Origin of the sequence: Chryseobacterium sp. Leaf180, from assembly GCF_001424585.1 — a bacterium.
Lineage (GTDB): Bacteria > Bacteroidota > Bacteroidia > Flavobacteriales > Weeksellaceae > Chryseobacterium.
Map to the genome: position 1 here is coordinate 1 of NZ_LMPJ01000011.1, position 57,671 is coordinate 57,671.

Genomic DNA, 57,671 nt, shown 5'->3' on the forward strand with positions numbered 1-57,671 from the left:
CTAATCAGCTCCCCCTATCGGAAACCGCTCCTGCGCTTTTACCTGATCAACAAACTCTCATCCGTTTTTCAGTGCGGCAAAAGTAAGAATCTTTAAGCTGTAATTCCAACTTATCTACAATGTTTTTTTAATCCCAGACCTAAACACCTGACTTCCCGAAAGAAAAATTTATATTTCTAAACAAAATCTCTTCTCAACGCAGATTGCCCGATTTCCGAAGAGTCCCGCAGCCCCGATTGAAGCGGCATCCTTTTGGCGAGGCGGTGAAGCGAAGCGGAGCCGACAAAGCCAAAAGATACAGCTAAAAGCGGGAAGTGTCTGCCCGAAAAACTTTTATAACACGATAATAAGATCTAAGGTCTCATGAGAATACTTCTTCTAACATTAAAGCTTACCTAATTTGCTACCTGCGAAAAGTCTTTATCTTTGCAAAAAAATATTTTATGAGCATTCACATCAGTGCGAAAAGAGGAGATATTGCCAAAGTTATTTTGATGCCGGGCGACCCTTTGCGTGCACAGTATATCGCAGAAAATTTTCTGGAAAATCCGAAACTTGTCAGCAAGACCCGCGGTATTCTCTATTATACAGGAATTTACAAAGGCCGCGAAATCAGCGTGGGTGCGAGCGGAATGGGTTTTCCAAGCATGGGAATTTACTCTTTTGAACTCTATACAGAATATGAAGTCGATACCATCATCCGCATCGGAACGTGCGGCGCATACTCGACTGACGTGAAATTATACGATATTCTGAATGTAGAAAATGCGGCAAGCGAAAGCACGTATGCCAAATATGCGTGGGGAATTGAAGACGAAATGATCGCTCATCAGGGGAAAATTTTTGATCTGATCAATGAAACTTCCGAAGAACTGTCTTTACACGCAAAGCCAGTGAACATTCACAGCAGCGATATTTTTTACCGAAAAGATCCCGCGGTTCCTGAAATTGCCACGCAGAATAACTGTCCGGCTGTGGAAATGGAAGCTTTCGGGCTTTATGCCAACGCCAAACATTTAGGGAAAAATGCTGCAACACTGCTTACCGTTTCAGATATTATTCCGACCAAAGAATTTATTTCGGCTGATGACCGCGAACGTGCTTTGAAACCTATGATTACTTTGGCTCTGGAAGCAGGAATAAAAGCGCTGGATTTAAAATAAGAATTAAGGTTTAAGGAATAGGGTTTGATTTTTGCAACTTAACATACAAACAGTCAGTTTAAAAACAGATATGGAAGCGCAAAAAATATTCCGGGAGACTCAAAAATTTACCCAATGGTGGCTCTGGCTACTCCTTGCTGTGATCTGCACTGTTACTGTTTTGAATTTCACTTCTACACCAGAGGCTTTTTCCACGGCAGAAATTATTTTCGGAATTATCATTCTCGCACTTATTGCGATTTTAATTTTTATTGCGCGACTGGAAACCATTATCGATGAACAGGGAATTCGTGCCCGTTTTTTTCCTTTTCACATTAATTTCAGATACTTTCCCTGGAGAAGTATTAAAAAAATAAATGTCCGCACCTACGCGCCTTTGCAGGAATATGGCGGCTGGGGAATCCGTGGTTTTTTCGGCCGTGGAAAAGCGTATAACATTAAGGGAAATAAAGGAATCCAGCTTTTACTGAATGACGAAAAACATTTATTAATCGGCACTCAGAAACCTCAGGAAGCAGAAAACGTTTTAAATTATTATACAAATAACGGATTCCCGACCGGTAATCAGTTGTGAAAATATTTTGGATCCGGACGTAAAAATTCATAATCCAGGTCGTCAATCAGTTTTTGTGGGGAAATTTCTTTTCCCTTTTTTTCTGTATTATTATTTTTATCCGTCGAGTTTCCGGTTTGAACATCGATGATTTCCTGTTTTGTCGGATGTAGCGGCGCGACCAGATTATACAGTTTATGCGTCAGTTTTTTTTCAATCATTACCTCTACAACTTTCGCGATGTCTTCGTAATGAATATGATTTACCAGATTTTCAGGATCTTTGATGCCGTAATTTTTCAGCAAACGGTTGTCGCCCATCAATCCGCCAAGCCGTAAAATATTAATCTGAGGGAAGTAGTTTTTAAAAGCGCCTTCACTGATTAAATCTTCTGAGCGAACCTCATCTTCAGTCATTATTTTCGAAATTTCAGGATAAATTCCTGTAGAACTCATCATGAAAACTGGCTTATCAAAGTCACCGATGTACTTTGCAATATTTGCTGCACGGTTTTTCATGGCTTCCGGAGAATGCCGGCGTTCAGAAAACGGAACGGTAATCATCACCGCATCCATATCTTTTATAAAATCAGCCTGGTGCAAACTTGTATCAATTTTATCATCTGAAAAAAAAGCAACTTCGATATTCCAACCCTGTTTTTTTAAGTCTAAACACTTTTCTGCGGAAGTTGTGGTCGAGTAAATCTGATATTTTTCCTTTAAAATATCTGCTATTCTGCTTCCGAGCCAGCCAAAGCCGATGATTGCGAGTTTTTTCATGATAATTTGATGTTAACTTTCCTATGCAAATATCGGGGCAGTCTTTTTTGTTTTAAAAATAATCCATCACAAATTATCACGGTTATGGAAGCGTTTTTGTAGTAGCAAAAGTTCTCAACGCAATACATCATGGCAAAAAAAACGCAGGACGCGGCGCAGCTTGTCTTTCCGCATCAGCTTTACCAGAATATCCACCATTTTAAAAAAGATGTTCCGATTTATCTGATTGAGGAAGATCTTTATTTTATGCAGTTTAAATTTCACAAACAGAAAATCGTATTTCACCGTGCCTCTATGAAGTTTTATGAAGATTTTTTGAAAGAGGAAGGTTTTAAAGTTCATTATATTGAAACCCATAATGATGAATCTGACATCCGCGTGTTATTAACAAAGCTAAAAAAAGAAGGCTGCGAGAAAATTATTTATGCTGATGTGACCGATAACTGGCTTGAAAAACGGCTCCGCGAAGGCCAAATGGAAACGGAAATCAGTGAAAGCCAAATCTTCCTGAACACGCGAAAAGATCTGGAAAAATATTTTGAAGAAAAAGATACCTATCACCAAACCGACTTCTACAAGCAGCAGCGCGCCGACCGCGATATTCTGATGGACGGCGAAAAACCTGCCGGCGGCAAGTGGACTTTCGATACCGAAAACCGGAAGCGTTATCCGAAAAGCAAAAAAGCGCCGAGCATTCATTTTCCGGAAAACTCAACATATTATGATGAAGCAGTAAAATACACGGAGAAAAACTTCGATAAAAACTACGGCGAACTCACTTCTTATCAGCTGTATCCGTGCACTTTTAAAGACGCTGAAAAGTGGCTGCAGCATTTCTTTGAAAACCGTTTTCAGGAATTTGGGGTTTACGAAGACAGTCTGGTAGAGCATGAGCATTTTCTGCATCACAGCGTGATTTCGCCGTTACTCAATACCGGTTTGCTGACGCCACACTCTGTTTTAAAAAAAGCGATTGCATACGCCGAAAAGAATGACATTCCGATGAATTCTACAGAAGGATTTGTGCGGCAGATCGTCGGGTGGCGTGAGTTTATCCGCGGAATATATATTTATGAAGGCAGTTTTCAGCGCCGGCAGAATTTCTGGAAACATAAAAAGCCACTTCCCCACTCTTTTTACACGGCAGAAACCGGCATTAAGCCGATTGACAGCTGCATTTCAAAAATTATTAAAACCGGATATGCGCATCATATCGAACGCCTGATGGTTTTTGCCAATTTTATGAACCTCAGCCATATTTCGCCTGATGACCGGTACGACTGGTTTATGACGATGTTTATCGACTCGTACGACTGGGTGATGGTGCCGAATGTGTACGGAATGAGCAGTTATTCTGACGGCGGCATTATGAGCACAAAACCGTATGTGAGCGGCAGCAATTATCTGAAAAAAATGAGCGATTATGCTTCCGGAGAGTGGACAGAACTTTGGGACGGACTTTTCTGGAATTTTGTGCACGACAACCAAGATTTCTTTAAAAAGAATCCAAGACTGGGAATGATGGTAAGAACACTTGAAAAAATGAACGATGATACCCGGGAAAAACATCTGAAAACGGCGAAAAATTATATTGAAAGCAAAGAATAAATATTATGAAAATCGCGACCTATAATGTCAACGGAATTAACGGGCGGCTTGCTGTTTTATTAAAATGGCTCAAAGAAGCGAAGCCTGACATTGTCTGTCTGCAGGAACTAAAGGCGCAACAGCATAATTTTCCGGAAGCTGAACTGGCAAAAGCCGGTTATCAGGCTTTATGGAAAGGTGAAAAGAGCTGGAACGGTGTGGCGATTTTATCGAAAGGTCACGAGATGACGGAAGTTCAGCGCAGTCTGCCGGGCGATGCGGACGATGACCAGAGCCGGTATCTTGAAGCGATTATAGATCAGATGGTGATCTGCTGTTTTTATGTTCCAAACGGAAATCCTTATCCCGGACCGAAATATGATTATAAAATTGAGTGGCTGAAAAGACTGAAGAAACGCGCGCAGGAATTAATTAAAATGGATCTTCCGGCAGTTTTGACCGGCGATTTTAATATAATTCCGGAAGAAACCGATGCGTACAAACCAGAAAAATGGAAAGAGAATGCATTGTTTACCGATGATGTGCGAAAAGTTTTCCGGCAGCTTGCCGCGAAAGGCTGGACCGATTCTTTACGAAAAATTTATCCCGAAGAAACGCTTTACACCTACTGGGATTATCTCTATCATTCCTACGACCGAAATGCGGGTCTGAGATTAGATCACATTCTGCTGAGTCCGTATCTGGCGCCAAGATTAAAAAATGCGGGTGTTGACAAAGAAGTGCGCGGCTGGGAAAAAAGCAGCGATCATGCGCCGGTGTGGATTGAGCTTAAGAAGAAATAATTACACTTTCTTCTCCGCTGCCTTTTCAGCTTTTCTTTTAGATCTGATATACAGCGTTCCTGTTATCATTAAAAATAAAGTTCCTGCACAGAATCCTGCAATGACATCGGTAAACCAATGCGCTCCGAGATAGATTCTAGAAACTGCGCACAGAACGATCATTGCAAGACAGGAAACCGTAATGATCACCTGGGTTTTTACACTTAAAATTTTTGACGTCACGGCAATGATCATTAATGAACCGAAAAATGCAGTATAGAAAAGCACATGTCCGCTTGGGAAACTCTGGTAATGTGCCTGCTCGAGGACATTTATCAAATCCTGCGTCGGCCGCGGACGGTTCACCATTATTTTTAAAACATACGTTAAGCCACCGGAGAGAAGCGTGGAAAACATAAAAACAGCTTCCCGACGATATCCTGAAATCAGGAATAAGATTGAAATCGCGGCAACCATCGTACCTGCGACCCACAGAGTTCCGAGCCAACTGATTGCGCGCATGGCCAAATCTAAAATCCTGTTTTGGTTTTCCTGAAGTTCGGAAGAGACCAGAAGATCAAAACTCATCGGTGCACTTTGTGCCACAAAAATGCTCAGCAAAATAAAAACCAGCAGGAAAAAAAGAGAGAACGACCAGGTAAGATGCCTGTGTTTCTCTGTGACAAATGCAGAAATGCGTCCTAAAATATTACCATTATTACTCATCGGAAAACTGTAACAAATAGTGTGCAGAGACTGAGATTGGAGATATGAGATTGGAGAATTGAGATTTTAGAATTAAAAGATTAAAATTACGGGATTAAAATTTTATTCATTTCATTAAGAGCTTGTTTACATTTTATCAAATAAATCATTAAGGTTAACAAACTCTTCGACGAGCTCAGAGTGACACTGATAAATTGAGCGGTTAGTATTCGGTTTATCAGTCTGAGCCTGTCGAAGACTCTGTTAATCAAACCACTAAAAATCAATATAACCAAACTATTTTAATAATTTTTAAACAGGTTCTACGATAAATTTTTCATTTTAAATTATCAGGATCAATAATTCAGGTTTTCAGAGGGCGGTGATAAAGGTGATCAGTCCGAAAACAATGCCCGGAATATTGGCCATGATGACCGGCCAGTCTTTCTTTGGCTTTTTCATAAAACCATAAATCACCCACAACGTACAATTGACGGCCGCGACCAAAGGCTGCAGCCAGTCGCCCTGTTTGCCATTGAGATTATCGCTGATCTGAGGAATGTAAGAAACGTACATTGCGATCGCTGTGCCTGATGCGACAATGCCTAAAACCGTGTAAAATCTGGAGTTTTCCATTAAGATCCGAACAGAATTTTTACTGCGGGAGTGCAGAATCAGTTCTGTGAATGGGCGGTGCAAATTGTCTGCCGTTTGAAGAAAAGAGATTTTGAAACTGGAGATTGGAGATTTGAGATTTGAGATAAAAGATTGAAAGATGGCAAATTACCGGACCGGAAGTGTGTGAGGCAATCGCGTGGTCAAACTCAGTTTAGAAATAAATTTTTTTGTTTTTGATGATGACCGTTCCCGCTTTCTCGAGTTTTTTTACGGTCCGGATGACGGTTTCCACGCGCAAACCGGTTAGCAGAGCCAACTGAGAACGTGTGTACGGTACCTGAAAAGTAAATTCTTCGCTGCTGTCCGAAAAAAAGGTTTTCATATAATTCAGAAGAATTAAAATCTTTTCAACAGGATCTGTCATGCAGAGAAAAGTGGAAACCACGTATCTGAAATGCAGTCTGTCTGCAGAATATTTATATAAATCAAGATACAGTTCCGGATTTTTGCGCAGTATCGCATGCAGCTTTTCGCGGTCTATCTTCAGTAATTTCACCTGAGAAACTGCAATGGCATTAACTGCGTATTCTTTACTGCTGAAAAGATATGATTCGCCCAGGCTGTGACCTTCAAACGGAAAACCGTGTACAAACTCTTTTCCATTCTCCAGAACAGTGGTCATTTTCACTATGCCTTCGGTAATCTGGTAATAATACTTGGCTGTGGTACCCTCCCTGAATATAATTTCGTCGGGATGGTAGTTTTGCATCACCGCCCCTTCAGAAAACAATACTTTTTCATCTATAACCATTCACAGAATAATATAACGCGAAAATAGGCAACAGAAAAGTTTTTACAGTATGACTACGATCACCCCGGCTAATAAAAAAAACTGTGTGACCTGCAACTCACATTGACTTCCTATGATAATAATTCCCTAATTGCTCTACAAAAAATCCGTCATTATTTATCCAGAATTACCCATCAAGAAATCCCTTCATGTATTCCCGGTTCAGGCGTGCAATATTGTCGAGCGAGATGTGTTTCGGACATTCCACTTCGCAGGCACCGCTGACTGAGCAGTTGCCAAAACCTTCCTCATCCATGGCTTTTACCATATTCAAAACCCTGCGTTTGGCTTCCACTCTACCCTGCGGCAACAGAGCAAAATGAGAAACTTTAGCCCCGACAAATAACATCGCTGCACCATTCGGGCAAGACGCGACGCAGGCACCACAGCTGATGCATGATGCGGCATCCATCGATTTTTCAGCATCATTTTTATCGACGAGAATGGCATTTCCGTCGAGTGTATTGCCGGAAGTATTTACCGAAATAAAACCGCCCGCCGCCATTATCCTGTCGAAAGCGCCACGATCGGTTATCAGATCTTTGATCACGGGAAAAGCCACGCTCCGAAACGGTTCGATGACGATGGTTTCATTGTTGGTGAACATTCTCATGTGCAGCTGGCAAGTCGCAACGCCGGTAATGATTAATGGTTAATGATTAATTGTTAAGGGTTAAGGGGCAATGGGTAATGGGTAAGGGTTAATGGTTAATGGCTAATGGCTAATGGGTAATGATTTATGGGTAATGACTAATGGGTAATGGTTAATGGTTAATGGTTAATGGTTAATGGCTAATGGGTAATGATTTATGGGTAATGATTAATGGTTAATGATTAATTGTTAAGGGTTAAGGGGTAATGGGTAATGGGTAATGGGTAATGGGTAATGGGTAATGGTTAATGGCTAATGGTTAATGGCTAATGGCTAATGGTTAATGGTTAATGGCTAATGGCTAATGGCTAATGGTTAATGGCTAATGGCTAATGGCTAATGGATAATGGTTACTGATTAATGGCTAATGGTTAATGGTTAATGGTTAATGGTTAATGGGTAATGGGTAATGGGTAATGGGTAATGGTTAATGGCTAATGGGTAATGATTTATGGGTAATGATTAATGGTTAATGGTTAATGGCTAATGGTTAATGGTTAATGGGTAATGGGTAATGGGTAATGGGTAATGGAAGGTAGGAGATTAAGAACGGAACAGGCATGCTTTAGGTCATAAAAGCCAACTTCTGTACAATCTGAGGTATTGCAGGAATGAGAAATACGGTTATTTTTGTGTAAAACCTAGACAGATGATGACATCTAAAAGATATGTACGACTGCTGCAAGTGCTGTTCATTTTTCATGTACTCTGCTGTTTCAAGTGTGGAGACGATTATACCGATGCAGAAATTAAACAGCCCGCTATTACTATAAAGATGAATAATACTGTTTACCATCCACAGGAAACCATTTGGATCGATGCATGGGTGAGCACCTCTAATTTTGATACTACGGAGCGTGATTCTATTGCCGCTACAGATGACCACCCTTTCTATTTCAGTATTCATCAACTCAAGACCGGTCAAACCTATAATGTCAATTACGGATTTAATCATGCTGATGTTGTTTCATCACTCACTCCCTTCAGCGACGCTTACAGCTGTTTTTATTATATCAATACCGTGAAAGGCGTGAAAGATGCCAACGGCAAAAATCTTTTCCGATACCGCATCGGTATAACCCCAAAAGAAACAGGCGTTTTTCTGATCAATTTTCCGGAGCATGTCAAATTTGAAAATGTTGACCGAAAGCAAAATCTTTTATCTGTATTTACTGTAGCCGGTAACAACACTATGGTTTGGGAAAACTGTAACGGTAATGTCATGAAAAGAAATGTAGAAAACGGCGATGTTTTCGTGGAAGTTCAATAAATATTAAGCAAAAAAAACTGCTCCATGGAGCAGTTTATGTCAATAGATTTTCTATTGATTATTTCATTGAAGCTTTTACTTTCTCAGCTTCCATGTGGTGTTTTTTCAATGTAGGAAGTGTTTTGCTGGCAAAACCTTTTACTGATGCATCTTTACCTTCAGAAGCTTCTTTCTCAAAAGCTGCGATGTCTTTTTTATGATCGGTAACCATCATATCTACATACGCACGGTCAAAATCTGCTCCTTTCTTCATTTTCAGTTCGTCATACATCATCTGCTGATCTGAGTTCAGGCTTGTTGGCAAAGTGTATTTTGCAGTCATTGCCCAACTTTTCAGTTCTTCGTTTGCTGCTGTATGATCCTTTTCGATCATTGATCCCAAAGATTTTACTGATGCGCTGCTTGCGTTTGTCGCTGCCAGTTTGCCCATCATCACTTCCATCATTCCTCCTTTGGCTGCAGCGTCAACAAACATTTTGTCCTGTGCGCTCAGGTCACCCATTTCGCCGTTTGTCATTGCTGTGCTCGTGGTGTCGGTCGTCATTGCATTGTCCGCCGGAGCAGCCATTGCCGTCGTGTCGGTTGATGTTTCTGTCGTTGTGGTCTCTGTTTTTTTACACGCTACCATTGAGGCGATTGCCAGGATGGCTACAATTGAATTTTTCATAATACGTAATTTGTTTTGGTAAATTTTTATATACTGCGAGAAGCGCATCAATTTTGTTGCCAAAGTGATTTTAAGGTATTGGAAATCAATGGGTGGTACCACAGAAGCAAATATTAATGATTAATGGTTAATGATGAATGATTAATGGTTAATGGTTAGTTATTAATGATGAATGATTATGACTGACTTGAATTAAGTCAAGGGTTAATGGTTAATGGTTAATGGTTATTTATTAATGATGAATGATTATGACTGACTTGAAGCTAATTAAAGAATTAATGGTTAATGATTAATGGTTAGTTATTATTGATGAATGATTATGACTGACTTGAAGCTAATTAAAGAATTAATGGTTAATGATTAATGGTTAGTTATTAATGATGAATGATTATGACTGACTGGAAACTAATTAAAGGATTAGTTGTTAATGGTTAGTTATTAATGATGAATGATTATGACTGACTTGAAACTAATTAAAGAATTAATGATTAATGATTAGTTATTAATAATGAATGATGGATGATGATCTGTAAAAGCATTTAAGGTTGTTCGTTGAATATTTAAATAAAAAAACCGCTTTGAGGGCGGTTTAGTGTTGTTTAAAGCAATTAATAATTTTGTGTGATTACACAGATTGCTGTTTTGAAAATACTTTGTTAATTACTGAAGCGATTCTTTCGCGGTCGTTATCTGTAAGGTTTGAACCTGAAGGCAGGCACAATCCGTTATCGAACAGTTTTTCTGAAACACCGGTTCCGTAATACGGAGCATCTGCAAAAACCGGCTGCAGGTGCATCGGCTTCCACAACGGCCGTGATTCGATATTCTCCTCCTGCATCGCCAGGCGAAGATCTTCACGTGTCAGTCCAGCCACATCCGGATCTATGGTAACAGCCGAAAGCCAGTGGTTTGAAAAGTACTCCGATGAAGGTTCGGTAAATACTACTACTCCAGCCGTTTTTTCAAATAATTCCACATAAAAATCATGCATCTTACGTCTCGCCTCCACGCGATCCTGCAGCACTTCCATCTGTCCGCGCCCGATTCCCGCGACGATATTGCTCATGCGGTAGTTGTAGCCGATTTGGGAATGCTGATAGTGCGGCGCATTGTCACGCGCCTGTGTGGAAAGAAAAACCGCTTTGTCTTTATCTTCTTTTGAATGACACACCAATGCCCCACCACCAGAAGTCGTGATGATTTTATTTCCGTTAAAAGAAAGAATTCCGAAACGTCCGAATGTACCGCACGCACGGCCTTTATATTTTGAACCCAATGCTTCGGCTGCATCTTCAATGACCGGAATGCTGTATTGATCAGCAATATTTAAAATTTCATCCATCTTCGCCGGCATCCCGTAAAGGTGCACCACGATAATCGCTTTCGGCGTTTTACCTTTTGCCCTGCGGTATTCAATCGCTTCCTTTAAAGCGACCGGACACATATTCCAGGTTTCATTTTCAGAATCAATAAATACAGGTGTGGCACCGCAATAGGCGATCGGATTTGCAGAAGCAGAGAAAGTCATTGACTGGCAGATCACCTCATCACCATATTTCACCCCGCATTCGATCAGTGCCAAATGCAATGCTGCGGTTCCGGCTGATAATGCCGCTACCTCAACCGGCGCCTCCAGATAGGCGGCGAGATCTCTTTCAAATCCGTCCACATTCGGACCCAAAGGTGCTACCCAATTCGCATCAAACGCTTCGTTTACGTATTTCTGTTCGTTACCACCCATGTGGGGAGATGAAAGCCAAATTTTATCCTGCATAAGTATTTTTTAATCGCTGCAAATTTAAACTTTAAAACCGATACATTCAACCGGTTGCCGCAATAATTCTACTAAAACGAAGTTTCACCATGTTCTCTTTAATTACTGACCTTATCAGCCTTTGCCAACGTATAGGTGATCATCAAGCCGCCCCTTGTCGGCAGGAATTCTCCGCTCTTATTGAACTGATCTGCTTTATCATAGCGTTGGTCATTGTCTTTATAATATCCTTTGTATACCGACTGTACCGTCCCTATCCCCGCAAAAACATCCATTCCCCATTTCTCTGAAAAAGTAATGTGATAGCCACCGCTGATACCCGCGATAAACGCATAGCCTTTCTGATACAGTTCGGTTACGCGTACCGAGCCGTCTGCCCTCAATTCAGGGTTGCCAAATTCGTCGGTTACGGTTATGGCATTGAGGTAATTCCATTTCTGCAGGTTGAAGGCCGCCGCTGATGCATACACCCCGACGAACCAGCCTTTCATCATTTCCCGGAAATAATACCGCCCTTCAACCGTACCCATGCCGACTTCAAGATGTTTGCCGTCAAAAGATTTCCATGGTGATATAAAGGCTTCGCCCTGAATGCTGATTTTTGGAGACACCGGTTTTTCCACTGCCATGTTGAGCATGCCTACCGGCAGGAATACTGCGTTTGCTTTAATCCGGGTTTGAGCTGTTGCTATGCCGCTGAAGGTGATGGCTGTGAGTAAAAGTGTTTTGTACATTTTTGTATTTGTGGTGTAAAAGTAGTTATTCTTAATTTCTTATTGTTCATTTTGCCTTGATGCAAAACGAACCAAAAGATCAAGACTTGGATTTATTGGCTAAAATGATAATATGGTTTTATTAATGTTCATTTTGCCTTGATGCAAAACGAACCAAAAGATCAAGACCTGAAAACTTTTATGCTACAAATTGAATCCCTGCAAAAAGTTTAAAATTGACTCCTTACGGTCGTCGAACCACAGCGCTATGCTTTTTTTTAATCGTTCATTTTAATTCTGTTTTGATATTTAGTTTTTTGAATCATTGAACCTCTCCGAGGTGTAACTCCCTGCAGTCGTCGAACCACTTCGTTAGGTGTGACTCCTTAAAAGTCGTCGAACCGCTACGCTAGGTTTCACGCCACTTCTTTCCCGCCGCATGTTCAAACAAGGAAATGTTTAATCATGCGCGCATGATTACGGATGTTTTATTCATTTTTCTTTACGCCAATAACTCCGAAGTCAATTTAAATTTGTTTTTAAAAGATGGTGGTGTGACTGTCACTTCAAGTGCGGGACGAAGTGAAGTGTATCGAGAAGATACAATAATTTATTTTATTTCTTCTTTTTATTTCTTCTTTTACTTCCATCTTTTATTGTTTCTTTTTGAATCAGTGAACCTCTCCGAGGTGTGACTCCTTGCAGTCGTCGAACCACTTCGTTGGGTTTGTCTTGAAACAAAAGAATCAAAAGTCCAAGACCTGGATTTATTGGCTAAATATGCTGATTACAATCTAAAATTTCCAAATTGACTCCCTTACGGTCGTCGAACCACTTCGTTAGGTTTGACTCCTTACAGTCGTCGAACCACTTCGTTAGGTGTGACTCCTTAAAAGTCGGCGAACCGGTACGCTAGGTTTGACTCCTTACAGTCGTCGAACTAAAGATTAGCTGCGCTTAAACAAGGAAATGTTTAATCATGCGCGCATGATTACGGATGTTTTATTCATTTTTCTTCACGCCAATAACTCCGAAGTCATTTTTTACTGTGGTCTTTTAAAAGATTGTTATCTGCTGTTACTGCAAATTCGCGAAGGAGTGGAGCGTATCAAAAGTTTTGTTGGGGGTGGAGGATTTTAAGAACCGTTTGATTTGTACTGTTTTTAAAGCAATACAAGTCATTTGTCTACGGAATTATGTATTATATTATATCACCATTAGATGTAATGGGAATTCACGTGAAAATAATTATAATAAAAACAACAGCAGTAGTACTAAAAAAATTAATATTATCGTATTAAATCCTCGTCAAAAGGAAATTTTAAAAAAATATTTCACTTTGTTTGTAAATATGATGATATTTTTTAATTTCATATAAAAATTAATGCCTTGAAATCTTCTTCTTTTTTTGATGGGTTATATGACCGTCACCGCCAGCTCTTAGCCGATATTGCAGAGATTCAGAACTACGGAAAGGCATTCTTAGAGACCTGAGAAACTGTACTCAAAAAAATAAATGAGGTCATCATCATGTTGAAATCGGATGTTGTGGAGATGACTTTTGATTCTGTTGACGAAGAAATTTATTTTTTCAAACATATCAAACCGCTGTTCACCTCCGAGTGGATCTATTATTCGGAGCTCCTCCTGCTGGAATCCAAAAAACCCGTGGATGGCTGTAAGGCTTTGAAGGTGATGTACGAAGATGCCTTGGAGAAAATTATCAGTCATTCCCAAAGGCATCAGGAGGTATTTGTGTACTACCGCCGTGAATCTTTCCATCGATACGAAGTACTTCGTCCGCCATGTTTCCGACCTGAAAATTTCGTGTGGCAGCATGACCCACGATTTTGATGCCCGCTTCAGCACGGCCGCCGATTACCTTATTGCCCGCTTCCTGGCCCATCAGAAGCTGGAAAATTATATTACGCTAAAGCTGGTGCAGATTGAAAATCCCAACGCCATTGTTGAGGTACCCAAATCAAATCTCCGCTGGACTGCCAGCAAAGCGTCGCTGGTGGAGCTGATTTACGGACTTCATACGACGAGATGTTTTAATGACGGTCATATCGAACTTGTAGAAATTATCCGCAGTTTTGAGAAACTGTGCAGCGTGGATCTCGAAAATTTTCATAAAGTACTAACGGAAGTCAAAGCCCGAAAAATGAACCGGACTAAATTTCTACAGTCGTTGCAAGAAACGCTGGAACGCCATTTTGATGACGGTGATGCGTACCGGCAATTATAACCAACACTTTCATTACTCTTTACTTTATATCCAAAATTTTTTTTTAGGATCAGAGCCAAATTAGATGCGACATTATCAGTATTTGTTTGTTTACTGCAGGAAAAAAACGAGTTACTATCTTAAATCATCCCAGAAATAACTCAATTAAGCTGACCAAAAGAAAAAAGTTTTATGTTTTCGTATTAGATTTATTTCCGATAATCTTTCCATATTGATCTTAAACTTTGAATAACAGTTTGCATTCTGATCTGTTAAGCAACTATCTGATTCTTGACATTATATAATATAAAAGACTATGAATATAAGTAAAACATTTTTCGCCAAAACGACAATATCTACACATTATCAGATCATCGTAAGCAGTTCATGCAAATCATGAATGTAATTATCAGGCAAAAATTCAGCAGGTAGATTTAAATCCTGTTTATGTATATTATAACCTCTATCCAAAAGGCAAATTGTCTTCCAACCTAATGCTCTTGGTGTAATGAAATCTTTTTTTGTATTATCAGCAATGTAGATGTATTCCAGAATATCCGAATTAATAAATGACTGGAAATTCTTAATATCCGGTTTTGCAGAACCGAATTCTTCAGATATTACGACGTTTTCAAAAACATTATCCAGTGAAAGAGCCTTTAATTTATTTCTTTGTGTCACTGACCTACCATCGGTAATTAAACCTAAATGATATTTTTTGATTTTACAATATTCTATAACCTCTAACGCCCCACTGTTCAGCTGTAATGTTGGTAGATGGTTTCTGTAAATATACAGAAAATCATCTACTGAATATCCGGTAAATTCCTTAGTTAACATGCCAAATACATCGGCCCGTGAATCATAACTGAGCAACATTTTCGAATATATATCGTTATAATTTTGTGGTGATATTATTCTGGCGATCTCTGCATAAGCAGATTTCAGGTACTCAATCTCATAGATTAATGTATCATCAAGATCAAAAATAACGTATTTACCCTTCATAATTTCTGACTAAAATCTCATCATCATACCGTAACATTAGAAGATTTTCTTCCCAGTCAGAAAAAAAAGAAATATCATTATTCTGAATATATTCCTGTATGATAAATTTAGGATAGTTCGCTCCTGCCAAATAACTTAAGGGGTACCCACCTCCAAATCTTGGATTTATTTCGATTCCTATAATTCTTTTACTATCTCTATTGAAGAAAAACTGCATCGTCAAACATCCCCGAGCCCCTTCTATAAATGGAATTTTATCCTGAATATATGAAACGATTTCGTTTTTATGTGTCACTCCTTTATTAATTTCTCCAGCTCTCACAACCATTCTTTTTCTCGGAACTGCACACTTCAAAACTCCATTTTTATCGTAATAAGTGTCTACGGTGTATTCGTCATGTATCGTATGGTCAATATATTCCATGAACATGAATTTGGGATTAGACAAATGGTAGTCTGTCAGATCTGATTTATTATTGATGAGGAATATATCTTTGCTTAATGAACCGTCATATGGTTTTATAAAGAGAGGAAATGTAGGAGTATTCTTGTCTACCGACTTCGGAATATCGACATAGTATTTCTGAAAGAATTTATTCATCTGCCTTTTGTCGCGGCATATCGAGACAAAATATTTATCAGATACAACAGGGATGATATTATTAGCTAAAAATAAATCTCTGTTTTCAGCCAATACCAATAATTCTGTATCAATCGTAGGAATAATCAGGCTAATTTGTAGATTCTGACAGATTTTTAATAGTTCCTGTATATAATTCTCATCCGTGACTTTTTTGACAGAACGAGAACCATCTGAAATCTGGCAGGCTGGTGAAAGCATCGGATTCAGATCGACGGTATAGACCTTGCTCGCCTGATGAAAATTTTTTAATTCTTTTTGAAAAGCTCTTACAAGAGAAACTCGTTGACCTGCTGATGTGATCAGAATATTATACATTATTTTATAATATTTACTTTCTTATTAATTATTAGAATCATTCGAAGCAAAAGTTTTTTATTAAGACAAGTTAATAATACTTTATCCTTAAGATTATAGCCTTTAAACATATTTATCGGATATACGCTATAGTTTTTAAATTCAAGCGATCTAATTTTTTGTAATAATTCATTGTATTTAGAACCTATTTTAAGATGTCTAATTATTGCGAAATAGAGATATGACTCCTGCCTTTCGCGTAATCTGTTGACTAAATCAGGATGTGTAGCGTCTGTCTTTTTTATTAAAGTATCAAAATACTTTATAACAAAAAACATATCATTTATAATTTTTTCGTTTTTATCAATATTACGACTATTTACAATGGATACAGGATTATAATAATAAATATAATTTATATCACTAACAACTTTACCATTTTTAATATTCATCAAAAGTTCTGTTGTAAATATCCCATCTTCACAATATCTCCCTTCCGCAAATCGTAATCCATTTAGTGCAGTTCTTTTAAAAATGTACCACCACACACCATTATTATAATTATAATCACTTAATAATTTCAAGCCATCACCTTTTATTAAAATACTTGACTCAGAATTTATGATGTGAGAAAACTCTCGTGAAGAACATCTAATAGATTGAAAACCATAAAAATCTAAGTTCTCTTTTTCTATTTCATCTAATATATTACCAAGAATATTTTTTCTTAATAGATCATCGGAATCTATGAAATAGATAAATTCGCCTTTTGACGCTTCTATACCTGTATTTCGAGCAGCACTAAGTCCTTTATTAGGCTGTGTTACCATGAATATATTTGAATATTGACTGCATAGCTGATTACCTATTTTTTCGCTAGTATCCGTAGAACCATCATTTACCAGAATTATTTCATATTTTCCTATATTTAGATTTTGCGCTATTAAAGAATCAATACATTCTTCAAGATATTTCTCGACATTGTAGACTGGTAAAATAATTGATAATTTTGTATTCATTATTAATTTCCTTTAAATATTTCCATAGTTATATTGTCGCTTTGAGAAATTCCTTCTCGACGTATAGTCTTCTTTATAGTTTTGTAAAAAATATCTAAATCATTTTGGAACGTCAGATTATCAATGTACCAAATATCTAATTCAAATTTTTTTTGCCAAGAGATTGCATTTCTTCCATTTACTTGGGCCCAGCCTGTAATACCAGGTCGAACTTCATGACGACGCTTCTGTTTATAGTCATACAACAGTAGATATTGGGGCAATAATGGACGAGGGCCAATTAAAGACATATCGCCTTTCAGCACATTAATCAACTGTGGAATTTCATCTAAAGACGTTTTCCTGACAAAAGCTCCTATGGTTGTAAGACGGTCTGCATCCGGCAGCAAAATTCCATGGCTGTCTTTGCGATCGTTCATCGTTTTGAACTTAATAATTTTAAAGATTTTTTCATTTAATCCAGGACGGGCCTGAAAAAAGAATGGCTTCCCTTTGTTGGCAAAGTATAATCCTACAGTGACAAAAAGAAACACAGGACTCAAGAATATCAGTCCCATAAAGGCAACAAAGAAGTCTATTCCTCTTTTTAAATATTTTCTATACATTAATAAAACCCTTTTTCAATTAAATGCTTCAGATACTCCCCATACCCGCTTTTCCCGTATTTGGCAGCAGTTTCAAAGAGTTTTTCTTCAGTGATGCTTACGTCGCAATGTCTTTCTGCCGCAAGGTGAATTACCGCATCCGGACTGTATTTTTCGAAAACTTGTCTCAGTTCTTCAGGCTTCGTGATGTCGGCTTTTTCGAAAACGTAATTCGGTTCGTTTTCAATATCTTTTAAATTTTCAAGATTTCCGGCATACGTCAGCGCATCGAGATTTCACTCGTAATNTACCGCATCCGGACTGTATTTTTCGAAAACTTGTCTCAGTTCTTCAGGCTTCGTGATGTCGGCTTTTTCGAAAACGTAATTCGGTTCGTTTTCAATATCTTTTAAATTTTCAAGATTTCCGGCATACGTCAGCGCATCGAGATTGATGATGGTCATTTCAGGATGATTTTTTACAAATTCCCGAACCACATGAGATCCGATAAATCCTGCGCCGCCTGTGATGATGATATTTTTCATTGTTTTATGCTAATGGCCGCCGGCTTTTGGCAGTTTTAAAATTCTTTAAAAAGGTATGACAGCTGTATATTATTTATTTATAATACAATCGCAACATTTACTAAAAAAACTGTAGTTTATATTATTTAAGTACATTTTGATACTCTTCCAGCACTGCTTTCCATACTACAGACTGCTCATAGCGGTCAGCGATCATTTTTCTTGAATTCTGCTTCATATAACTGTACAGTTGAGCATCCTTCACCAATCGATTCATTGACTCCAGTATCGCATTATCATCTTTCACCGGAATGACTAACCCGTTCTGCTCATTTACAATAATTTCATTGCAACCATTAATATCGGTCACAATGCTGGGCAAATGCATGGCTCCTGCCTGCATTACCACATTGGGGAAACCTTCCCTGTAGCTTGGGAAAACCAAAGCATGAGCTACGGCAAAGTAAGGTCGAACATCCTGCTGAAAGCCTACTTGTATAATTTTTTCGTTTTTATGGATTTCCATTAACACCTCCGGCAACAATGGATCCAGATCTTCTTCCAACGGCCCGACCAGCAAAAGTTTGATATTTGGAATCTCTACTTTTGAAAATGCTGCTACCAACTCATTAATTCCTTTATCTTTTACCAACCGGCCCACAAAAATAAATACAAAATCTTTACAGTCAATCTTAAGCCTATTTTTCAGATCTCCCAGCTGATTTTCCGAAAATTTATCCGGATTAAAATAATCCAGATCGATCCCATTCACATTTCCATTTGCTAAGACTTTTAATGGTTTGGAGGTAATTTTATATTTTATCAAATCATCTTTTACGCCATTCCCTTCAGGATATATATGGGTAGCACAAGCACATAAAAGCTTATCCATCATTATTAAAAGCTTTTGCATGCTACCTGATTTTGAAGGAAATATCAAGCCTGTGAAAGTATGCATCCGAACAGGAACTCCAGCCATTTTCCCTGCCATCATTGATAAAAGACCTGCTTTTGGCGTTATTGAATGAACTATTTGAGGATTTTCGCGTTTAAACAATAAAAACAATTTAATAAGAGAATGGAAATCTTTTAAAAGAGAGATATTTCGATTCATAGCTATACTTATAGTGCGAACCTTTTCACGCTCGGTAACCGCCTGCAAATGTGAATCAGGGCCAGAAACTGCTACTACTTCATAATATTGATTCAAATAAGCCAGTTGACCTTTTAATAAAATATCTAAAGATGCTGCGACTGTAGATGTTCGAGTCAACTTTACCACTTTTCTATCTTTGTAAAATTTCATCTATCGTTAATTTACTTATTCTCGTAGCGTTACGTCTATTTATTAAAAATTTCTCATTATTCACTAAACTAAATAAAAAATATATAAATCCTGACAAATAATATTTAACAAAAAATTTGATAATATTGATATTATACATATGCTTTTTTAAAATGTATACTATTGGTCCGAAACCTTTAAAATATTTTTTGTAGTAATCCTTTCCAAATTCACGATAAAAAAAAAGTGGTTCCGCTAAAACTTGAAAATTATAGATATTACGTGTTCTATACCAAAGTTCAGCATCCTCTAACCGTACAGCTCTAACATCATAAGGATTCGCTAAAAACCAACTGGTTTTTGCGATGATCGTAGGATGAATAAAAGAGTCCACTTTATTAAGGACTTTTTGGCTATTATATGATAATCTTATCCCCTGTACCCATCCTTCTTCATCTATTGAATAAGCATTTGTTCCCAAGACGTCAATATGAGGATTTGATTCTAAAATTAACAGCTGTTTTTGTATTTTTTCAGGATGCATTATATCATCGGCATCCATTCTTGCCAAATACTTGGTCGTAACTAATGTAGGAATCTGATTCAAACGGTACCCAAGATTTCTATTTTCACCATCTGTATGAATGATAACTCTTGAATCATTTTGATATTTTACAGCAATTTCTAAAGACCCATCTGTAGAACCATCATCAATTAAAAGTAGTTTCCAATCTTTATATGTTTGGTTAAAAACTGATTGAATGGCCAGATCCAGAAAAGGCGATGCGTTGTAAAAAGGTATTGCTATTGTGATCATTACTGTTTTTCAAAAAAAATAAAGATTGAAACTAAAATAATGGTTGTGATTGTGGCAACCTTTTTCGGAAAGCCTGTGCTAAATACAGGTGCTAATAATATTGGAATTACTACCCAAGACATTAATCCCCACCTATCTGAATATGGAATTTGAAATGTTATAAAAAAGACAGCACTCATTATCAGATAATATTTTAACACACTGTCATAATATTGATTGTGCAGACCATTATTTTTAATGTAAATAAAGAATAATAAAAAAAAAGTATTAAATGCAACGAATTGTGGCTTGAATCCGATGGTATATATTTCATCGGTGGAGGTCAAGTATCCTGACCTTCTTTCATCAACCATCAAAAAACCTATATAATCTTTAAATGATAGCAAACTTACATTAACCATTGATAGGGCAAGAAAAAAAACATATATGATATAAAATACTTTCACTTTTAACTTTTTAAAGTACAGTATAAAAATGTAAAAGATGATGGGAATTATAGACGTAAAATGAAAAAGGATACAAAGTATGAGCGGTAGTAACCAATTTATTTTCTTCTCTTTATTGTGCTGATAGTTAATCATAGCCAGCAATAAAAAAGAAAGAGATACCCCTTGTCTTATAATATTAATCCCGAGTGTTTGAAAATAAAAAAAGGAAATAAAGCTGAAAAAAATCAAAAAAGCACTGCTTCTAAAAAAATTCGCATTTCTTTTAATAGCAATCGTTAAAACACCAATGAAAAGAACACTCATGAAAAAAATAAATGACTCAAATGGTAATTTTAAAATGTGAAATAAATTAAAAATATAATACATGACAACATCAGTTCCGTAGCTATTATCCTCATAGAAATTGAATTGTAATAAATAATTAGGTGTATCTGTTCCTAACATCCCTCTTAATCCAAACAGTAAAACAAACAATAAAGAAATCAGGTAGATTATTTTGTTTGTTATCTTTACTAAAAGATTATTTTTCTTCACATCCATCTGGGTAGAAACTACAATTGAAATCAATGTCGCTGCCAGATAAATTAAATAATATTTAAACTTAAAATCTACCATATTTGTATTTCACCAGCGTATTATAACAAAAATTACAATTGCATTTATTATATAACTATTAAAAAAAAATTATTTCATTTCTTGAAATAAAGATGCCCATTGCAACATTATTTTTTCAGCTGTAAATCTATGACTATTTTTTTTTGCATTACTGCCATATTCCTTTCTTAATTCTTCATTTTCAATCAACTGAATCAAGCCGGAAGATAGTGCTTCAGGTTTTTGATTTTCAACTAAAATACCATCTTCTAGGTGGGTTAGAATATGTCTGGGTCCGGTAGGACAATCAAAACTGACTACAGGCAGACCGACAGATAAAGCCTCCAGCAAAACCATTGGATAGCACTCTGTTTGGGAACTCAATGCATAAATGCTATACTCGGAAAAAGTTTTAATACTATCTGTGGTCACGCCTCTAAAGAATATCACTTTTTCTAAATGGTACTGAATTATTAATTTCTGCAATTCGTTTTTTGTCCCAAGATAGTCTTCGCCATAAATATGTAATTCCCAATCAGGAAATATATTGTGAACCTTAATCCAAGATTCTATTAATTTATCAAAACCTTTAACTTGATTTATACGACCTGCAGCTATAACCTTTTTATTTTTTAAATTTGCTATTGTTGTTGGTAAAGTGACAGGATTGGAAATAACGGAAATTTTTGAACTTTTATAAAAAGTAATTTCTTCGGGATTTAAAACTATAATTCGATCATATAAAGATTCTATCCAGTCGGTTATCTTATACCGGAGTCTGGTTAAAACTGATAATGAGGTGGAACGTATCTTATGCTCGAAAAAACGCGATGAATGGAACTCTTTAATTTTTTTTGACCCCCTATTTATAAATGGAGTCATGTAAAAGTCAAACCCAAAATTAGATACTATCACAAAATCTGGATTTAACATTTTATACTTATTCTTAAGAGATAAAAAATGTTTGGGGATTTTTAGTAGATTTTCAATTGAGAAAAAACTTTTAGAACGATTGTAATTAATACCCAAATCTAGCTGCTTTATTTTTTCACTTAAAATATAACATGCGTTTCTATGTTTTTGCTCGGAGGTTAAAATGATTACTTCATATCCTAAAACATCCGCGAAATAATTGGCTTTTTCTGCCATCACTTTTTCTATACCACCATGCAAATATGTTTGATCAGTACTGAATATTATTCTCATTTGAATAAGCTTTTAAATAAGCGATCCCAATTATCAACGATAGGTTTCGCTAAATATCTTTTAACATTTTCTTTACCTTTGCTTCCCATTGTCCTTCGCAATTCCAGATTATCAATTAAAAAGACAATTTTTTCAGCTAGAGCCGATTTATTTTCCTTCTCCACTAAAAAACCATCGATAGAATCGATTATTATATCAGAAGGCCCGTAATTACAATCAAAAGAAACACATGGAAGTCCGCAAGCCATTGCTTCAATCAAAACCATACCGAAACCTTCATATCGTGAAGACATCACATACAATGAACTTTCTAAATATTTTTGAGAGATATCTCTTTCTGGTTTATAAAATGTAATACTTTTTTCAATTCCTAACTTTTCAGCAAGCCTGACCAATCCTAAACTATCATCAACCTTCCCATAAATCTCTAATTTCCAATCCGGACATTTCATTAAGACCTTTTGCCAAGAACTAAGCAGTAGATCGTATCCTTTTTGATAAGAATGCCTTCCTACAGAGATTACTGTTTTGTTTTGTAATGAACTAGACTGTTCAGGATAAAAAGACAGTGGATTAGCAATTACTGTTAGATTTTGTAAAGAACTCCACTCTTTTTTATTTCCATTGGTTAAAACCACAAACTTGGAAAAATCTTTTGCCAGAAACTCCATCAATTGCCATTTCAATTTTACACCTAATTTTTTACGGAAAGAGAATTCGTTATTCATCTCGACTTCTTTCGAGACGTGACGCTCATAAATTACAGGAGTTTTTATTCGCAATATTTTAGGCAAAAAAAAGGCCTTCAGACCATCATCACAAACTGAAATAACATCGGGATTATACTTCTTTACAATGTTGCAAATCCCATTTTTATAAGATAAAAAATATTGAATTGGATTTCCTCCAACATCAATACTAACCATTTTAATTTTTTTAGAAAATTCATAGAAGGGATTTAAATGATTGTTATTTAATGAAAGAATTGTTACTTCATATCCGTAGTTTTCTGCCAAATAAGAAGCCTTAATGGATAAAACACGTTCTAATCCACCTGAAGCATTGATTCCGTTGGTTATGTATAATAATTTCATGATGATTTCTTGAACAAATTTATCTATATCCAGTAATTATATTATATAATTTTGGAGTTTTCGATTTTAAAACAGACCCAATAAATATTGAAATCAGAGTTACTATTATTGGTGTAATAATAAACATTGCAAAAAGTAAGTATTGGTTTACAAGAAACTTTTTAGAAAGCTGAACTATAATCATAGTTGGAATTCCATGTACGGCAAAAATAAAAAAACTGCGATTATAAAAATCAAAGTTATTCCATTGCTTTTTACTATTAAAAAAATCATATAATAACCAGATAGAAAAACAACCTACCAAATCTTTACTAATATTTAAAAATTTGAATGGAAGAGAAGCACTTTTATGGTAAATATCATTATACAAAGAAAATACATTAAGCGCAAACCATAATAAAACAGCAAATATAACAAGTGTATAGTTTTTCGTGAACTTCAAATCAACTTTATAAAGTGCTAAAAAAGCGCCTAATGAAAAATAAAATAAAGGTATGAAAAGTAAAACACTGTAGCCATTAACCTTTAATAAACTATTATAAAAGAGAGGAAGAATAAATAAGATTAATAATGAAAAATATTTCAAATATTTGATACCTAAATAAATTAGGGGACATAAAATAAGTAAAAATATCAAATCTCTCAAATACCAAAAAGGATAATTTACAGGTTCAATAAACATATACGTTAAAGCCTCTTCAAAATTAACTGTATGTAAAGGCTTACTGAAAGAACCGGTCAAAAATGAAATTTGTTGTAAAAAGTACATCAATAAAAACCAAAACAAACACCAGGAAACAAAAGGTATCACTATTGATCGCAGTCTTTTCTTACTATTATTTATGAAAAAATAGACATTAAAAGATGTATTAATGTCGGCTTTTAAAAAATACAGATATCCGGCAATTATGAAAAATAAAGGAACTGCTATCTGTGTTAACCTATGAGAAACGAAATATTGAAAACTATATATAAAATCGACTCTTTCTTCAATATCAATATTTAATGAATGTAATATAACAACTAAAAAAATTAGCCAAAAGGAAAAGAAAGTAAGTTTATTGCTTAGATATTGATTCATATTTTACAGTAAATCATCTTATAATTTTGAAAACAGAAATTTGTTTTTTTATAACATTAAAAATCATATTTAAATAAATAAATGAAAATTTAAAATCAGAATATGGTCTGTTTAATATTGCTCTAACTAAATGAACAAAACCCTCTTTAAAATACGTTAAAAATGTAGCCGAAATATATTTTAAGTTTTTAGGATTATGATTCATGAATAATAAAACATCAGAAAAAGACTTTTCAACATTTTTTAAGTATGGTGTTCCACTATATACTCCCAAATCATGAATTCTGTAGGTTGATGAATTGAAAGGTAGAACGACAATCTTACCTCCGTTTTTAGTCAACTCTAAATATAAAATCATATCCCCGAAATTACATTCATAAAAATAATTTGGAATTGTAAAATCATTTCGAAATATACTGGTCAGAGTAGCGACCTTATTATCGGCAAAAATATTAAAATGATCAAAAAAACTTACATCTTTAAATCTATTTATCTCAATAATTTTATTATTACTTAACTTACTGTAGTTCGTTCCACATAAAACTACATTATCATTTGACTCTAAAAAATCCACCTGCTTTTGTAATTTTGATGGATCTGTCCAATAATCATCTCCTTCACAAATAGCAATATATTTACCTTTTGCTTGCTGTAAGGTCCATATGAAATTTGGCATCATTCCCAAGTTTTTCGCATGACTTGTATACTTAATCCAACTTCCATTAGGATGATTTGCAATAATTTCTTTTACAATCAGTTCGGTATTATCAGGAGATTTATCATTGGAGATAAGCAGCTCTACTGAGCCATTATAATTTTGCATCAAAACACCTTCAACAGCTTGCTTTATATATGCTTCATGTGCAAAAGTAATCATCACAACACTTATTAATGGATATTCGTTTCCTCGCATTTAATTCTAATTAATAATTTTTGCAGGAACCCCTACTGCTACACAGTTATCAGGTAAATCCTTATTCACAACTGCCCCTGCACCAACAATTACATTTGTTCCAATTTTCACATCTGGAAAAATAACTGCATTCGTTCCTACCGTTGAAAAATCCCCAATAGTACATCTACCTAACAGCTTTGCTCCTGGTGAAATCTCAACAAAGTCACCTACAGTTACATCATGAGTGATTATAGAATTATAATACACGATTGTTGCTTTCCCTATTGTCACACTATTAGACACAATAGCACCTGATAAAATAGCACTGCCTGAACCTATTGCAACATCATAACTTCCTACATCCGAAAATTTACTTACTGCAGAAATCATAGTCCCTCCCAATCTCGTAAACCTATCGTACATCTTCTTTCGCAGAATGCTGCCTCCAAGACCAATAATAAATGTATTGTCAAATTTTTCAAAATGATGTACTGCTTTCTGTTCACTCTTTAAAATAGGAAATGTATTAAATAAAAAATTTGGACAGTCTAAAGTAACATCATCATAGAAAGCCAAATTTTCTAACTGTCCATTCTGATGAAGAATTTCTAAAACCTCCTTTGCAAATCCTTTTGCCCCGACAATTATCATTTTTAATTATTTTGAATTCGTAATAACAACCTGCAAATCAAATCTACCTCCTCCATAGTGAGTTCTGAAAATAGAGGAAGACACATCACTCTTTTAGCAATATCTTCGGTAATATTCATCTCAACAGCCTCAACATAAGGTAGTACATTCGCCAATGAAGGGTAAAAATAGCGTCTTACAAATATTTCGTAAGTTTTTAAATTATCTATACATTTATGTAATAACTCTTCACTTTCCACAACAACTGGATAATATGCATAATTCTTAGAACTCTTCGAATTCCAGACAGGCTTAATTGCATGAAATCCTTTCAGTTTTTCATCGTATCGTTCGCTTATTGCTTTTCTACTGTAATGGATCGTATTTATATGTTTTAAATTCACTAAACCCATTGCGGCATGAAACTCAGAATTTTTTCCGTTGAAACCCAACTCAGCAAATGCTTCAGGTCCATCAAAACCAAAGTTTCTCATATAAGCCAATTTTTTAAGAAGTTTTGCATCTTTCGTAATCACTAGTCCACCTTCAATGGCATGGTATAATTTTGTAGCATGCAAACTACAGATGGATATATCTCCATATTCAAAAATAGATTTCCCATTGATTTCTACACCGAAAGCATGTGCACCATCATAAATTACCTTAAGATTATGCTTTGACGCAATTGCCTCAATTTTATCGACTTCACAAGGATTTCCATACACATGAGTGGCTAAAATAGCAGACGTTTTTTCGGTAATCGCGGCTTCGATTTTAGATGCATCTATATTTAAAGAATCTTGGTCAATATCTACAAAGATAGGCGTACAACCTTCCCAAACGATCGAACTTGTAGTCGCAACAAATGAAAAAGGAGTGGTAATAATTTCACCTTTTAGATCCAGCGCTTTAATAGCCATTTGCAAAGCAACAGTACCATTGGTTACAAAAAGTAGATGTTTCAGTTTTAAATGGTCTTTCAACTTTAATTCTAAATCACTTGCCAATGGTCCCATATTAGTCAACCACTGACGGTGCCAAATACCATCTAAATATTTTTCATATTCTCCTTGAGGTGGCAAAAAAGGTTTGGTTACTGGTATCATAGAATTTATTTTTTAAATTTTTATCTTATTTATCGATAATTTACTGTATCGTATAAGATTATATCTTCACTAAAAACATGTTCACTATATTTTAAAATAATTGGATGAAATACTTGAGCTAAAATAAATGACCACTCTACAGGATATCCTATATTATCTCCGTACACATTTCCGGGATTTTTTATCAATGCCTGCTCCAATTTATCTAATCTTGAATTAACTTCATTCATCCATTCTTGCGCAATCGGTGAATTGGGTTTGAAAATATATCCACAATTGCCAATTAATAAATTATGATATTTTTTAATGTCAATTCCAATATTTCCTTCTAAATCAGGAACACCACCACTATATATTTCTCTAGGACCAATGCACCAATGTTTTGGAGCTTGGTTTAACTGTTCAAAAAGTCTCTTCCAAGAAGTCAAAGATGGTTTAATATCTGCGTAGCCACCACCGTGATGCAACATAAAATAACATCTCAAATAATCTGATTTATGAATTAATGATAAATATTCATATGCTTCATGCAAAGGATAATCCTTCAAAATGTAATTGCTCAAATTATTTGGTGTTACCAAAACAATTTCAACTTCGGCTTTTTCTTTTAAGGATTTAATACCACTTTTCCTATTTTCAGAGATTTCATTATCACCTGTCCAAAAGATATATATTACTTCTTTTGCCTTTTCCAAAGTCAAATCAGTTACTTTTTCTTCTTTGCTAACAAACGAATCAGTATAATTTTGTTTTTTGTATTGATAGGTATTAATATAAAGTGTATATATTTTATACAATTTTAAATATATTGGTACCAGAATTTTTTTCAATTTATTCATATATATTTTTAAAATAAGTTTCAATTTGAACTTAATAAAATTAACTATTAGAACTATAGATACTGGCTCATAATCCAATCATCATTTTTCAACCAGTATATCTTATTTCCATTATATTCTTATACACCATCAACAACAAATTTAACATACAGTAAAATAAAACGATATCTAACTATTGAAAATAAACTTAATAAAATATAATTGATTGTTCTAAAAGAGCGTTCATTGTCACCTCCAGCAAAGCGAATATAAATTTTTCATATTTTAAAAACTATCTTCTAAAAAGAAATCCTTTTTCTTCTTTATTAAACAAAGATAAAATATAAAATATTGCAAAAAGTAGGGCATATAATATTCCAATCACTATAAAACTAAACCAACCAGTAATTGTAAAATAATTTTTTATGCTGATAAAAATGATTAAAAACACTGTGCTGAAAATCAACTGATATAAGAATGTTTCTTTATAAAACTTCGCCAATTTAAAATCAAAAACTTTCACAAAAAGGAAATTACTGATAACGGTATTTATACAACCACCAACTACGATTGGAATTATAACTCCCTTAATACCATAATCTTTTCCGAAATAAAAACTAAGAGAAATTGCTAAAGTCATGGAAATCAACATACCTAACGATCTGTATTTTACTTTATTCTTAATTTCTAAAATAGATAACCCAAAACTTTGCGTTAAAGGAATGAAACTAACCATCATTATCAAAAGTGCCACTAACCAGGAATCTGTATATGAATAACCTACCCACAAAATAATAAATTCTTTTCCTAATACGATAAAACCAATTAATATAAAAAACGAAATAAAAGAGTTCATTCGTCCCACTCTTATCATTTCATCAGTTAACTGTACTGCATTCATTTGACCACTGACCATTTTCGCCGCTTTTGGTAACAGTAACGTATTTATTACTCCTGAAAAAGCACCAAAGTAACCTCCTAACATTAATCCTAATGAAAATACAGCTACAATCTCCGTTTTAAAATAAAACCCTAAAATAATCTGACCGGCGTTCCACTGAAAAGATAATATGATTGCAAGAATAAAAATCCAGATAGAATATGAAAAAATTTCTTTAACAATTTTTGTGCTTCGTTCTTTGAAAGAAAAGCGAACATTTAAAGCAGTAATACAATAATAAAAAGTGATGCCTACCACCAAAATATTAAATACAGTATCTGTAACAACGATAGACACAGATTTTCCGCCTAACGTTAACACCGTAATAATTGTAATGGTTCTTAGTACATAGCGAATAATTGAAATTAGCTTAGGAAAAACAAAGTGGCCATATGCAGTGCAAATTGCTAAAAAACTGCCACTTGGTAATGCAATACCTATATCGAATAGCAATATTAAAAACATTGTTTTTGCATCCCTTATCTGAGTTGCTGACAATGTATTCCTGAAATAAAGATCTAGATTAAAATAAAACAAAAGACCCAAAAGAATTAGAATCACTGAAATGACTAGATAAATAAGCATGACTGTTCCTAAGAAATTCCTTTCACTATGATGATCGTTTTCTGCCCGATATTTGGCTACAAATCTTACTATTGTATTGTTCATCCCCAAATCCATTAAAGTTAAATACGCCACCAGAGAGCCAATCAGTGTATATAAGCCATATTCTGAATTACCTAAGGATTTGATGATAAACGGTGTTAAAAATAAGCCTACAACATTGGTAAGAAAGATACTCACATATGACAAGATAGCTCCTTGTTTAATTTGACTCATTATTTTACAAATATATTTTTCCTGAAAGATGATCGTATAATCAATTTATTTCAAAAATCAATTATATCAGGTGTTTTAAACTAATTTTTTAAGATTGTTTTAGAGATAACATAAATCAAAAGCCTTCAACATCCTATCATTAATATAGATTTTTATTGACTGCTTTATAATCTTTGATTAACTATACTTACTGGCAATACCCCTTTCACATCGTACACAATACCATTTTCTTTAAGAAACAGGCTTAGGTCGAGATGCAGAAATTCCTGGTGGGCAACCGTGAGGATAATGGCATCGAATCCTTCGACAGGCTCAGGATGACATTTCCCTTCGACAAGCTCAGAATGACAATGCCCTTCCACAGGCTCAGGATAACTGGAAGCCGGATCAGATGCTTCGACAGGCTCAGCATGACAATGGATGCCGTATTCTGAGAAGACTTCCGCCGGATCGGCCCAGGGATCGACCGTGGTGACTTCAGCGCCATAGTCCTGTAAATGCGTGATTACATCGATGGCTTTTGAGTTTCTGATGTCCGGGCAGTTTTCCTTAAAAGTGATGCCCAGGTTTAAAATTTTTGAGCCTTTTATTTTGAGGTCTTTCTGGATCATCAGCTTGACGACCTGAGAAGCCACAAAAGCGCCCATCGAATCATTGAGGCGACGTGCGGCCAGAATTAATTCTGAGTAGTAGCCAATCTCCTGTGCTTTCTGAGCCAAGTAAAAAGGATCTACTCCGATGCAATGTCCACCCACCAATCCCGGTTTAAACGGCAGAAAATTCCACTTTGTACCGGCGGCTGCCAATACGTCTTGGGTATCAATATCCATTAAGGAGAAAATCTTCGCCAGTTCGTTCATAAAGGCGATGTTCAAATCGCGCTGAGAATTCTCTATTACTTTTGAGGCTTCCGCCACTTTGATCGTCGGAGCTAGATGGGTACCCGCTGTAATGACCGATTTATACAGAGCATCTACCACCTGACCAATTTCGGGTGTGGATCCCGACGTGACTTTCAAAATTTTATCGACGGTATGTTCTTTATCACCCGGATTGATTCTTTCCGGTGAATAGCCTACAAAAAAGTCGGTATTACATTTTAGTCCGGATATTTTTTCCAAAACCGGTACACATTCTTCTTCGGTTACGCCGGGATAAACGGTTGATTCGTAGATGACTATGTCCCCTTTATTCAGTACTTTTCCTACCGTTTCGCTGGCGCGGTATAAAGGGGTGAGATCAGGGCGGTTGTGTTTATCGATGGGGGTAGGAACGGTGACGATGAAGGTGTCGGCGTGTGTTATGTCGTTGAGGTCTGAAGAGGCGAAGAGACCTGGGTAGGTTTGTGCTTCGACAAGCTCAGCATGACACTGTGCTTCGACAGGCTCAGCATGACCTGCTTCTGTTTTATTTACGACAGGCTCAACATGACGTTGCCCTTCGACAGGCTCAGGGTGACATTGTGCGTTGACAGGCTCAGCAGCTTTGAATGGATTGTGCTGCAGAAGGACTGCCTGGAGTGCTTCGTCGGCGATTTCGTTTGTAGCATCGTGGCCGGCATTGATTTCCTGTATCCGGCTCTGACTGATGTCAAAACCGACGACCGGATATTTTGTCGCCAATAATCGGGCGAGGGGTAACCCTACGTATCCCAATCCGATTACTGCTATTTTGTGTTTTCTCTGCATTTGTTTTTTTACTCTATCACTTTTTGATACGATTTCCTCGAAATCACCCGTAGTGACAACTTTTACGATGTTGCTTCCCGATACAATTCCTCCTGGATCACCCGAAGTGCCGTCCTTTCATACCTCTTGATATAATCCCTTTGGGATCATTCGAAGTACCGTCTAAATTACTGCGCCCTGTTGATATAATCCTGCGGAATCACCCAAAGTTACGGTTTACCGGTTCAAAAGTTTCTGCCACCAAGATTTTTTGGTGTCTGCGGAGTAGCCGTAACCGTATTTATAGCCGTAGCCGTAACCGGAGTGCTTTTTATTCACATCATTTAATACAAAAGCGACATTTTTAATTTTCTTCTCACGTACCTGGCGGTTGGCAAAGTCGATGAGTTCTTTTTCTGTATAGCCGGAACGGGTTACATATACCGTCGCATCCGCCACGTCTGCAATAAGGAATGAATCGGTCACCAACATTAACGGCGCGGTATCTAAAATAACGTAATCGTAGGTTGATTTTAAGGCCTCGATCAGTTCCTCATATCTGCCGTTGGATAATAATTCGGTAGGATTTGGTGTGATGGCCCCTGAATAAATCACGTCGCAATTGGGGTTAAAGGTCGAGTGGTGGACGATTTCATTGACCTGCATTTCCGAATCATACATAAATTCCGAAAGACCTGTCAGGCCTTTGCGGCTTTCGTTGTAGCGCTGTAACTGGGGATTCCGGATGTCAGAACCAATAATAATCACCTTTTTACGAGGGCTCGCCAGGGTTAATGCGAGATTTACCGAAGTAAAGGTTTTTCCTTCCCCTTTAACGGTAGACGTCACTAAAATCACGTTTCCTTTTTTATTTTTCGGAAGCATGAACCCAATGTTCGTAATTAAAATCCGGAATGCCTCCGCCATTGGAGATAAATCGTTGATCTGTACCAACTCGGGATCCCCTTTTTCCAAAGTCGGCAGTTCAGCAATAACCGGTGTGGATTCTGCAAGATTTTCCAAATCATTCTTCGACTGAATTTTATTGTTGAACAATTCTGTCAGATAAATTAATGCAAACGGTATCAACAGTCCCACAATTAAGGCTCCGAGTAATATGATCTGTTTCTTAGGAGATACTACTGCCGTAGTTAAGGCATCGTCTACCACCCTTGCTTTAGGCGCTGAAATCGCCAGTGAAATTGCTGCTTCTTCACGACGTTGTAATAAGAGCAGGTATAACTGTTCTTTGATGTTCTGCTGGCGCTCAATGCTTCGGAACAGTTTTTCCTGAACCGGAACCTGGGAGATTCTACCTGACAAACGATTTTGTTCGACCTGTATATTATTGCGTGATATCTGCAATGCCGAGCGGCTTTTGCTCAGACTCTGGGCAATTGAACTCCGTACCGCAGCAATCTGGCTGGATATGTCCTGCACTACCGGATTTGCAGATGTTGAATTCTGCAACAACCTGTTTTTTTCGATGATCAGCTGGTTATATGCGGCGATGTCGGACATCGTACCTGTGTCCGACAACCCAATATTTAACGGTAATACCTGGGTGTCTCCCTGACGCTGCAGGTAGCCCTGAAGGCTGGTGATCAGTTCCAGCTGGGATTCATTTTCCATCTGTTTCTGACGCACTGCTGCAGAAGTTTCTAAGGACAGTTCTGCTTCCGACTGTATATCGGCAATGTTGTTGCGAACCTTGAAGTTTTCCTTCTGCGATTCGACCGCTCCCAATTCATTACCTATCAAACCAATTCTCTCATCGATAAAATCTGCGGTTTTCTGTGATTCAGAATTCTTATCGAGAATTGCAACTTTGTTGTAATTTACTGCCAATTTATCCAGAATGTCTACGGCTTTCTCCGGAGAAGGATGATTGATGGACAATTTAACCACTGTAGAATTTTTTTCGACCAGACTTACATTTAGAGAACCCAGTAATGCCCTTGCCCGATTCATCGCTGAGACGAATTCTAAACGGTAATGAATTTTACTGTTAGGATTTTGTTTAAAAGCAGGGTTATTCTGAAACAGCACCACGCCAAAAGGCATTGTAAATGCTTTATCAAAACCCGTTTCTATCGAATTTTTAAACGATTCAGACTCTATTATAATTTTATTTCCTGCCACTGTTGCAAATACCTCTCTGTCCGGAAATGGCGCTTTGGGTTTCTCGCTTATGATTCGCACCGTGAACGGTGCAGAGTCCTTATACAGTTCTGATTCTTTGATTTTTCCTTTGGAATAAATATTTGTTTCCAGACCCAGCTCCTTTACAACAGAAACCATCAGTTTTTTTGACTTAAAAATTTCAATCTCATTGTCCACCGAATTGGTCCCCATCCCGCCAACGCCTCCAATTTCCGAGAGTACTGACATTTCCGGCTGGCCTGAAGAAGATTTTTTCACCTCTTTTATCAATAAGGTCGATTCGGTGCTGTAGACCGGAATGCTGTAGCGCAGAAAAAACCAGGCTGCCACTACCGCGACTACTGCCCCAACGATAAACCAATACCAACGGTAGAGGTAGGGTTTCAGCAATTCCCTGATGTTCAGCGATTCTTCCTGTTCCGTATTTTCTGTCTGACTGTAGTCTGCCATTTAAATGATTCGATGATTAAATTAATTTCTTGTCAATGCCAATACCCCCAACGCGATCGATGCGATTACCGACGCCACAGAGATGTATAATCCGGTGTTCGGATCGATTCTCGCTGCCCTTTCACGAACGCTGTTCGGCTGTACATAAATCAGGTCATTCTGTTTCAAGTAGTACGAAGGTGAATTAAAAAATTTTGCAGAGCTGAAATCGATGCGTTCCTGTGTGATCTTGCCATCGACCGTCCGTACCAACAATATGTTATTTCTCACTCCAAAAGTGGTTAAATCCCCTGCAAGTGCCAATGCCTGCGGAAGCGTTACGGTACCGTCAGGAATCACATAGGTTCCCGGCTTGTTCACCTCACCCATTATCGCAATTTTGAAGTTGATCAGCCTGACTTCCACTACCGGTTCTTTAACGTATTTAGAAATCCCATCCACTAATTTCCGCTTAAAGGACTCTACGTTTTCTCCTTTCGTATTGACCGAACCCAATTGTGGAAAGTCGATATTCCCATCCGTATCTACCTGATAGGTCGGTCCGCTTGCTGGAACCGGCTGAAACTGGTTATTACCCGATGCCTGCGTATACTGCGCTACTGTTGCTGTGGATGAATAATTCTGATTAAACGGCTTTACCACATCCAGGTCTTTAGCCGATACTGTAATAATTAACTGATCCCCCGGCTGCAGCGTCGAGCGTGAATTTTTTACCGAATTTTCCAACGCGACATTTTCAATGTCTTTCATGTAATTCAGTTCCTGACGGGCGGTACATGATGCCAATGTAACGGCCACTGCCGATGCGGCTACAAAATTCCTGATGTTCATGGTTTTGAAAATTTTCACAAAAGTAGGTTTATTATTCTGATGACGGGATGAATTGTGCTTCATATTATTTTGGTTGGCTGTTGACGGCCTTTGCGATTATGAATTATAAATGATAAATTATGAATGATGAGTTATGGGTTATGGGTTTTAAGGTGTCCATTGTTAACTGTCAGCCGTCAGTTTCGGTTTTTAACGGTTGCACTGCCGGTATCGGATTAACGGCTTTGTCGTCAGGTAGCTGAGCACCGGCTGCACCTGCATTTTCGATATCTTTAAAAGTGATGATTTTATCGAGGACTTCAAATTCGGAATTCTGACTGATGAATTCAGGAACGATTTCTTTTAAGAGTTTTACCACCTGCAAGCGGTCGCGTTTTACGGCCGCTTTGATGATGGCGCGGCTTAATTTATCTACCTGCCCATGCCCCAGAGTCGGATCTTTTGAGATCATGATCTTCTCATGGTGGGTCGTCATCGTGGTCGCATCGTTGCTCAACAGTTCTTCATAGAGTTTTTCTCCAGGACGCAAGCCCACAAAAGTAATTTTGATGTCTTCATCCGGAATATAGCCTGACAGCCTGATCATTCTTCTGGCCAGATCCAGAATTTTCACCGGTTCACCCATATCGAAGACATAAATTTCCCCCCCATCACCCATGGTGCCTGCCTGCAAAACGAGTTCACATGCTTCCGGAATGGTCATGAAGTAGCGGATGATGTCTGGGTGGGTGATGGTTACCGGACCGCCTTTTTCGATCTGGCGTTTAAAATGGGGAATGACCGAGCCGTTTGAGCCCAGTACATTGCCGAAACGCGTTGTGATGAATTTGGTGGTGTTGTCTTCCAGATCCTGTAAAGACTGCACAAACAGTTCAGCGGCCCTTTTGGACGCACCCATTACGTTCGTCGGATTGACCGCTTTATCGGTGGACACCATGACAAATCGGTTGACGCGGTATTTTTTTGCCATTAACGCCACATTCCGCGTTCCGAGAATGTTGACAAAGATGGCTTCATGCGGGTTGTTTTCAATTAACGGCACATGCTTGTAGGCGGCTGCATGGTAGACCATCGAGAAATTATGGGTTTCAAAGACTTTTTCCAGCCTGTAGGAATTTGAAATGTCCGCCAACACGAAGCTGAATTTCTGATCCGGGAAACGCTCGAGTAATTCCAGTTCCAGATCGTAGAGCGGTGACTCCGCCTGATCCAGGACCACAATGAGTTCCGGCTGAAACTGTGCTACCTGACGGACGATTTCGCTGCCGATGGATCCGGCACCGCCTGTGACCAAAACATTTTTGCCGGTGTGACGTCTCGCAACATCCTCGTTTTCAATTTTAATCGGCCGGCGGTTTAACAGATCTTCAATCTGGAGATTCCGAATTCCGCCTACCAGGTCATTCTCACGGACTTTGCTTAGCGTCGGTGCTTTGAGCACTTTCATGCCTTTATCGAGTGCCAACACCATCCATTCTTCCATTTCCTTTTTGGACATGATTTCCCTAATGATCAACAAGGCATCGAAATTTGAATGTATGCTTTCCTTGCTGAAGAATTCGTTTTTGGTAAAAATTTTATGGCCCAATAATACGGCGCGCTGGGAATCTGACCGGTTGGTGAGGAAGCCTGCGAGGCGATAGGGATAGTTCGGATTGTGCAAAATCGCTCTTGCCACTGACACCGAAGCGTCTCCCACTCCCACTACAGCCACGCGCACTTTGTTGCGCTCGCCGGTAAAATCTAACAAGAGGTTAAAGAAACGTTTGACGACCATCCGGAAGAAAAACATCATCGATACCGATATAAAGAAGAAGAGGAATAAGGTGGGATACAGGAATAACGGTAAGCTATTAACTTTCGCAAAACCATAATTGATTACAACCAGTGTCGCCAATGTGCCGCCCGAAGACAGGATGATTTTAAACAGATCAAAAAAGGTCGAATGGCGGATGATGCCCGCATAGGTTTTGAAGACAAACATGAAGATGATGTTGACCATCAGCATCAGGATGACCTGGTGGGAACGGTACTGTGGGAAGTTCAGGCGAACGCGCAATTCCGTAAGAAAGACATGGCTCAGAAAGACCGCTCCCAATACAATGACTATATCTATCGCCAGTACAATCCACCTCGGAATGTAGCGTATTTCGGATATTCTCACCATATTATCGCCGCCATACAGCGCCGAGAAGCCGTCGTAAAGTTTTTTCATTCGCTTCTTTTCTTTCACACCATTTGGATGCAAAGATACATTTATTTGAATTATGTAGTGAATTTTTTTCTTGATGTAAGTCAAAGGCAGGAGAAATCACGGATAATTAATGATTAATGTTTAATGTTTAATGTTTAATGATGAATGGAGTAAGAGAATTATAAATTATGAATTATGAAATATATTTAATTGGGGAGTGATTAATGATTAATTATTAATGGTTAATAGTTAATGGTTAATAGTTAATGGTTAATGATGAAATATTAATGATGAATGAAATGACCATGTGTTAATGTTTAATGGTGGTTGGAGGGAGGAAATTCTAAAATATGAGTTCCTGTTTTAGGTGGATCTGATACTATCGGGTTTTTATTACTGATTTTTTTGACCGTACTTTTAAAATGTGGAGTTCAAATAAAAAACTCCTGCGGATGCAGGAGTTTTGTTGAAAAATATGCTGTGATTTACTGAGCCGTTTTTCTGGCTTTTCCGTACGCTATGGCTAAACCGAGGGCTGCAACCATCAATAAAGGAATATAACTGTCTATTGGATTTCCTGGAGGATCTCCCGGTTCTGCCGGTGCGTCCCCATCAGCACGCATCGTGGATTCGTGTGGTTCGTCGTAGATGTATGGATTGTCTGACTGCTGGCTCCAAGCCACGGATGAAACCGACAGTCCGAATATGATGATTATCTTTTTCATAAGAATGAATCTTTCTGTTATTTACTAATTTTTTTGGTGAATTCTTTTCCGGCCGATACCGCTTTTACGATGTACATTCCTTTTGTGTCCAGTCTGATTTCCGCAGACAATGCATTCGGAACCAATGTGATGATTTTTCTTCCTGCTGCATCGTATACTTCTACCGACTCAATCTTTTTGCTGTTCCTGATTACAAAATGATCTCCTTCTCTGTATATTTCAAAATCTGATTTTGCTGCTTCCGAAGTCGCCAATAATCCTGCTGTATATACGATCTCAAAACGACTGGTAAACTCCCCTTCTGCTGATGAGAATGTGTAACTCTGATTCTGAAGATTGGTGTAGGTATTCAGCTGTTTGTCGTGAAGATAAATTGCCTGTCCGGTTGCGAATAGTCCGGTTTTTGCCTCTAAGGCAATTGTAAAGTTTCCGGATTCAAAATGTTTTGTTCCCAGAGGAACAATATCCGTTGCTGCAAACGGTGCACGACCCTGAATGATCACTTTATCAGTTCCCACTGTACTGAAGAATGCATCGGCGCCTGTACTCATTGCTTTTGAATCGAAGTTATCTAAGGCATCTGTTGCACCCTGACCGTAGGTAACCGCCTGGGTAAGATTTGCCCCGTAAGAAGTTGTCATTTTTAACCAGAATTTGCCTTCAGCATTCACGTTTTTATTCATGAAGTTTCCTACTGTTGCGGTACGCATTGTGTTGTTAAATAATGCGGTGGAGGCCGTCAATGCTTTTACAATGAAACCCTGCCCTATTTTTGCTACCGCACCATTTGCATTCAGCTGAGCTGTGGTATTTGCAGAGGTGCTATTCGGCGCCGCTACCCATGTTCCTGTTCCTGCAGCATTAAATGTCGCATAACTGTTGTTCGTTGCCGTAGCGCCCGTCTGCGTCGATACCGATCCGCCCGAATTATCCCAGAACCATAAAGTAGATGCGATGTTTGCCTGATTGGCTGCGAGGAAATCTACTAAATTTATATTGGAAGGATATGGATTTCCGATCAGGTTAAAACCGTTTCCGGCGTTGCTCAAAGGAACCGTGATGTTTCCGTTGTTTGGGGTTTTCGCCGAACCACCATAGTTTACGCCTGTAAGTGAATTAGCCGGCATTTTCACGGAGTATCCCACGCCGGCATTTGCCGTAAAGTTTGAGGCTGCATTCGGGATCTGCGTATAAAAATTGGTAGCTGTATTATAGGTCATTACATACTGCGGCTGATTTCCTGAAGGATAGATATCAAAGATATTCTGAGCGGCTACCGGTGAAGACCAGAAGACGTATTTCAACGGTACGGATGCTGTATTTTTCTGAACATTGAATGCTCCTGTTATTGGTAATGTTAATACGCCGCCATCTCTCTGGATCAGGTTTCCACCATCTTCTACGGTTACGTTATTTGCGGTGATGGTGTTGCCGGAAGTAATTTCGAGGACACCGCTGTTTTTGATAGAGATATTTTTTGCTGTAAAAGCAGGTTGTGTAGTAGTGGAATAATTACCCGTGATGACAACATCTTTTCCAGTAGGCAAACCATTTGACCATGATGAGCCGTTCCAAGAGGTTGTTTCTATCTTTTTATATAAACTAACTTCAGGTAATTGACTGCTTGGTCCGTATGCTTTGAATCCCGTAGGAGAAAGTCCAGAATTATATTTTAGCATTCTATCCTGATCAAGAAGGTTTTTAACAGAAAATATGCCGGACTGATACGTAATATTCCATCGCTGCTGGTTGCTAGTCAAATTTGTTTCAGTTGAAAGGTTAGTGCTGCTTGCTGTATAATTTAAATATTTATTATCTAAAGAATTTTGAATTGAATAAGAGCCACTATTAGAAACTAAATTCCATACACTATTAATAGATGGGTTTATAATCTCATTATTTGAAGCTCCCAATGCAGCTGTTGCTAAAATACCGGAAGAAACCGTATTGATCGCTCTTACAGCATTATTTTCATCTGCTATTACATAATAACCGTCTGTAAGATCATTTAAAGAAGAAATTTTTTCAAATCTTCCCACGCCAGCGTAGACCGGGGATATAATAATATTGTTCGAGTTTACTGTTTGGAAACTCCCTGCTGTTGCAGAAATTACATATGTATCAGCTGTATCAAATTTTATATCTGAGAAATTTGCTATACCATTTACAAAATTTACAGTTGCTGTTCCTGATAGCGTACCTGCTCCACTTACTTTAGCTAAAGTAACACCTCCTGAATAACCCGTATCTACCGTAGTACCATTAGCAGCTACAGCTTTAACTGAAAATGCAGAAAGGTTTATATTAACAAATCCCGTTGCAGGTATATTATCAAAAACTATTTGAGTTGCAGGAGAAAGCGTCGTAAAAGATCTTTCTGTTGAACTGTATATGTAATTATTATTGGCATCTTTTATATAAGCACGATAATAATAAGTAGTTCCATTTAATAATGAGCCTAAATTATATGAATAAGCTCCTGTTGTTACAGCTGCATTTCCAACAGGCATGATGTTAGAAGTCGGATAAGTACTTCCTGCACCACTTGTGGTGCTGTAAATAAACCCTTTTTCAACTGTAGCTGGGCAAGTTCCTAAAGATGTTATGCTTCCATTTAGACCTGCTGAAATATAATCGATATTTGTAGCAATACCCGACTGTACAGCACCTGAAGTTGAAGCAGATCCTATCCCCGAGATACTGTATGTTGCCGTATTGCTTCCGGCAGTCGTACTTGTAACTGTTAATGTTGCGGTTTTATTTCCTGATGAAGTTGGTGTAAAAGTAGTTGTAAAAGTTGACGTTGCTCCGGGAGCAATCGTTACAGAAGAAAGTGCTGACAAAGCGAACTGATTATTGCCGGAAGATACTGTTACCCCAGTTGCATCTACGGTTCCATTATTTGTAATTGTGTAAGTGATTGGAGCTGCTGATGTATTCGGGCAAGCTGAACCGTTTGATGCCGTCCCTGAAATTGCAAGAACAGGATTATTTAATGTTGTAAATGTTCTTTCGGAACCAAAAGCTGATACTCCATTTGCATCTTTTACGTATGCTTTATAGTAATAAACAGTTCCAGCAGAAAGCGAGCTTACATCATATATATAATTTCCTGTTGAAACAGAACTTCCCACCACGACAGGATTCCCGTAAACACCTGCAGCCGTTCCGTAGACAAAACCTTTCTCAACTGATGACGGGCAGCTCCCTAAAGCGCTCACATTTCCATTAAAAGTTGCTGTACCTGATGTTACCGCCGATGCAGCGTTTGTAGTAACTGTGGCAGGAACGTTTTGAGATCCGACTCCCGAAACAGCCAATGTTGGACTGTTACTTCCCAATGTAGTGCTTGTAACAGTGATTACTGAAGATTTACTCCCTCCTGATGTCGGAGTAAAAGTTACGTTGAAAGTTGCTGATGACCCTGCAGTGATGGTAGTAGTAGACAATCCTGAAACAGAAAACTGAGGATCACTGGAAGAAACATTGATGCCTGTTGCATCTAAAGTCCCTGTATTTGTAATCGTATAGATTACCGGTGTTGCTGCTGTATTGGGACAAGTTGATCCATTAGAAGCTGTTCCAGATATTGAAAGATTAGGATTACTACTAATTGCGTCATAAAAACTTATATCATCGATATAAATTTGCTTATTACCAGTGTTCGGTGCACTTCCTACTAATGTAAACCTTATTCTTACACCAGCGTTATTACCTGAAAGATTTGTGAAATACTCATAGTCTGCAACCGTTGTTGATAAAGTGAATAATGTAGCGCCGAGCCATGCACTACCGCCATTTAGAGAATACTCAACTTTTACATTTGTGTTTGCCGCAGAGTTTTTAGCTTTGAAAGTAACTTTGCTAATATTTGCCGTTCCAAATTCAGTTTGAGTATATCCAATATTGCCGTCGTTATAAATTCTTATTTGTTGAGATACAAAACCTGAAATAGCACCCGTTGTACTTGGAGTGCCATAATAAGTTTTCCATGTACCACCTGAGGGACCAGTAGTAACTGTTGATTGATAACTTTGACTCGTTGCAAATCCACTTTCGAATCCTGTAGTGTATAATAGATTCTGCCCCCATCCCCACACCGAGGAGAGCACCATCAAAAACGCCCAGAGCATTTTCGGAAATAATAATTTGTGTTTCATAATCTTTAAATTTATATCCCTACAAATCTAAAATTATTTTTGAAACACAAACAAAAATCTTAAATTAAGTTACTATTAAGTCTCAAAACCCTGTGTAATCAGGTCGTATTCGTACCCGCGACCCATCAGATAGGTAATGGTTTTACTCTTTTTCTTATAATCCTGCATTCCCGAAATCTTATCTGAATAATTCTCTATGAGGCGACGCAAGGTTTTTTCATAATCGTCGGGATCAATCTCATCAAAACATTTATCTGTTAACTTTTCCGTAATGCCTTTCTGCTTCAGATGCATCTTAATTTTGTTTTTGCCCCAGTGTTTGATGTAAAATTTCCCACGGATGTAGCTGCGCACAAACCGCTCTTCATTCAGGTAATTTTCCCGCATCAGGTACAGCAAAATCTCCTCTTTTGCTTCGGGAATCAGAACAAATTCGCGCATCTTCTGCTCCACTTCGGCATGGCAGCGGTCCTGATACACGCAGTAGTTGACGAGCTTCTGTTTGGTTTCCTCAAAGGTGAAGAGTTTTTTATCGGACATGAAAGCAGTTGTTAATGGTTAATGATTAATGGCTTTAGGCTTTAGGCTTTAGGCTTTAGGCGAAATTAACGGTTAATGATTAATTATCAATGATGAATGATGGCAGTTGGCTAATGGCTATTGGCTTTTACCTGTTGGCTGTTGGCGGATGGTTGATGGCTATTAGCGGATGGCTTTAGGCGGTTGGTGGATGGCTATGAAAAGAGGCACAAAATTATCTGCACCTCTTTTCTATTTTTATCTTAAAAAGCTTACCGCGTAAAGCGAGTTTCTTACAGGCTGCTAATAATTGAACAGTGCTTTGCCTTCCATCAGTCCATTTACTTTCTTGCGGACTTCAGCCATTACGTTTTCATTTTTGATGTCAGCCACCACTTCGGAAATGAGTTCGGCAATCGTCTGCATATCGTTTTCCTTTAACCCTCTCGTAGTAATCGCCGCTGTTCCCAGACGGATGCCAGAGGTGGTAAACGGTGACTTATCGTCAAACGGCACCATATTTTTGTTGCAGGTGATATCGGCTTTCACCAGGGCTTTTTCGGTTTCTTTCCCGTTCACGCCTTTGTTTCTCAGATCGATCAGCATTAAATGATTGTCGGTTCCGCCGCTCACAATATCGAATCCCAAACCGATCATCGATTTTGCCAAAGCCTGCGCATTGGTCTGAACCTGCTTGGCATAGGTTAAGAATTTTCCATCAATCGCTTCCTGAAAAGCCACGGCTTTCGCTGCGATTACATTTTCCAGCGGACCACCCTGAATTCCAGGGAAAACGGCGCTGTCGAGCACCTGACTCATCATTTTGATTTCGCCTTTCGGGGTTTTGTGTCCGTAGGTATTTTCAAAATCTTTGCCGACCATGATCATTCCGCCACGCGGACCACGAAGGGTTTTGTGCGTTGTTGTGGTTACTACGTGACAATGCTCAAACGGATTATTCAGCAAACCTTTTGCAATTAACCCTGCAGGATGCGCAATATCAGCCCAAAGCGTTGCGCCAATTTCATCGGCCACTTCACGGAATTTCGCATAATCCAAATCTCTGGAGTACGCCGAGAAACCGGCAATCAGCATTTTCGGTTTTTCACGGAGCGCCACTTCACGCATCTGGTCGTAATCGATCAGTCCGGAATCCTGTTTAACGCCGTAAGAAACGACCTCGTACTGAATTCCCGAGAAATTCACTGCCGATCCGTGCGTTAAATGTCCGCCCATCGAAAGATCCATCCCCATGATTTTATCACCCGGTTTCAGGATCGAAAGATATAATGCGGCATTCGCCTGAGAACCGGAATGCGGCTGTACATTGACATATTCCACTCCGAAAAGTTCTTTTGCCCGGTCGATCGCCAGGGTTTCCACCTCATCTACCACTTCACAACCGCCGTAGTATCTTTTTCCGGGATACCCTTCTGCATATTTGTTGGTGAGCACGCTGCCCATGGCTTTCATCACGTTTTCTGATACAAAGTTTTCTGAGGCAATGAGTTCCAAACCGTGCAACTGTCTGGCTTTTTCTTTTTCGATGAGGTCAAATATTACGTCCATGTATTTATTTCTGATTTTAATTACGTTCAAAAATAAGGAATTTTGGCTGAATGTGCGTGATGATTTTAATCGGCTTGGAATAAGGATTTTCTGAAATACATGCTGCATTAAGATTTCGATGAAATTATTTATGCATACCCGTTATTGATCACTGTTATTAATTAAACGGATGGTCAAATAGGGAATTTTCAAATATTGCCCGTTTTTAAATTAGACAACGGCGTTAACTTGACAAAGAAATACAAGGTATTTTTAATTATAACAGATTGCGGACCACCGTGCATTATTAAACGTTAATCAGAGGAAAAAGTTTCAGTACCACTTTTTTTTCAGCCAAAGGCTTGTTTTCACCAGTAAAATCAACACCGGAACTTCCACCAACGGACCGATCACCCCAACAAATGCCTGTGCAGAATGAATTCCGAAGACCGAAATTGCGACCGCAATCGCCAGTTCAAAATTGTTTCCGGTGGCGGTAAATGCTATTGAAGCATTTTTATCATACGGCACATTCACCGACCGATTAATGAAAAAACTGACGAAAAACATCAGTACGAAATAAATGACCAACGGAACAGCCACTTTCAAAACATCCATCGGAAGTTCTACCATTCTGTCACCTTTCAGACTGAACATCAGAACAATCGTGAACAGTAATGCGTATAATGTGACCGGAGAAATTTTCGGAACAAATTTTCGGCTGTACCATTCCATTCCTTTTAATTTAATCAAAAAATACCGGCTCAGAAAGCCTGCCAGAAAAGGAATTCCGAGATAGATCAAGACGCTCTCCGTCACATCACGCATCGGTACCGAAACACTGAAATCTCCCAAACCTAATTTCTGCGGCAAAATATTAATGAAGAGCCACACGAAAAAACTGTAAGAAAAGATCTGAAAAATACTGTTCAAGGCCACCAAAAGTGCGGCGTACTCACGATTTCCTTTCGCCAAATCATTCCACACGATGACCATGGCGATGCACCTTGCCAAACCGATCAGGATCAAACCGACCATATAATCCGGCTCATTTTTGAGAAAAATAATAGCTAAGATGAACATCAAAACCGGGCCGATAATCCAGTTGAGAAAAAGCGATAATGACAGTACTTTTTTATCTTTAAACGCCATTGGCAGCAGCGCATAATCAACTTTCGCAAGTGGCGGATACATCATTAGAATCAAACCGATCGCCAACGGAATATTGGTGTTTCCCACAGAAAGCGAACTGGTGATTTCTGAAATACTGGGGAATAAATAGCCTAAACCGACACCAATTGCCATGGCAAGGAATATCCAAAGGGTAAGAAAACGGTCGAGAAATTTGAGTTTGGATTGCATCAATTATTTTTTAATTAAAGAAAAAACATACAAACATTCCATCGCAATCTGGTTGCTTCTTTCCGTATATTTTTCGTCCTGAAGAACGGAATTATCGAAAGATTTCGGATCAAAGTAGGTTGTTCCTATTCGAAGATCGCAACCCGGAATAAACGGACAGTTTTCGTCTGCATCGCCACAAGTCATAACGGCTACAAAGTTTTCTTTGGGAAGACTTTCATCATCACTGGTTTTAGAAAAACAGAGACTCGATTTTCCATCCCCGAAAATCACGTCAGATTTTGGGTTAGGATTCCCATCTAATTTTTTCACTTCAAAACCTGCGGCAATCAAAGTGTTGATGGCATTTTCATTGAAAGCAGTAGCCTCTGTTCCGGCAGAAAAAGTATTGATGCTGAAACCATAAAAATCGGCAGCAACTTTTGACCAAACCTGTCCTAAATGACTTCTGCGAGAATTGTGTGTACAAACGTAAATCAGATTGATCTCTTTTTCAGAATTCAATTTTTCCTGAATATGATTGGCTAATTTCTCCAATAAAATTTTTCTTTCAGCATTGATTTCTTTAAAATTTTTGCTGAGGATTTCGCAACGGTTTCTGATGTTCTGATCCATTAAGATTTGTTTAACTTAAAAAAAACTTAGCAGCATCCACTTCCCGGAGTACAGGTATTTGAAGGATTTGCAGTCAGTTCATTTAAGTTTTTCTTTTGCTTTTCAGAGGGAATTCCGCAGGCATCTTGGGCCAGACACGCAGTTGTTTTATTGACTAAAACAAAGTTTTTCCCATTAAAGTCCAAATCGTATTTTCCGATTGTGGTCGATTGATATTCCACTTCAATTTCAGCATCTTCAATGCCCAGTTTTTGTTCAGAAAGTCTGATGATGTTTAATAATTTCTGCGGTTTCAGGCGGTGCTCAAAATCATCAGCATTCCACAGCTGAAAGTTGACCACTTTTTCTGAGCGCATGGTACCACCGCAGTCGATGAATTTTCTGGAAATTTCTCCCACTTCCGTTACGTGAAAATGTTCGGGAACAAACGTTCCGTTCTCCAACTGGAAGTCTACGTTTTCCACCGACTTTAAAATTTCTTTTATTTCTGAAAGTTTCATGATTGAATGTTTAATATATGTTATATTGCTATATTACGGTGATACAGATTAAATTTTTAGCAGCACGAATCCGTCTTTGTATCCTGAGTGAAAAAAGACTGCATCTCGCTCTGCACCGTTTTCCAGACCTCATCATCAATACAGTAACAGACCGATTTTCCTTCGACCGTTCCTTTTATGATTCCGGAATTTTTCATTTCTTTCAAATGTTGGGAAATGGTGGCCTGCGCCAAACCAAGTTCTTCCACCAAATCATTGCAGATACACGCTTTCTGACTGATGATGTGCTGAAGAATCGCAATTCTTGCCGGATGCGCCAGTACTTTGAACAACGTTGCGAGCCTGTTTTGTTTATCGCTGAAAATTTCCGTTTTTGTGAGACCCATCATTGCGTATTAGTATTGCAATATTACGATATTAAATTTTAAAAAAATCTTTTTTTAGCGGTTCGTGTCCTGCTTATTCTTTATAAACCGTCTTAAAGGCTTATCTTTGCCTTTACCGAAAAAAAGTAAAATACGACTGATATTATGGGAAAGAAAAAATACAAAAAGCAGCTGCTGAAGTCTTTGAAATCGCTGGGTGAATCTGAACATCAGCTTCTCACGAGCATTACCAATCTGATGCTTGAGGGCGAGATTAAGGAAAATAACATCAGTTTTGAGAAAGGTGACACCTTCAGTTTCAATGACGACATTTTCGATTTCAGTACGGATAAAAACATCCGCCGACTGGCCAAACTGCGCCGCAAAATGCTTGCTACGATGAGCAAAGTGGTGGCGTCTAATAACTTTAAAGATAAAGAAATCAAGTTTTTAAGCTGATTTTAAGTCTTTACTGTAAACCAAAAAAAAGTCCCGCATTACCGGGACTTTTTTATTTTAAGCTAATTTTCCGCAACATTTATTTTCCTGATTTCTCCTTCAGTTCTTCTTTATCTTTATCGGAAGGATTCCACACTTTTACATCTGCATTTTTATCAAGACCTGAAAGTACCTGAACTTTGATTCCGTCGCTTGCGCCGAGTCTGATGTAGGTTTTTTTAAAGGTGCCGTCGGCCTGTTTTACTTCCACAAAAGGTTTGTCTTTACCATTGACTTTTTCGTACTGCACCAGAGATTCATCCAGAAGTAAAGCATTTTTTTGTGAACTCATCACGATCTCGCCGTTTGCAGAAAAGCCGGCGCGGATGTATTCATTGTTCGGATTATACACATCGCCTTCCACCGGAAATTTGATGGTTCCGTTGTTGTCTTTCCCTTTCGGGGCAATCATTGTGAGTTTTCCCGGGAAGGTTTTATTCTGCAACGCACCGATCACAACGTTCATGTTCATTCCCTGTTTTAATTTCCCTGCCTGCGCCTCATCGATTTCACCCTGAAAAATCAAGCGGTTCAGATCAGCAATCGAGCAAATCGTTGTTCCTGCGTTGAATGAGTTGGCCTCAATCACCTGACTTCCGACTTTCACCGGAACTTCCAAAACCGTTCCCGAGGCTTTTGAGCGAATCTGTGTCGTTGCCAGGCCCTGTAATTCCGGAGTTGCACCCGTTTTTGCGATCAGTAATCTTTTCTGAGCTGTATTCAGCTGCTGATTGGCATTGCGTACTGCCTGCTGCATTGAGTACAGATTCTGCTGTGAGGTAAGGAATTCCTGTTTTGAAATCACGCCCTGTGTATAGAGTCTGTTCTGCATTTCGAACTGCTTCTGCATATTCGCCACGTTCATTTTGGCATTGCTGATCTGCAGCTGCGAGTTTAACACCTCCTGCTGCGCGTTGTTTACCTCAGCCAAATTCGGAACAATACGAACGGTCGCAATGAGCTGTCCGGCCTGTACGCGGTCGCCTTCATCCACGAGAATTTTATCGATAATTCCGGCGATGTTGGGCTTGATTTCGATTTCCTCTTTCGGAACGATTTTGCCGGTCGCCATTACTTTGTCTTCCATATTCTGCACCACAGGTTTGCGCGTCAGAAATGCTTCGCTCTGTTTGGAATTTGATTTTACGAGATATACAATCCCGGAAATCAGCCCTGCCGCCAGCAAGAGCCCGAGAAATATATACAGGCCTTTTTTAAAGGTAAACTTCTTTTTCATATCGTTTATTTATTTAAAATTGAGATTTGAGATTCAGACTTGAGATTTGAGACTTCAGACTTCAGACTTAAAAAATTATTCACAATTGTCATTTGTCATTATTGATTCATCATTCATCATTAAAACAATTACTCGCTTCGCAACGCTTCGATCGGGCGGATTTTCACGGCGCGCTGTGCAGGAATCAAACCGATCAGCAGACCCAGCAAAATCATTATGCCCATCGCTCCAAACACCTCACCGTAGTTGACCGTCGGGTTGTAAAACGGAAACGAATCCTGATTCTGCGTGGAAAGATCCGCCACAATCAACAGCAGAATTCCGAAGATGAATCCCAGAAGTCCGGAAGAGAGTGTAATGACGACACTTTCGAGCAAAATCTGGTTGCGCACTTCTGAAGGTTTGGCGCCCAACGCTCGCCGGATCCCGATTTCTTTGGTTCGTTCTGTTACCGTAATCAAAAGGATATTTGAAATTGCAATCACCCCCGCGATAATCGTGAGTGTTCCTACGATGATGGTCAGCAATTGCATTCCAGTGAGAAAACCGGTGACTTTTCCAAATATCTTCCCGAGATTGAAACTTCCGAAAGCATTGGTATCCTCGGGCGAAACATTATTTTTCTTTTTCAGTTCATCTTTCGCCTGATCTTCCACAACCGAAAGATTTGCCTCCGGCTTGCTGACGATGGCAAAAAAATCAACCTTGTCGCCGTCATTAAAAATCTTGGTAAAAGTCGACAGCGGAATAAAAACCGTCGTATCATTGCTGTTTGGGCCGCCCGCTTTCGGCACTTTATAGACGCCGATTACGTTAAAGAAAAGCCCTTTTACGGTAATCGATTTCCCGATCGGATCCTCGTTTTTCTTGGCGTCGAAAAAGTTTTTATAAATCGCTTCACCGATGACGGCTACATTTTTATTTCCGCTCACGTCGGCATCATTCAGGTAACGTCCGAAAATGAGTTTTTTCTCGGCAATCTTGTTCCCTACCGGATAATCGCCTGTCAACGTATACACTGCGCTTTTGCCGTTGCGGCTCATCTGTTCGCCAGCACTGCCGAAACTTCCGCGTGAATTCTGCGGTGAAATGTAATCGATCTGCGGGATCCGCTTTTCCAACAACTGCATATCCGGAAGACGGAGATCGACCTCACGGCCTTTCGGGAAACCGTCATACGGAATCGACGTTGTCTGCGCCCACATGAAAATTGAGTTGGTGGCAAAACCTGAGAAAAGCCTGTTGAAGCCGTTTTCCAAACCTTTTGCTGCCCCGAGCAGACTCACAAAAAGGAACATGCCCCAGCCCACGCCGATCATGGTGAGAAAGGTGCGGAGTTTATTATTTTTCAATGAAAAATAGATCTCCTGCCAGGTATCTTTTTTAAATATGATGTTCACTTTGGTTAATTATAAGTTATGCATTATGAGTGGTAAGCTTTCACTTTATTATATCAATTCGCTACGATGTAAATGCTGCTTTTAGGCGTTATTTTGATTTGAAATTTAATATTTGAATTCATCATTCATCATTCATCATTCATCATTCATCATTAACAAATTACTCTGTTCTCAGAGCTTCAATCGGGCGTATTCTGGAAGCGCGGTACGCCGGGATAAATCCGGCAATTAAACCCGACAAAACCAGACAGACAAAAGCTGCGATGATCAATCCCCAACCCACACCAGGATCTTTGATGAAATACTGCTCGAGGCTGTCGCCGATTAATTCTAACGTTAAAATACCGACTCCTACACCCACAAAACCTGAAATCACGGTGATCACAATACTTTCCTGCATGATGAGCGCGACGATGCTGCGCGGTTTGGCACCAATCGCCTTCCGCACACCGATTTCTTTGGTGCGCTCTTTCACGATATACACCATGATGTTGCTGATACCGATGATGCCCGCCAACAGCGTTCCCATACCGATAAATCCGACAATCATCGTGATTACGAAAAGGAAAGTAAAAGAATCTTTAAGACCTTCTGCTTTATTATTTATACGAACTGCATTTTCGTCATCCGGTGAAACCTTTTTGCGGCTCCGGAGTTCTTTTTCGAGTTTTTTACCGTACTCAATAGCCTGATCCGGTTTCAGGTTTTCATCGTAGGCAATAAAGATATTGTTGATGGTATCGGAACCTTTTTTAATCTGCTGTAGCGTGGAAATCGGAATGCTGATCATCCGCTCATCAAAATCGCCGCCTTCATCCGAATACACGCCCACCACTTTGAAAACACTTCCGTTGATCTGCAGTTCTTTGCCAATCGGGTCGCCATTTTTAATTAAATCGCGCTGCACCATTCGGCCTATAACGGCCACTAATTTCCGGTCGGTGATGTCTTTATCTGAAATAAAACGGCCATTCATCAGTACGCGGTTTTCGATAAACGATTCCTGATCATTGGCTCCCGAAATCTGGTAACTGCCGCTTTCTTTGCCATATTTCACCAGAAAATTCGTCGAGTATCTCGGTGTAGAATACTGTACTTTATCCGGATCTGATTTTATCAGTGCACTGTAATCGTCGTTGTTTAATGAAATATCGCGGTCAGCCTGCAATCCAGCAAAAGGAAGATTCGCACGGCCGGTAAAAATCGTAATCAGATTCTGCGCATCTCGTGTAAAACCATCCTGAAAGGCATTCTGCAGACCGTTTCCAATGCCGAAAAGCACGATAAAAATGTAGAGTCCGAGGGCTACAGTGAAGCCGGAGAGCACCGTACGCAGGATGTTGCTGCGTATTGAACTGAATATTTCCTGCCAACGGTCGAGATCAAACATAATTTGTTTTTTACTTGGTACAAAGTGAATTTGCTTTGCTGTGAATTTTGCTTCGCAAGTTAATTGTGAATTTTTTTTGTCAATTTACTTCGCAGTGAATTTTGCTTCGCAAGTCAATTATTTTCAACGTCAATTTATTTTCTTTGAGTTAATTGTTAATTAAATTCTGCTCATATTCTTTTAAAAATGTTAATCATCTGCACTTTGAATTTTCTTTGAAGTCAATTAACTGCGTTGTCAATTTCTTCGGTGGTTAATTTTTAATTATAATCAAACTTATTTGTGAAGCAAAATTGAGTGTTCACTTTTAACTTTTAAACATTCCACTTAGTAAAATGAAAGTGGTCTTTATTAATTTTCCAGTTTTTTCTAAATCAACTTTTTGTACATAATCACATTCTATGACTATGTCAAAACAAGAATCTAACTCTATTACCGAACCTCTGGCGATTTCAAAATATCTTTTTCTTTCGGTCTCAGATTTCCGCGAACAGCCTTCTGTCATATTTAAAACAACGGAAGTTGACGCTCTTCTGATCTGATCAGTCAGATTAAATCTTTCCTCATGAGGAAGAAATTTTATAACTCTATAACATTCAAATCTTAATTCTCTGGCAACTTTGTAAACATCCAGACTGTAATGATTAAGATTTAAAAACCTTTTTTCACTTTTTAAAAGTTCACATTTTCTGTAGAATTTACCACAAAATCATATCTTAAAAATTCACTTGCAAAAGCAAAACTGACTGTTCACCACTGATTCTAAAGCACCAACTGCTGAATAAACTCATCGCTTTCGATAATGCCGTCGCGGAGGATGACATTTCGTTTGGTCTGAGCGGCCACATCGGGCTCATGCGTTACGACGATGATGGTCTTCCCTTCGCCGTTAATATCCTGCAAAAGCTTCATGATATCGTGTGTGGTTTTGGAATCCAAAGCCCCGGTCGGTTCATCAGCCAGCACGACTTTTGGGTTGGTGATCAGGGCACGAGCGATTGCTACCCTCTGTTTCTGTCCGCCCGAAAGTTCATTCGGAAGGTGATCTGCCCACTGCGCAAGACCGACTTTCTCAAGATATTCCATGGCGCGCTGATTCCGTTCTTTGCGCGGAACATTTTGGTAATATAACGGCAAAGCCACATTTTCAAGTGCTGTTTTGTAACCGATCAAATTGAAAGACTGGAAGACAAATCCCAAAAACCGCGAGCGGTATTCTGCCGCTTTCACTTCATTCAGATCTTCGATAGGAATACCGTCGAGATTATACACGCCGGAATCTTTTTCGTCGAGAATACCGATGATGTTCAGCAACGTAGATTTCCCGCTGCCCGAGCTTCCCATGATGGAAACAAACTCGCCTTCACCTATCGTGAGATTGATTCCTTTCAGCACGTGCAGACTGCTCTTTCCGGTGTCGTACGACTTGTGTAGATCCTGAATTACCAGCATATTTTGATTGATATTTACCTTTAATAAGTAGCAATGAAAACCTATTTGTTACATCATTCACGAAAAGTTCATTTTCACAATCTGTTTAATGCTTAAAAATCTGATTATAAATTAATTGCATTTTATTGTTTAAACCTAAATCTTTGCAGATGCAGGTTTTCCGCAAAGAAAGTGCGTCAGCCTTTACCTACGCGTGGTTTCAGGCAATTGTGGAAAACTTTTAAGGTTAAAAGTCAGCCGATTAGTCTTTTGCCCTTTCAAAATCAGGTTGTGTTTTCTAACTTTGTACCTCTCACGGGAAAGCCATTTTCAGGATGAATCGCGCAGTGAATATCTCTGCAAAATAAAGACAATCAATTCATTACGATATATTACGGTGCGGAAATTTCTGTGCAGATTTTTTTAAACAACAACACACACTACAAATTACGATATGGGAATTTTTGATAAAAGAGTAAGCTACAAGCCATTTGAGTATCCTGAAGTTCTTCAGTTTACAGAAGCGATTAATAAATCTTTCTGGGTGCACTCGGAAGTTGATTTCACGGCAGATGTTCAGGATTTTCAGTCGCAGCTGGAGCCGCACGAGAAAAATGCGGTAAAAAATGCACTTTTGGCGATTGCTCAGATCGAAGTTTCGGTAAAGTCATTTTGGGGAAACCTTTACAATCACCTACCAAAACCTGAACTGAACGGTTTGGGATCTACATTTGCAGAATGTGAATTCCGTCATTCTGAAGCGTATTCGCGTTTGCTGGAAGTTTTGGGATATAACGAAGAATTTTCTCAGGTTGTAGAAGTTCCTGCGTTGAAAAAAAGAATTGATTTCTTATCCAACGTGCTGAAACACGCCAATTCTGCAACGCCGAAAGAATATGTTTCCTCTCTGCTTTTGTTCAGTATTCTGATTGAGAATGTGTCTCTGTTCTCGCAGTTTGCCATTATTTTATCATTTACAAGATTCAAAGGTTTCCTGAAAAATGTTTCCAATATTATTGCCTGGACGTCTATTGATGAGCAGATTCACGCGAACGGCGGAATTTATCTAATCAACAAAATCCGTGAAGAGCAGCCGGATCTTTTAACTGATTCTGATATTGAAGATATTTATACTTTGGTAGACCAGTCTATCGAGCTTGAGGGAGAAATTCTTGACTGGATTTTTGAAATGGGCGAACTTGATAAATTCTCAAAACAGGATTTAATTAACTTCATGAAATACCGTGTTGACGAAAGTCTTGAAAAAATCTACATGGAAAAAAGATACAACACCACTGCAGAGCAGTACAGCCCTATGAAATGGTTTGAAGAGGAAGTTTTCGCCAATTCTATGGATGATTTCTTCGCAAAAAGACCGGTGGATTATACGAAGCACGATAAGAGTATTACGGCGAATGATCTTTTCTAGATTTAAAATTTAAAATTCAAGGTTTAAGATTATTTGGGCGCCTATTTCCGCCTTCCACTCCCGCTTTTTTGTCATTGCGACAGAGCAGAAGTTGTTTTTTGAACTATTTTCGAATCGCAATAACAAAAAGAGCTTCGTTCAAGTCGGGGCGCGAGTGAAGCGAGCGCCGAAACAGTTAGTATTAGAGATTTCATGCTGAGCATGTCGAAGCATAAGCTCAAAAGTTGAGATGCTTCGTTCCTCGCAACGATAATATTAAATAAATGAGTAAAACCAGCTAGGTTTGGTAAGGATTAATAGGAACGGGCTTTAGCTCGTTTTCAAAAGAGAAGAAGTTCATCTGGCTTTAGCCAAAACTTAAAAAAAGTATTTTTTGCGCAAAGAACCTTGTCAAGGTTGATTCAGAAGTGGGAAGATTAACCGATTGAAAGAGATTGCTTTTTCCGAAGGCTGAAGACATATTGCTTTTCAAAATGAAAGGGGGTTTTAATGTGTTTTGTAAACCTAATGGGTTTTGAAAACCCGTTAGGTTTGGCTGGAGTCTAAAGAAAAACAAAACGTCATCTTAGCCCTGATTGCAGCGGCATCCTTTTGTGTGATTGCGATGGCAGAACAGCGAAAATGGTAAATTAACGTTGTCCGCAATCACAAAAAAGATATAGCGAAAGCAGGTAGAAAAGTGAGGAGAAAGACTAAATTTTCTGCTCCCTAAAAATTAACAAAACAATGCATAAACTGCATTTTACAATATAAAAAATGGAAGAACAAAACAACAATATCTGGTGGCTCAACGAAGAATCTGAGCAAATGCTGAACAGAGGATACCTTCTGAAAGGCGAAACTGTAGACGGTGCAATCGACAGAATCACGACTGCTGCAGCAAAAAAACTATACAAACCTGAACTGCAGCCGGCTTTTAAGGAGATGATCATGAAAGGATGGATCAGTTTTTCTTCTCCGGTGTGGGCGAATATGGGAACGCAGAGAGGTCTTCCAATCTCTTGTTTCAACGTGCATATTCCGGACAGCATTGAAGGAATTACCCACAAAATGGGTGAAGTGATCATGCAGACAAAAATCGGGGGTGGAACTTCGGGTTATTTCGGGGAACTTCGTAACAGAGGAACTGCGGTAACGGATAACGGAAAATCTTCCGGTGCGGTTTCGTTCATGAAACTGTTTGACACTTCAATGGATGTGGTTTCTCAGGGTGGTGTAAGAAGAGGTGCTTTTGCAGCTTATCTTGATGTTGACCACGGCGATATTGAAGAATTTTTATCAATTAAAGACATCGGAAGTCCGATTCAGAACCTGTTCACAGGGATTTGTGTACCAGATTACTGGATGCAGGATATGATTGACGGTGATGCCGACAAGCGTAAAATCTGGGCAAGAGTCTTGGAAAGCCGTCAGCAAAAAGGTCTTCCGTATATTTTCTTCACCGATAACGTGAACAGAAACAAACCTCAGGTATATAAAGATCTTGGATTGACCGTCAATGCGAGTAATCTCTGTTCGGAAATTATGCTTCCTTCTACCAGAGAGGAATCTTTTATCTGCTGTCTTTCTTCTATGAACCTAGAATTATATGACGAGTGGAAAGATACGAACGCTGTACAGTTGGCGATTTATTTCCTTGACGCTGTTCTGTCTGAATTTATCGAAAAAACGGAAGGAAATTACTATCTAAAGGGAGCGAGAGACTTCGCAATGCGTCACAGAGCACTTGGTTTGGGAGTTTTGGGTTACCATTCTTATCTTCAGAAAAATATGATTCCTTTTGAGAGTTTTGAAGCGACACAGTTTAATGCAAGAGCTTTCAAACACATCAGAGCTCAGGCGGATATCGCTTCAAAAGAACTGGCAAACATCTACGGAGAACCGGAAATCTTAAAAGGTTACGGAATGAGAAATACCACGGTAATGGCGATTGCGCCAACCACTTCAAGTTCGGCGATTTTAGGACAGACTTCTCCTGGAATTGAGCCTTTTGCATCAAATTATTACAAAGCTGGTCTGGCAAAAGGAAACTTCATGCGCAAGAATAAATATCTTGCTAAATTGTTGGAAGAAAAAGGTCTTGACAATGAAGAAACATGGAGAACAATTATGTTGAATCATGGTTCTGTTCAGCATTTGAATGAACTGACTGACGAAGAAAAAGCAGTATTTAAAACATTCAAAGAAATTTCTCCGATGGAGATTATTTCTCAGGCTGCACAAAGACAGCAGTACATCGATCAGGCACAATCTCTGAATTTACAGATTCCGTCTACGATGCCTGTGAAAGACGTCAATTATCTTTACATCGAGGCCTGGAAAAAAGGTGTGAAAACTTTGTATTACCAAAGAAGTTCGTCTGTTTCTAAGGAAATGATGGTGAATTTTGTGAGCTGTTCGGCTTGTGAAGCGTAGGCTGAAAAGAGTCAAGTAAAAAGTAAAAAAGAGCCAAGTTGGCTGTGAATATAAACCGTGGGAATTTTTTCTGCGGTTTTTTATTTAATTTACACAAATGAAAAAACTCATAATCATATTGCTGATTTCAATTGTCAATTTTATTTATTCTCAAACTAAAATTTATGCCTTTGTAGGTAAGAAAATTTCCGTCGAAAGAGTGAAAGCCGATGACAGTTTTAATCTAAAATATAGAAATGTCTATAAAGTGGAACAAGCCTTTGATGAGGAGATTAAAACTGATACTCTCGTCTTCAATTCATATACTCACATGAATCAAATTCAATATTCTGTTTACGATTATGCCATCATTTATCTTGTAAAAAATGAAAAGGATGAATTCATTCACAGGAGAACGTATTACACCCCTATAATTTTAAAACAAAATGGAAAATGGTATGGTTTTGACAGCAGTGATGAGAACATTGATGAATATGAAATTATACATGATGAATATCTTAATATCAGAAAAAATCTGGCAGTCGGAAAGAAAGTTTTAAACGAAAAAATAAAAAACAAATGGCTTGTTAAATCTTTCTATCCAGACAGATTTTTTATCCAAATCA

General features: G+C 38.3%; 47 protein-coding genes and 5 pseudogenes (1 of these 52 running past the window's edge). 10 read left to right on the top strand and 42 right to left on the bottom strand.

Going from position 1 to position 57,671, the window contains the following annotated elements:
- Nucleotides 1–443: 443 nt before the first annotated feature.
- Together deoD and ASG01_RS16255 are read left to right on the top strand one after the other, a co-directional pair.
- Complete coding sequence (deoD, locus tag ASG01_RS12935; protein ID WP_055864327.1) at nt 444–1,163, top strand: purine-nucleoside phosphorylase; 720 nt, start codon at nt 444–446, stop codon at nt 1,161–1,163.
- A gap of 70 nt (nt 1,164–1,233) precedes the next feature.
- Nucleotides 1,234–1,737 carry a hypothetical protein gene (locus tag ASG01_RS16255; protein ID WP_131725373.1) on the top strand — a complete coding sequence of 168 codons (504 nt, stop codon included), beginning with the start codon at nt 1,234–1,236 and terminating at the stop codon, nt 1,735–1,737.
- Here the strand turns inward: ASG01_RS16255 and ASG01_RS12945 are convergent.
- Nucleotides 1,728–2,495, bottom strand: a complete 768-nt coding sequence (locus ASG01_RS12945; RefSeq protein ID WP_055864334.1) for a hypothetical protein — start codon at nt 2,493–2,495, stop codon at nt 1,728–1,730. The genes ASG01_RS16255 and ASG01_RS12945 overlap by 10 nt on opposite strands.
- Nucleotides 2,496–2,624: 129 nt before the next feature.
- Between ASG01_RS12945 and ASG01_RS12950 the strand changes: the two genes are divergently transcribed.
- Together ASG01_RS12950 and xth are read left to right on the top strand one after the other, a co-directional pair.
- Nucleotides 2,625–4,103, top strand: a complete 1,479-nt coding sequence (locus ASG01_RS12950; RefSeq protein WP_055864337.1) for a cryptochrome/photolyase family protein — start codon at nt 2,625–2,627, stop codon at nt 4,101–4,103.
- A gap of 5 nt (nt 4,104–4,108) precedes the next feature.
- Nucleotides 4,109–4,885: an exodeoxyribonuclease III gene (gene xth, locus ASG01_RS12955; RefSeq protein WP_055864341.1), complete on the top strand. Its 777-nt coding sequence runs from the start codon at nt 4,109–4,111 to the stop codon at nt 4,883–4,885.
- On the opposite strand, the gene ASG01_RS12960 is transcribed toward xth, so the two are convergent.
- The 4 genes and pseudogenes from ASG01_RS12960 to ASG01_RS12975 form a co-directional block, all read right to left on the bottom strand.
- On the bottom strand, nt 4,886–5,590 hold the full coding sequence (locus ASG01_RS12960; RefSeq protein WP_055864343.1) for a phosphatase PAP2 family protein: 705 nt from the start codon (nt 5,588–5,590) through the stop codon (nt 4,886–4,888). It lies immediately after the preceding gene.
- A 351-nt stretch (nt 5,591–5,941) separates the two neighbouring features.
- Nucleotides 5,942–6,205 carry a SemiSWEET family transporter gene (locus ASG01_RS12965; protein ID WP_055864346.1) on the bottom strand — a complete coding sequence of 88 codons (264 nt, stop codon included), beginning with the start codon at nt 6,203–6,205 and terminating at the stop codon, nt 5,942–5,944.
- Nucleotides 6,206–6,398: 193 nt separating this feature from the next.
- On the bottom strand, nt 6,399–6,998 hold the full coding sequence (locus ASG01_RS12970) for a Crp/Fnr family transcriptional regulator (protein WP_055864351.1): 600 nt from the start codon (nt 6,996–6,998) through the stop codon (nt 6,399–6,401).
- 166 nt (nt 6,999–7,164) lie between these two features.
- Nucleotides 7,165–7,677: pseudogene (locus ASG01_RS12975) on the bottom strand (succinate dehydrogenase/fumarate reductase iron-sulfur subunit); the annotation flags it as partial.
- A 661-nt stretch (nt 7,678–8,338) separates the two neighbouring features.
- Here ASG01_RS12975 and ASG01_RS12980 point away from each other — a divergent pair.
- Complete coding sequence (locus ASG01_RS12980) at nt 8,339–8,959, top strand: hypothetical protein (RefSeq protein WP_131725374.1); 621 nt, start codon at nt 8,339–8,341, stop codon at nt 8,957–8,959.
- A 58-nt stretch (nt 8,960–9,017) separates the two neighbouring features.
- Here the strand turns inward: ASG01_RS12980 and ASG01_RS12985 are convergent, their stop codons facing one another.
- The 3 genes from ASG01_RS12985 to ASG01_RS12995 all read right to left on the bottom strand — a co-directional run bounded on the left by ASG01_RS12985 (nt 9,018) and on the right by ASG01_RS12995 (nt 12,134).
- Nucleotides 9,018–9,626, bottom strand: a complete 609-nt coding sequence (locus tag ASG01_RS12985) for a DUF4142 domain-containing protein (protein ID WP_055864356.1) — start codon at nt 9,624–9,626, stop codon at nt 9,018–9,020.
- Between the two features lie 625 nt (nt 9,627–10,251).
- Nucleotides 10,252–11,400: an aminotransferase class I/II-fold pyridoxal phosphate-dependent enzyme gene (locus tag ASG01_RS12990; RefSeq protein WP_055864359.1), complete on the bottom strand. Its 1,149-nt coding sequence runs from the start codon at nt 11,398–11,400 to the stop codon at nt 10,252–10,254.
- A gap of 98 nt (nt 11,401–11,498) precedes the next feature.
- Nucleotides 11,499–12,134, bottom strand: a complete 636-nt coding sequence (locus ASG01_RS12995) for a DUF3575 domain-containing protein (RefSeq protein WP_055864361.1) — start codon at nt 12,132–12,134, stop codon at nt 11,499–11,501.
- A gap of 1,533 nt (nt 12,135–13,667) precedes the next feature.
- Between ASG01_RS12995 and ASG01_RS15765 the strand changes: the two are divergent.
- A pseudogene (locus ASG01_RS15765) lies at nt 13,668–14,361 on the top strand (RteC domain-containing protein).
- 345 nt (nt 14,362–14,706) lie between these two features.
- Here the strand turns inward: ASG01_RS15765 and ASG01_RS13020 are convergent.
- The 29 genes and pseudogenes from ASG01_RS13020 to ASG01_RS13155 form a co-directional block, all read right to left on the bottom strand.
- Entirely contained in the window at nt 14,707–15,348 is a 642-nt protein-coding gene (locus ASG01_RS13020) for an HAD family hydrolase (protein ID WP_055864374.1), read from the bottom strand.
- On the bottom strand, nt 15,338–16,306 hold the full coding sequence (locus ASG01_RS13025; protein ID WP_055864377.1) for an ATP-grasp domain-containing protein: 969 nt from the start codon (nt 16,304–16,306) through the stop codon (nt 15,338–15,340). The genes ASG01_RS13020 and ASG01_RS13025 overlap by 11 nt, the downstream gene beginning before the upstream one ends.
- Nucleotides 16,306–17,304, bottom strand: coding sequence for a glycosyltransferase (locus ASG01_RS13030; protein ID WP_055864380.1), 999 nt, complete (start codon nt 17,302–17,304; stop codon nt 16,306–16,308). Before ASG01_RS13030 ends, ASG01_RS13025 begins: the two co-directional genes overlap by 1 nt.
- Nucleotides 17,305–17,306: 2 nt before the next feature.
- Nucleotides 17,307–17,909: a sugar transferase gene (locus ASG01_RS13035; RefSeq protein WP_055864383.1), complete on the bottom strand. Its 603-nt coding sequence runs from the start codon at nt 17,907–17,909 to the stop codon at nt 17,307–17,309.
- 74 nt (nt 17,910–17,983) lie between these two features.
- Nucleotides 17,984–18,184 (bottom strand): annotated as a pseudogene (locus tag ASG01_RS15770) (GDP-mannose 4,6-dehydratase); the annotation flags it as partial.
- 12 nt (nt 18,185–18,196) lie between these two features.
- Nucleotides 18,197–18,433, bottom strand: a pseudogene (locus tag ASG01_RS13040) (GDP-mannose 4,6-dehydratase); the annotation flags it as partial.
- Between the two features lie 121 nt (nt 18,434–18,554).
- Complete coding sequence (locus ASG01_RS13045; RefSeq protein WP_185097242.1) at nt 18,555–19,718, bottom strand: glycosyltransferase family 4 protein; 1,164 nt, start codon at nt 19,716–19,718, stop codon at nt 18,555–18,557.
- A complete protein-coding gene (locus ASG01_RS13050; protein WP_055864389.1) occupies nt 19,699–20,514 on the bottom strand; it encodes a glycosyltransferase family 2 protein in 816 nt (271 codons plus the stop codon). The genes ASG01_RS13045 and ASG01_RS13050 overlap by 20 nt, the downstream gene beginning before the upstream one ends.
- On the bottom strand, nt 20,514–21,578 hold the full coding sequence (locus ASG01_RS13055) for an EpsG family protein (RefSeq protein ID WP_055864392.1): 1,065 nt from the start codon (nt 21,576–21,578) through the stop codon (nt 20,514–20,516). The genes ASG01_RS13050 and ASG01_RS13055 overlap by 1 nt, the downstream gene beginning before the upstream one ends.
- 69 nt (nt 21,579–21,647) lie before the next feature.
- Nucleotides 21,648–22,763, bottom strand: coding sequence for a glycosyltransferase family 4 protein (locus ASG01_RS13060; RefSeq protein WP_055864395.1), 1,116 nt, complete (start codon nt 22,761–22,763; stop codon nt 21,648–21,650).
- On the bottom strand, nt 22,760–23,857 hold the full coding sequence (locus ASG01_RS13065) for a glycosyltransferase family 4 protein (RefSeq protein ID WP_055864398.1): 1,098 nt from the start codon (nt 23,855–23,857) through the stop codon (nt 22,760–22,762). The genes ASG01_RS13060 and ASG01_RS13065 overlap by 4 nt, the downstream gene beginning before the upstream one ends.
- A 19-nt stretch (nt 23,858–23,876) precedes the next feature.
- Nucleotides 23,877–24,938, bottom strand: a complete 1,062-nt coding sequence (locus tag ASG01_RS13070; RefSeq protein ID WP_055864402.1) for an acyltransferase family protein — start codon at nt 24,936–24,938, stop codon at nt 23,877–23,879.
- A gap of 13 nt (nt 24,939–24,951) precedes the next feature.
- A complete protein-coding gene (locus ASG01_RS13075; protein ID WP_055864405.1) occupies nt 24,952–25,851 on the bottom strand; it encodes a glycosyltransferase family 2 protein in 900 nt (299 codons plus the stop codon).
- A gap of 6 nt (nt 25,852–25,857) precedes the next feature.
- A complete protein-coding gene (locus tag ASG01_RS13080; protein WP_055864408.1) occupies nt 25,858–26,484 on the bottom strand; it encodes an acetyltransferase in 627 nt (208 codons plus the stop codon).
- Nucleotides 26,485–26,486: 2 nt separating this feature from the next.
- A complete protein-coding gene (locus tag ASG01_RS13085; RefSeq protein WP_055864410.1) occupies nt 26,487–27,569 on the bottom strand; it encodes a DegT/DnrJ/EryC1/StrS family aminotransferase in 1,083 nt (360 codons plus the stop codon).
- Nucleotides 27,570–27,598: 29 nt separating this feature from the next.
- Nucleotides 27,599–28,408, bottom strand: coding sequence for a capsular polysaccharide synthesis protein (locus ASG01_RS13090; RefSeq protein WP_055864413.1), 810 nt, complete (start codon nt 28,406–28,408; stop codon nt 27,599–27,601).
- 271 nt (nt 28,409–28,679) lie between these two features.
- A complete protein-coding gene (locus ASG01_RS13095) occupies nt 28,680–30,167 on the bottom strand; it encodes a lipopolysaccharide biosynthesis protein (protein WP_055864418.1) in 1,488 nt (495 codons plus the stop codon).
- 164 nt (nt 30,168–30,331) lie between these two features.
- Nucleotides 30,332–31,855, bottom strand: a complete 1,524-nt coding sequence (locus ASG01_RS13100; RefSeq protein ID WP_055864420.1) for a nucleotide sugar dehydrogenase — start codon at nt 31,853–31,855, stop codon at nt 30,332–30,334.
- Between the two features lie 216 nt (nt 31,856–32,071).
- On the bottom strand, nt 32,072–34,447 hold the full coding sequence (locus ASG01_RS13105; protein WP_055864423.1) for a GumC family protein: 2,376 nt from the start codon (nt 34,445–34,447) through the stop codon (nt 32,072–32,074).
- A gap of 21 nt (nt 34,448–34,468) precedes the next feature.
- Nucleotides 34,469–35,341 (bottom strand): polysaccharide biosynthesis/export family protein, encoded by an 873-nt coding sequence (locus ASG01_RS13110; protein WP_238584554.1) that lies wholly within the window; start codon nt 35,339–35,341, stop codon nt 34,469–34,471.
- A gap of 226 nt (nt 35,342–35,567) precedes the next feature.
- Nucleotides 35,568–37,493: pseudogene (locus tag ASG01_RS13115) on the bottom strand (polysaccharide biosynthesis protein); the annotation flags it as partial.
- A gap of 464 nt (nt 37,494–37,957) precedes the next feature.
- Nucleotides 37,958–38,155 (bottom strand): hypothetical protein, encoded by a 198-nt coding sequence (locus ASG01_RS13120; RefSeq protein WP_131725375.1) that lies wholly within the window; start codon nt 38,153–38,155, stop codon nt 37,958–37,960.
- Between the two features lie 59 nt (nt 38,156–38,214).
- Entirely contained in the window at nt 38,215–42,357 is a 4,143-nt protein-coding gene (locus ASG01_RS13125; RefSeq protein ID WP_055864430.1) for a T9SS type A sorting domain-containing protein, read from the bottom strand.
- A 75-nt stretch (nt 42,358–42,432) separates the two neighbouring features.
- Complete coding sequence (locus tag ASG01_RS13130; RefSeq protein WP_055864432.1) at nt 42,433–42,897, bottom strand: regulatory protein RecX; 465 nt, start codon at nt 42,895–42,897, stop codon at nt 42,433–42,435.
- 282 nt (nt 42,898–43,179) lie between these two features.
- Nucleotides 43,180–44,445: a serine hydroxymethyltransferase gene (gene glyA / locus ASG01_RS13135; RefSeq protein ID WP_055864435.1), complete on the bottom strand. Its 1,266-nt coding sequence runs from the start codon at nt 44,443–44,445 to the stop codon at nt 43,180–43,182.
- A 312-nt stretch (nt 44,446–44,757) separates the two neighbouring features.
- Nucleotides 44,758–45,786, bottom strand: a complete 1,029-nt coding sequence (gene arsB / locus ASG01_RS13140) for an ACR3 family arsenite efflux transporter (RefSeq protein WP_055864438.1) — start codon at nt 45,784–45,786, stop codon at nt 44,758–44,760.
- A gap of 3 nt (nt 45,787–45,789) precedes the next feature.
- Nucleotides 45,790–46,401 carry a hypothetical protein gene (locus ASG01_RS13145; RefSeq protein WP_055864441.1) on the bottom strand — a complete coding sequence of 204 codons (612 nt, stop codon included), beginning with the start codon at nt 46,399–46,401 and terminating at the stop codon, nt 45,790–45,792.
- Between the two features lie 26 nt (nt 46,402–46,427).
- Nucleotides 46,428–46,901 carry a DUF6428 family protein gene (locus ASG01_RS13150; protein WP_055864444.1) on the bottom strand — a complete coding sequence of 158 codons (474 nt, stop codon included), beginning with the start codon at nt 46,899–46,901 and terminating at the stop codon, nt 46,428–46,430.
- Between the two features lie 56 nt (nt 46,902–46,957).
- Nucleotides 46,958–47,287 carry an ArsR/SmtB family transcription factor gene (locus tag ASG01_RS13155; protein ID WP_055864447.1) on the bottom strand — a complete coding sequence of 110 codons (330 nt, stop codon included), beginning with the start codon at nt 47,285–47,287 and terminating at the stop codon, nt 46,958–46,960.
- 144 nt (nt 47,288–47,431) lie between these two features.
- On the opposite strand from ASG01_RS13155, the gene ASG01_RS13160 reads away from it, so the two are divergent.
- The gene (locus tag ASG01_RS13160) at nt 47,432–47,725 is read left to right on the top strand and encodes a hypothetical protein (RefSeq protein ID WP_055864450.1); all 294 of its coding nucleotides are present in this window, start codon (nt 47,432–47,434) and stop codon (nt 47,723–47,725) included.
- A gap of 79 nt (nt 47,726–47,804) precedes the next feature.
- On the opposite strand, the gene ASG01_RS13165 is transcribed toward ASG01_RS13160, so the two are convergent.
- The 5 genes from ASG01_RS13165 to ASG01_RS13180 all read right to left on the bottom strand — a co-directional run bounded on the left by ASG01_RS13165 (nt 47,805) and on the right by ASG01_RS13180 (nt 53,243).
- On the bottom strand, nt 47,805–49,001 hold the full coding sequence (locus ASG01_RS13165; RefSeq protein WP_055864452.1) for an efflux RND transporter periplasmic adaptor subunit: 1,197 nt from the start codon (nt 48,999–49,001) through the stop codon (nt 47,805–47,807).
- Nucleotides 49,002–49,129: 128 nt separating this feature from the next.
- On the bottom strand, nt 49,130–50,401 hold the full coding sequence (locus ASG01_RS13170; RefSeq protein WP_055864455.1) for an ABC transporter permease: 1,272 nt from the start codon (nt 50,399–50,401) through the stop codon (nt 49,130–49,132).
- 160 nt (nt 50,402–50,561) lie between these two features.
- A complete protein-coding gene (locus ASG01_RS13175) occupies nt 50,562–51,791 on the bottom strand; it encodes an ABC transporter permease (RefSeq protein WP_055864458.1) in 1,230 nt (409 codons plus the stop codon).
- Nucleotides 51,792–52,098: 307 nt separating this feature from the next.
- On the bottom strand, nt 52,099–52,425 hold the full coding sequence (locus ASG01_RS15775; protein WP_082498378.1) for a four helix bundle protein: 327 nt from the start codon (nt 52,423–52,425) through the stop codon (nt 52,099–52,101).
- A gap of 128 nt (nt 52,426–52,553) precedes the next feature.
- Nucleotides 52,554–53,243: an ABC transporter ATP-binding protein gene (locus tag ASG01_RS13180; RefSeq protein ID WP_055864461.1), complete on the bottom strand. Its 690-nt coding sequence runs from the start codon at nt 53,241–53,243 to the stop codon at nt 52,554–52,556.
- Between the two features lie 433 nt (nt 53,244–53,676).
- Here ASG01_RS13180 and ASG01_RS13185 point away from each other — a divergent pair, with 433 nt between their 5' ends.
- The 3 genes from ASG01_RS13185 to ASG01_RS13195 form a co-directional block, all read left to right on the top strand.
- The gene (locus ASG01_RS13185; protein ID WP_055864464.1) at nt 53,677–54,651 is read left to right on the top strand and encodes a ribonucleotide-diphosphate reductase subunit beta; all 975 of its coding nucleotides are present in this window, start codon (nt 53,677–53,679) and stop codon (nt 54,649–54,651) included.
- A gap of 756 nt (nt 54,652–55,407) precedes the next feature.
- Nucleotides 55,408–57,066 carry a ribonucleoside-diphosphate reductase subunit alpha gene (locus ASG01_RS13190; protein WP_055864467.1) on the top strand — a complete coding sequence of 553 codons (1,659 nt, stop codon included), beginning with the start codon at nt 55,408–55,410 and terminating at the stop codon, nt 57,064–57,066.
- Nucleotides 57,067–57,163: 97 nt separating this feature from the next.
- Nucleotides 57,164–57,671: the 5' portion of a hypothetical protein gene (locus ASG01_RS13195; protein ID WP_055864470.1), read on the top strand. It continues 62 nt past the right edge of the window; only the first 508 of its 570 coding nucleotides appear in the window; it begins with the start codon at nt 57,164–57,166; the stop codon falls past the right edge of the window.

Bases quoted from the DNA above. Each gene is read 5' to 3' on its own strand.
- ASG01_RS13110 (WP_238584554.1), bottom strand. From the start codon at position 35,341: ATGAAGCACAATTCATCCCGTCATCAGAATAATAAACCTACTTTTGTG.
- xth (WP_055864341.1), top strand. From the start codon at position 4,109: ATGAAAATCGCGACCTATAATGTCAACGGAATTAACGGGCGGCTTGCT.
- ASG01_RS13065 (WP_055864398.1), bottom strand. From the start codon at position 23,857: ATGAAATTATTATACATAACCAACGGAATCAATGCTTCAGGTGGATTA.
- ASG01_RS13125 (WP_055864430.1), bottom strand. From the start codon at position 42,357: ATGAAACACAAATTATTATTTCCGAAAATGCTCTGGGCGTTTTTGATG.
- glyA (WP_055864435.1), bottom strand. From the start codon at position 44,445: ATGGACGTAATATTTGACCTCATCGAAAAAGAAAAAGCCAGACAGTTG.
- ASG01_RS13095 (WP_055864418.1), bottom strand. From the start codon at position 30,167: ATGAGTCAAATTAAACAAGGAGCTATCTTGTCATATGTGAGTATCTTT.
- ASG01_RS12965 (WP_055864346.1), bottom strand. From the start codon at position 6,205: ATGGAAAACTCCAGATTTTACACGGTTTTAGGCATTGTCGCATCAGGC.
- ASG01_RS13035 (WP_055864383.1), bottom strand. From the start codon at position 17,909: ATGTATAGAAAATATTTAAAAAGAGGAATAGACTTCTTTGTTGCCTTT.
- ASG01_RS13085 (WP_055864410.1), bottom strand. From the start codon at position 27,569: ATGATACCAGTAACCAAACCTTTTTTGCCACCTCAAGGAGAATATGAA.
- ASG01_RS13050 (WP_055864389.1), bottom strand. From the start codon at position 20,514: ATGATCACAATAGCAATACCTTTTTACAACGCATCGCCTTTTCTGGAT.
- ASG01_RS12945 (WP_055864334.1), bottom strand. From the start codon at position 2,495: ATGAAAAAACTCGCAATCATCGGCTTTGGCTGGCTCGGAAGCAGAATA.
- ASG01_RS13160 (WP_055864450.1), top strand. From the start codon at position 47,432: ATGGGAAAGAAAAAATACAAAAAGCAGCTGCTGAAGTCTTTGAAATCG.
- ASG01_RS12970 (WP_055864351.1), bottom strand. From the start codon at position 6,998: ATGGTTATAGATGAAAAAGTATTGTTTTCTGAAGGGGCGGTGATGCAA.
- ASG01_RS13185 (WP_055864464.1), top strand. From the start codon at position 53,677: ATGGGAATTTTTGATAAAAGAGTAAGCTACAAGCCATTTGAGTATCCT.
- ASG01_RS16255 (WP_131725373.1), top strand. From the start codon at position 1,234: ATGGAAGCGCAAAAAATATTCCGGGAGACTCAAAAATTTACCCAATGG.
- ASG01_RS13045 (WP_185097242.1), bottom strand. From the start codon at position 19,718: ATGAAATTTTACAAAGATAGAAAAGTGGTAAAGTTGACTCGAACATCT.
- ASG01_RS13145 (WP_055864441.1), bottom strand. From the start codon at position 46,401: ATGGATCAGAACATCAGAAACCGTTGCGAAATCCTCAGCAAAAATTTT.
- ASG01_RS12990 (WP_055864359.1), bottom strand. From the start codon at position 11,400: ATGCAGGATAAAATTTGGCTTTCATCTCCCCACATGGGTGGTAACGAA.
- ASG01_RS13165 (WP_055864452.1), bottom strand. From the start codon at position 49,001: ATGAAAAAGAAGTTTACCTTTAAAAAAGGCCTGTATATATTTCTCGGG.
- ASG01_RS12995 (WP_055864361.1), bottom strand. From the start codon at position 12,134: ATGTACAAAACACTTTTACTCACAGCCATCACCTTCAGCGGCATAGCA.
- ASG01_RS13090 (WP_055864413.1), bottom strand. From the start codon at position 28,408: ATGAATAAATTGAAAAAAATTCTGGTACCAATATATTTAAAATTGTAT.
- ASG01_RS12980 (WP_131725374.1), top strand. From the start codon at position 8,339: ATGATGACATCTAAAAGATATGTACGACTGCTGCAAGTGCTGTTCATT.
- ASG01_RS12950 (WP_055864337.1), top strand. From the start codon at position 2,625: ATGGCAAAAAAAACGCAGGACGCGGCGCAGCTTGTCTTTCCGCATCAG.
- ASG01_RS13070 (WP_055864402.1), bottom strand. From the start codon at position 24,938: ATGAATCAATATCTAAGCAATAAACTTACTTTCTTTTCCTTTTGGCTA.
- ASG01_RS12985 (WP_055864356.1), bottom strand. From the start codon at position 9,626: ATGAAAAATTCAATTGTAGCCATCCTGGCAATCGCCTCAATGGTAGCG.
- ASG01_RS13020 (WP_055864374.1), bottom strand. From the start codon at position 15,348: ATGAAGGGTAAATACGTTATTTTTGATCTTGATGATACATTAATCTAT.
- deoD (WP_055864327.1), top strand. From the start codon at position 444: ATGAGCATTCACATCAGTGCGAAAAGAGGAGATATTGCCAAAGTTATT.
- ASG01_RS13150 (WP_055864444.1), bottom strand. From the start codon at position 46,901: ATGAAACTTTCAGAAATAAAAGAAATTTTAAAGTCGGTGGAAAACGTA.
- ASG01_RS13130 (WP_055864432.1), bottom strand. From the start codon at position 42,897: ATGTCCGATAAAAAACTCTTCACCTTTGAGGAAACCAAACAGAAGCTC.
- ASG01_RS13080 (WP_055864408.1), bottom strand. From the start codon at position 26,484: ATGATAATTGTCGGGGCAAAAGGATTTGCAAAGGAGGTTTTAGAAATT.
- ASG01_RS12960 (WP_055864343.1), bottom strand. From the start codon at position 5,590: ATGAGTAATAATGGTAATATTTTAGGACGCATTTCTGCATTTGTCACA.
- ASG01_RS13075 (WP_055864405.1), bottom strand. From the start codon at position 25,851: ATGCGAGGAAACGAATATCCATTAATAAGTGTTGTGATGATTACTTTT.
- ASG01_RS13025 (WP_055864377.1), bottom strand. From the start codon at position 16,306: ATGTATAATATTCTGATCACATCAGCAGGTCAACGAGTTTCTCTTGTA.
- ASG01_RS13190 (WP_055864467.1), top strand. From the start codon at position 55,408: ATGGAAGAACAAAACAACAATATCTGGTGGCTCAACGAAGAATCTGAG.
- ASG01_RS13105 (WP_055864423.1), bottom strand. From the start codon at position 34,447: ATGGCAGACTACAGTCAGACAGAAAATACGGAACAGGAAGAATCGCTG.
- ASG01_RS13180 (WP_055864461.1), bottom strand. From the start codon at position 53,243: ATGCTGGTAATTCAGGATCTACACAAGTCGTACGACACCGGAAAGAGC.
- ASG01_RS13175 (WP_055864458.1), bottom strand. From the start codon at position 51,791: ATGTTTGATCTCGACCGTTGGCAGGAAATATTCAGTTCAATACGCAGC.
- ASG01_RS13155 (WP_055864447.1), bottom strand. From the start codon at position 47,287: ATGGGTCTCACAAAAACGGAAATTTTCAGCGATAAACAAAACAGGCTC.
- ASG01_RS13055 (WP_055864392.1), bottom strand. From the start codon at position 21,578: ATGGTAGATTTTAAGTTTAAATATTATTTAATTTATCTGGCAGCGACA.
- ASG01_RS13030 (WP_055864380.1), bottom strand. From the start codon at position 17,304: ATGAATACAAAATTATCAATTATTTTACCAGTCTACAATGTCGAGAAA.
- arsB (WP_055864438.1), bottom strand. From the start codon at position 45,786: ATGCAATCCAAACTCAAATTTCTCGACCGTTTTCTTACCCTTTGGATA.
- ASG01_RS13060 (WP_055864395.1), bottom strand. From the start codon at position 22,763: ATGAGAATAATATTCAGTACTGATCAAACATATTTGCATGGTGGTATA.
- ASG01_RS13100 (WP_055864420.1), bottom strand. From the start codon at position 31,855: ATGCAGAGAAAACACAAAATAGCAGTAATCGGATTGGGATACGTAGGG.